General features: G+C 64.9%; 48 protein-coding genes and 2 pseudogenes. 25 read left to right on the top strand and 25 right to left on the bottom strand.

The window, feature by feature from the left end:
- Nucleotides 1-146: 146 nt before the first annotated feature.
- From WKW80_RS20250 to WKW80_RS20240, 3 genes are all read right to left on the bottom strand, one after another.
- Nucleotides 147-1,781, bottom strand: coding sequence for an AMP-binding protein (locus WKW80_RS20250; protein WP_340365373.1), 1,635 nt, complete (start codon nucleotides 1,779-1,781; stop codon nucleotides 147-149).
- 222 nt (nucleotides 1,782-2,003) lie between these two features.
- A complete protein-coding gene (locus WKW80_RS20245) occupies nucleotides 2,004-3,974 on the bottom strand; it encodes an alkyl/aryl-sulfatase (RefSeq protein WP_340365372.1) in 1,971 nt (656 codons plus the stop codon).
- 50 nt (nucleotides 3,975-4,024) lie between these two features.
- Nucleotides 4,025-5,638, bottom strand: coding sequence for a GMC family oxidoreductase (locus tag WKW80_RS20240; RefSeq protein ID WP_340365371.1), 1,614 nt, complete (start codon nucleotides 5,636-5,638; stop codon nucleotides 4,025-4,027).
- Between the two features lie 120 nt (nucleotides 5,639-5,758).
- Here WKW80_RS20240 and WKW80_RS20235 point away from each other — a divergent pair, with 120 nt between their 5' ends.
- Complete coding sequence (locus WKW80_RS20235; RefSeq protein ID WP_340365370.1) at nucleotides 5,759-6,661, top strand: LysR family transcriptional regulator; 903 nt, start codon at nucleotides 5,759-5,761, stop codon at nucleotides 6,659-6,661.
- A gap of 23 nt (nucleotides 6,662-6,684) precedes the next feature.
- On the opposite strand, the gene WKW80_RS20230 is transcribed toward WKW80_RS20235, so the two are convergent.
- The 6 genes from WKW80_RS20230 to WKW80_RS20205 all read right to left on the bottom strand — a co-directional run bounded on the left by WKW80_RS20230 (nucleotide 6,685) and on the right by WKW80_RS20205 (nucleotide 12,654).
- A complete protein-coding gene (locus WKW80_RS20230; protein WP_340365369.1) occupies nucleotides 6,685-7,620 on the bottom strand; it encodes a DUF2242 domain-containing protein in 936 nt (311 codons plus the stop codon).
- 74 nt (nucleotides 7,621-7,694) lie between these two features.
- Entirely contained in the window at nucleotides 7,695-8,309 is a 615-nt protein-coding gene (locus tag WKW80_RS20225) for a nucleoside/nucleotide kinase family protein (RefSeq protein WP_340365368.1), read from the bottom strand.
- 14 nt (nucleotides 8,310-8,323) lie between these two features.
- Nucleotides 8,324-9,280 carry a DUF979 domain-containing protein gene (locus WKW80_RS20220; protein WP_340365367.1) on the bottom strand — a complete coding sequence of 319 codons (957 nt, stop codon included), beginning with the start codon at nucleotides 9,278-9,280 and terminating at the stop codon, nucleotides 8,324-8,326.
- Nucleotides 9,277-10,017 (bottom strand): DUF969 domain-containing protein, encoded by a 741-nt coding sequence (locus WKW80_RS20215; protein ID WP_340365366.1) that lies wholly within the window; start codon nucleotides 10,015-10,017, stop codon nucleotides 9,277-9,279. Before WKW80_RS20215 ends, WKW80_RS20220 begins: the two co-directional genes overlap by 4 nt.
- 143 nt (nucleotides 10,018-10,160) lie before the next feature.
- The gene (locus WKW80_RS20210; protein WP_340365365.1) at nucleotides 10,161-11,435 is read right to left on the bottom strand and encodes a Glu/Leu/Phe/Val family dehydrogenase; all 1,275 of its coding nucleotides are present in this window, start codon (nucleotides 11,433-11,435) and stop codon (nucleotides 10,161-10,163) included.
- A gap of 529 nt (nucleotides 11,436-11,964) precedes the next feature.
- Nucleotides 11,965-12,654, bottom strand: coding sequence for a YggS family pyridoxal phosphate-dependent enzyme (locus WKW80_RS20205; protein ID WP_340365364.1), 690 nt, complete (start codon nucleotides 12,652-12,654; stop codon nucleotides 11,965-11,967).
- A gap of 68 nt (nucleotides 12,655-12,722) precedes the next feature.
- Here WKW80_RS20205 and WKW80_RS20200 point away from each other — a divergent pair, with 68 nt between their 5' ends.
- The 3 genes from WKW80_RS20200 to WKW80_RS20190 all read left to right on the top strand — a co-directional run bounded on the left by WKW80_RS20200 (nucleotide 12,723) and on the right by WKW80_RS20190 (nucleotide 16,001).
- Nucleotides 12,723-13,766, top strand: a complete 1,044-nt coding sequence (locus WKW80_RS20200; protein ID WP_340365363.1) for a type IV pilus twitching motility protein PilT — start codon at nucleotides 12,723-12,725, stop codon at nucleotides 13,764-13,766.
- A gap of 27 nt (nucleotides 13,767-13,793) precedes the next feature.
- Nucleotides 13,794-14,927: a PilT/PilU family type 4a pilus ATPase gene (locus WKW80_RS20195; RefSeq protein ID WP_340365362.1), complete on the top strand. Its 1,134-nt coding sequence runs from the start codon at nucleotides 13,794-13,796 to the stop codon at nucleotides 14,925-14,927.
- Between the two features lie 147 nt (nucleotides 14,928-15,074).
- A complete protein-coding gene (locus WKW80_RS20190) occupies nucleotides 15,075-16,001 on the top strand; it encodes an NAD(P)-dependent oxidoreductase (protein ID WP_340365361.1) in 927 nt (308 codons plus the stop codon).
- 11 nt (nucleotides 16,002-16,012) lie between these two features.
- Here the strand turns inward: WKW80_RS20190 and WKW80_RS20185 are convergent, their stop codons facing one another.
- The 3 genes from WKW80_RS20185 to WKW80_RS20175 form a co-directional block, all read right to left on the bottom strand.
- Nucleotides 16,013-16,804, bottom strand: a complete 792-nt coding sequence (locus WKW80_RS20185; RefSeq protein ID WP_340365360.1) for a BON domain-containing protein — start codon at nucleotides 16,802-16,804, stop codon at nucleotides 16,013-16,015.
- Between the two features lie 85 nt (nucleotides 16,805-16,889).
- On the bottom strand, nucleotides 16,890-17,528 hold the full coding sequence (locus WKW80_RS20180) for an SIS domain-containing protein (RefSeq protein ID WP_340365466.1): 639 nt from the start codon (nucleotides 17,526-17,528) through the stop codon (nucleotides 16,890-16,892).
- A 65-nt stretch (nucleotides 17,529-17,593) separates the two neighbouring features.
- Nucleotides 17,594-18,001 carry a YraN family protein gene (locus WKW80_RS20175; RefSeq protein WP_340365359.1) on the bottom strand — a complete coding sequence of 136 codons (408 nt, stop codon included), beginning with the start codon at nucleotides 17,999-18,001 and terminating at the stop codon, nucleotides 17,594-17,596.
- Between the two features lie 2 nt (nucleotides 18,002-18,003).
- On the opposite strand from WKW80_RS20175, the gene rsmI reads away from it, so the two are divergent.
- A complete protein-coding gene (gene rsmI, locus WKW80_RS20170) occupies nucleotides 18,004-18,933 on the top strand; it encodes a 16S rRNA (cytidine(1402)-2'-O)-methyltransferase (protein WP_340365358.1) in 930 nt (309 codons plus the stop codon).
- A gap of 282 nt (nucleotides 18,934-19,215) precedes the next feature.
- Here the strand turns inward: rsmI and WKW80_RS20165 are convergent, their stop codons facing one another.
- Nucleotides 19,216-19,947 carry a glutathione S-transferase gene (locus WKW80_RS20165; RefSeq protein WP_340365357.1) on the bottom strand — a complete coding sequence of 244 codons (732 nt, stop codon included), beginning with the start codon at nucleotides 19,945-19,947 and terminating at the stop codon, nucleotides 19,216-19,218.
- Nucleotides 19,948-20,111: 164 nt separating this feature from the next.
- Between WKW80_RS20165 and WKW80_RS20160 the strand changes: the two genes are divergently transcribed.
- The 3 genes from WKW80_RS20160 (at nucleotide 20,112) to WKW80_RS20150 (ending at nucleotide 21,420) form a co-directional block, all read left to right on the top strand.
- Nucleotides 20,112-20,867, top strand: a complete 756-nt coding sequence (locus WKW80_RS20160) for an SDR family NAD(P)-dependent oxidoreductase (RefSeq protein WP_340365356.1) — start codon at nucleotides 20,112-20,114, stop codon at nucleotides 20,865-20,867.
- 107 nt (nucleotides 20,868-20,974) lie between these two features.
- Complete coding sequence (locus WKW80_RS20155) at nucleotides 20,975-21,166, top strand: hypothetical protein (protein ID WP_340365355.1); 192 nt, start codon at nucleotides 20,975-20,977, stop codon at nucleotides 21,164-21,166.
- Between the two features lie 47 nt (nucleotides 21,167-21,213).
- On the top strand, nucleotides 21,214-21,420 hold the full coding sequence (locus WKW80_RS20150) for a hypothetical protein (RefSeq protein ID WP_340365354.1): 207 nt from the start codon (nucleotides 21,214-21,216) through the stop codon (nucleotides 21,418-21,420).
- A gap of 158 nt (nucleotides 21,421-21,578) precedes the next feature.
- Here WKW80_RS20150 and WKW80_RS20145 read toward each other — a convergent pair whose 3' ends face one another.
- From WKW80_RS20145 to WKW80_RS20100, 10 genes are all read right to left on the bottom strand, one after another.
- Nucleotides 21,579-21,770, bottom strand: coding sequence for a hypothetical protein (locus WKW80_RS20145; protein WP_340365353.1), 192 nt, complete (start codon nucleotides 21,768-21,770; stop codon nucleotides 21,579-21,581).
- 94 nt (nucleotides 21,771-21,864) lie between these two features.
- On the bottom strand, nucleotides 21,865-23,043 hold the full coding sequence (locus tag WKW80_RS20140; protein ID WP_340365352.1) for a hypothetical protein: 1,179 nt from the start codon (nucleotides 23,041-23,043) through the stop codon (nucleotides 21,865-21,867).
- On the bottom strand, nucleotides 23,007-23,705 hold the full coding sequence (locus WKW80_RS20135; protein ID WP_340365351.1) for a nucleotidyltransferase family protein: 699 nt from the start codon (nucleotides 23,703-23,705) through the stop codon (nucleotides 23,007-23,009). Before WKW80_RS20135 ends, WKW80_RS20140 begins: the two co-directional genes overlap by 37 nt.
- Before the next feature lie 178 nt (nucleotides 23,706-23,883).
- Nucleotides 23,884-25,059, bottom strand: coding sequence for a vWA domain-containing protein (locus tag WKW80_RS20130; RefSeq protein ID WP_340365350.1), 1,176 nt, complete (start codon nucleotides 25,057-25,059; stop codon nucleotides 23,884-23,886).
- Entirely contained in the window at nucleotides 25,053-25,961 is a 909-nt protein-coding gene (locus WKW80_RS20125) for an AAA family ATPase (protein ID WP_340365349.1), read from the bottom strand. The genes WKW80_RS20130 and WKW80_RS20125 overlap by 7 nt, the downstream gene beginning before the upstream one ends.
- Nucleotides 25,958-26,653: an SRPBCC family protein gene (locus WKW80_RS20120; RefSeq protein ID WP_340365348.1), complete on the bottom strand. Its 696-nt coding sequence runs from the start codon at nucleotides 26,651-26,653 to the stop codon at nucleotides 25,958-25,960. The genes WKW80_RS20125 and WKW80_RS20120 overlap by 4 nt, the downstream gene beginning before the upstream one ends.
- Complete coding sequence (locus WKW80_RS20115; RefSeq protein WP_340365347.1) at nucleotides 26,650-29,067, bottom strand: aerobic carbon-monoxide dehydrogenase large subunit; 2,418 nt, start codon at nucleotides 29,065-29,067, stop codon at nucleotides 26,650-26,652. Before WKW80_RS20115 ends, WKW80_RS20120 begins: the two co-directional genes overlap by 4 nt.
- Before the next feature lie 47 nt (nucleotides 29,068-29,114).
- Nucleotides 29,115-29,681, bottom strand: coding sequence for a (2Fe-2S)-binding protein (locus WKW80_RS20110; protein WP_340365346.1), 567 nt, complete (start codon nucleotides 29,679-29,681; stop codon nucleotides 29,115-29,117).
- A 48-nt stretch (nucleotides 29,682-29,729) separates the two neighbouring features.
- The gene (locus WKW80_RS20105) at nucleotides 29,730-30,599 is read right to left on the bottom strand and encodes an FAD binding domain-containing protein (RefSeq protein ID WP_340365345.1); all 870 of its coding nucleotides are present in this window, start codon (nucleotides 30,597-30,599) and stop codon (nucleotides 29,730-29,732) included.
- Between the two features lie 154 nt (nucleotides 30,600-30,753).
- Nucleotides 30,754-31,512: a PAS domain-containing transcriptional regulator gene (locus WKW80_RS20100; protein WP_340365344.1), complete on the bottom strand. Its 759-nt coding sequence runs from the start codon at nucleotides 31,510-31,512 to the stop codon at nucleotides 30,754-30,756.
- Between the two features lie 240 nt (nucleotides 31,513-31,752).
- On the opposite strand from WKW80_RS20100, the gene recC reads away from it, so the two are divergent.
- The 8 genes from recC to WKW80_RS20060 all read left to right on the top strand — a co-directional run bounded on the left by recC (nucleotide 31,753) and on the right by WKW80_RS20060 (nucleotide 46,818).
- A complete protein-coding gene (recC, locus tag WKW80_RS20095) occupies nucleotides 31,753-35,328 on the top strand; it encodes an exodeoxyribonuclease V subunit gamma (RefSeq protein WP_340365343.1) in 3,576 nt (1,191 codons plus the stop codon).
- Nucleotides 35,325-39,116 carry an exodeoxyribonuclease V subunit beta gene (recB, locus tag WKW80_RS20090; RefSeq protein ID WP_340365342.1) on the top strand — a complete coding sequence of 1,264 codons (3,792 nt, stop codon included), beginning with the start codon at nucleotides 35,325-35,327 and terminating at the stop codon, nucleotides 39,114-39,116. The genes recC and recB overlap by 4 nt, the downstream gene beginning before the upstream one ends.
- Complete coding sequence (gene recD / locus WKW80_RS20085) at nucleotides 39,113-41,269, top strand: exodeoxyribonuclease V subunit alpha (protein WP_340365341.1); 2,157 nt, start codon at nucleotides 39,113-39,115, stop codon at nucleotides 41,267-41,269. Before recB ends, recD begins: the two co-directional genes overlap by 4 nt.
- A gap of 406 nt (nucleotides 41,270-41,675) precedes the next feature.
- A complete protein-coding gene (locus tag WKW80_RS20080; protein ID WP_340365340.1) occupies nucleotides 41,676-42,836 on the top strand; it encodes an acyl-CoA dehydrogenase family protein in 1,161 nt (386 codons plus the stop codon).
- Nucleotides 42,837-42,850: 14 nt separating this feature from the next.
- Entirely contained in the window at nucleotides 42,851-43,912 is a 1,062-nt protein-coding gene (locus WKW80_RS20075; RefSeq protein WP_340365339.1) for a hypothetical protein, read from the top strand.
- 9 nt (nucleotides 43,913-43,921) lie between these two features.
- On the top strand, nucleotides 43,922-45,067 hold the full coding sequence (locus tag WKW80_RS20070) for a CaiB/BaiF CoA transferase family protein (RefSeq protein WP_340365338.1): 1,146 nt from the start codon (nucleotides 43,922-43,924) through the stop codon (nucleotides 45,065-45,067).
- 26 nt (nucleotides 45,068-45,093) lie between these two features.
- The gene (locus tag WKW80_RS20065; protein WP_340365337.1) at nucleotides 45,094-46,059 is read left to right on the top strand and encodes a Bug family tripartite tricarboxylate transporter substrate binding protein; all 966 of its coding nucleotides are present in this window, start codon (nucleotides 45,094-45,096) and stop codon (nucleotides 46,057-46,059) included.
- Nucleotides 46,060-46,218: 159 nt separating this feature from the next.
- Nucleotides 46,219-46,818, top strand: a complete 600-nt coding sequence (locus WKW80_RS20060; protein WP_340365465.1) for a TetR-type transcription factor C-terminal domain-containing protein — start codon at nucleotides 46,219-46,221, stop codon at nucleotides 46,816-46,818.
- A 394-nt stretch (nucleotides 46,819-47,212) separates the two neighbouring features.
- Here the strand turns inward: WKW80_RS20060 and WKW80_RS20055 are convergent.
- Together WKW80_RS20055 and WKW80_RS20050 are read right to left on the bottom strand one after the other, a co-directional pair.
- Nucleotides 47,213-47,674 (bottom strand): annotated as a pseudogene (locus tag WKW80_RS20055) (helix-turn-helix domain-containing protein); the annotation flags it as partial.
- A pseudogene (locus WKW80_RS20050) lies at nucleotides 47,668-48,677 on the bottom strand (IS110 family transposase). The pseudogenes WKW80_RS20055 and WKW80_RS20050, both read right to left, overlap by 7 nt.
- A gap of 379 nt (nucleotides 48,678-49,056) precedes the next feature.
- On the opposite strand from WKW80_RS20050, the gene WKW80_RS20045 reads away from it, so the two are divergent.
- From WKW80_RS20045 to WKW80_RS20005, 9 genes are all read left to right on the top strand, one after another.
- The gene (locus WKW80_RS20045) at nucleotides 49,057-49,986 is read left to right on the top strand and encodes a hypothetical protein (protein WP_340365336.1); all 930 of its coding nucleotides are present in this window, start codon (nucleotides 49,057-49,059) and stop codon (nucleotides 49,984-49,986) included.
- On the top strand, nucleotides 49,983-51,122 hold the full coding sequence (gene dbpB, locus WKW80_RS20040; RefSeq protein ID WP_340365335.1) for a DGQHR domain-containing protein DpdB: 1,140 nt from the start codon (nucleotides 49,983-49,985) through the stop codon (nucleotides 51,120-51,122). Before WKW80_RS20045 ends, dbpB (WKW80_RS20040) begins: the two co-directional genes overlap by 4 nt.
- Nucleotides 51,119-52,417, top strand: a complete 1,299-nt coding sequence (gene dpdA, locus WKW80_RS20035) for a tRNA-guanine transglycosylase DpdA (RefSeq protein WP_340365334.1) — start codon at nucleotides 51,119-51,121, stop codon at nucleotides 52,415-52,417. The genes dbpB (WKW80_RS20040) and dpdA overlap by 4 nt, the downstream gene beginning before the upstream one ends.
- A complete protein-coding gene (gene dbpB / locus WKW80_RS20030; protein ID WP_340365333.1) occupies nucleotides 52,414-53,490 on the top strand; it encodes a DGQHR domain-containing protein DpdB in 1,077 nt (358 codons plus the stop codon). The genes dpdA and dbpB (WKW80_RS20030) overlap by 4 nt, the downstream gene beginning before the upstream one ends.
- 4 nt (nucleotides 53,491-53,494) lie before the next feature.
- Nucleotides 53,495-54,193: a 7-cyano-7-deazaguanine synthase QueC gene (gene queC / locus WKW80_RS20025; protein ID WP_340365332.1), complete on the top strand. Its 699-nt coding sequence runs from the start codon at nucleotides 53,495-53,497 to the stop codon at nucleotides 54,191-54,193.
- Nucleotides 54,190-54,825: a 7-carboxy-7-deazaguanine synthase gene (gene queE, locus WKW80_RS20020; RefSeq protein ID WP_340365331.1), complete on the top strand. Its 636-nt coding sequence runs from the start codon at nucleotides 54,190-54,192 to the stop codon at nucleotides 54,823-54,825. Before queC ends, queE begins: the two co-directional genes overlap by 4 nt.
- Entirely contained in the window at nucleotides 54,822-55,265 is a 444-nt protein-coding gene (locus WKW80_RS20015; RefSeq protein ID WP_340365330.1) for a 6-carboxytetrahydropterin synthase, read from the top strand. Before queE ends, WKW80_RS20015 begins: the two co-directional genes overlap by 4 nt.
- A 259-nt stretch (nucleotides 55,266-55,524) precedes the next feature.
- A complete protein-coding gene (locus tag WKW80_RS20010; RefSeq protein ID WP_340365329.1) occupies nucleotides 55,525-56,586 on the top strand; it encodes a hypothetical protein in 1,062 nt (353 codons plus the stop codon).
- Nucleotides 56,587-56,624: 38 nt separating this feature from the next.
- The gene (locus WKW80_RS20005) at nucleotides 56,625-57,410 is read left to right on the top strand and encodes an HAD family hydrolase (RefSeq protein WP_340365328.1); all 786 of its coding nucleotides are present in this window, start codon (nucleotides 56,625-56,627) and stop codon (nucleotides 57,408-57,410) included.
- Nucleotides 57,411-57,671: the final 261 nt, after the last annotated feature.

The raw sequence follows: 57,671 nt of genomic DNA, 5'->3' as shown, positions 1-57,671 counted from the left end.
CGCCCTGCTGGATGCAATGCGCCGGTGGAATGGATCGCCCCACGAGACCAGACATGATGGCTTGCTTCCGAGGCCCGGCCATCACGTCCAGAACGTCTCGGCGATTCAACCACCCGGGCGCATGCGTCAGGTCGTCGCGCTCGTTGTCACGCAACGCCGCGTAGTTCGCGCCGCAGGATCTTGCCCACGGTGGATTTCGGCAGCGCGTCGATGATTCTCACGACCTTCGGGACCTTGTAGCCAGTCAGCGAGGCGCGGCAATGGTCAATGACTTGCTTCTCCGTCAGCGCTGCGCCCGGCGCCTCGACCACAAACAACTGGATGGCTTCGCCAGTTTTCTCGTCGGGCACGCCGATGCATGCGCACTCGGCCACGCCGGGACATGCGGTGGCCACGGCTTCGATTTCGTTCGGGTACACGTTGAACCCGGACACGATGATCATGTCCTTGATGCGGTCGACGATCTTCAGGTAGCCGCGCGCGTCGAACACCCCCACGTCGCCGGTGCGGAAGTAACCATCCGCCGTGAACGTTGCCGCATTGGCTTCGGGCTTCTCCCAGTAGCCGCTCATGACCTGCGGGCCGGCTGCGCAGATTTCACCCGCCTGCCCCAGCGGCACTTCAATACCGGCGTCGTCGAGCAACTTGATGTCTGTCGATGGCAGCGGCAGGCCGGTCGTGCCGGAGAACTCCTTGATGAACGGCGGGTTGATCGACAGGATGGGGCTGGTCTCCGACAAGCCATAGCCCTCGAGGATCAGGCGTCCGGTGACTTCCTGCCAGCGCTTCGAAGTGGCTTCGATTACCGCGGCCCCGCCGCCCACCGACAGGCGCAAGGACGAGAAGTCGACATCCTTCAGCTTCGGATGCGCGGCCAGGCCGGCATACAGCGTGTTGACGCCGGCGAACACGGTCAGCCTGGAGTCCTTGAAAGTCTGGATCAGGCCGTCGATGTCGCGCGGATTCGCCACCAGCCAGTTCTCCGCACCCAGCGAGAAGTAGCTGACCAGGTTCACCATCAGCGCGAAGATGTGATACAGCGGCAACGCCGTGACGATTACATCCTCGCCAGGACGCAGCGCCTCCTTCATGAAGGCCTTGAACTGCTCCGTGTTGGCCACGAGATTGCGGTGCGAAAGGCACGCGCCCTTCGACAGGCCGGTCGTGCCGCCGGTGTATTGCAGGAACAGCAGGTCGTCGCCGGTGATCGTCGGCGCGGTGTAGTCGGTCGGCATGCCGTCGGACAGGATGTCGCCCATCGAGCGGGTGTGGGTCAACCGCGCATCGATCGCCGGGGCGGGCAGCGTCTTCGGCAATCCGTCGCCAGGACCCGCGGTGATGATCGTCGTGACGCCGGTGTCCTTGACCACTTCTGCGAGCGTCGGCGTGGAACCGTTGAAGACCACGATGGTCTTCACGCATGCATCGTTGAGTTGATGGCCCAACTCGCGTGGCGTGTAGAGCGGGTTCACGTTGACCTGCACGGCACCCAGGCGGGCAATGCCGAAGAAGGCAATCGGAAACGCCGCCAGATTGGGCATCATGACAGCGATGCGGTCGCCTTTCTTCACTCCGATCTCACGCTGCAGGTAGCTCGCGAAGCGCGCGGACAGCCGGTCGATGTCGGCAAAACTCAAGCGCTGCCCGAAGGAACAGAACGCGGTCTTGCCGGCGTAGGTGGCCATGGCCTGCTCGAGCAGGTCGACGATGGAGGTGTACGCGTTGGGATCGATGTGCGAGGGAACGTCGCCGTACGCGGCGAGCCAGGGTCGTTGATTCATTCATGTCTCCGGATATTCGTGAAAGGAAGATCGACATCCCGTCGGCAGCCCCCTCTGCGGGGCCCGACGGGTCGGTCGAGAAAGGTTCTCTCCGAGACCGCACTCGGGGTCAACGGAGCCGCCTTGACAAGGGGCGCTCTTGAGAGCTTGTCAGCTGGTCAGCTGGTCAGCTGGTCAGCTGGTCAGTTCGTCAGGGCGTCAGCTCGTCAGCTCGTCAGCTCGTCAGGGCGTGACGATGTTGAAGAACGGGTCGAAGGTCTCGACGTTCGCGAACACGCTCGCAAACACCTGCGGATCGCCCTCGACCGCCACCATCTCGGCCTTGACCAGGTCCGGCAGCTTCTTGCCTTGCAGCAGCATGGCCAGGAACGCCGGGCGTGTCAGCGTGAGCTTGACGTCCGGGTTCTTCAGGATGCGGCCCTTGGTGTTGTTGAGGACCGAGTTCGACAGCTCCAGTGCCCACGTTTCCTTCAGGTCGGTGAATTCCACCTGGACGTTGGCTTTCATGCCGTCGGTCTTCTCGTGGTTCAGCCGCAGCGCGATGAAGTCGAACAGCAGTTCGTTGTCCATGCCGCGAACCACGTCCGGACCCTGGGTCGAAACCGGCGGCTTGATCACGCCCTGGCGCAGTTCGCGCGCACCGACGAGGTACGCATCGCGCCAGGTGCCGGCTTCGGCCTGGTAGCCCAATTGTTCGAAGGCGTCGGCCTCGAGCGACTTTGCAGCCGCGTTTTCGGGGTTGGCGAACACGATGCGGTTCGTCACTTCCACGGTCCAGCGGTAGTCACCGTCGTCGAACGCCTTGCGAGCGACTTCCAGCGCCTTTTTCTCGCCGCCCATCGCCGCGATGTAGCGCTTGGACAGGTCGGTCGGCGGCAGCCTGTTCAGGGTGGCCGGATTGCCGTCGTAGTAGCCGAGGTAGTAGTTGTAGACGCCGCGCAGGTTGTGGCTCAGCGAACCATAGTAGCCGTGCGTGCTCGAATCCGCGGCGAGGCCCTTGGGGAAGAACTTGGCGTCGCCGATCTCTTCCATCGTCAAACCCTTGTTGGCGAGGTTCAGCGCCTGGTCATGGATGAAGCGATAGGCGTCGCGCTGGTTGACCATGAACTTTCGGATGTTGTCCTTGCCGAAGGTCGGCCAGTGGTGGCTGGCGAAGACGACCTCCGCGTCCGGATAGAGGTCGATGGTCGCGTTGATGTACTTGCTCCACGACAACGCATCGCGCACCTTTGCACCACGGATGGTGTAGATGTTGTGCATGGTCTTGGTGAGCACTTCCGACGTGCACAACGCCTTCTTGTCCGGGAAATAAAACATCATTTCCGAGGGCGCCTCGGAGTTCTGCGCCATCTGGAACACGATGCGCACGCCGTCGACAGTCATTTCCTGCCCGGACCTGGTGACGAGGTCGGTCGGCGGGATCAGGCCGGCGGTGCCGAAGCTGACGGCCTTGCCCAGGCCGCCACCGACTTGCTGGCGGTCGTTGGTCGGAAGGCCGACGCCGAACTGGTAGGTGGCGCGGCGCGACATGGCGTTGCCCGCCAGCACGTTCTCGGCGATGGCGTTGTCCATGAAGCCTTCCGGGCCGATGATCTTGACCTTGCCGGCCTTCACGTCGGCCTCGTCGACCACGCCGCGCACGCCACCGAAGTGGTCGATGTGGCTGTGCGTGTAGATCACGGCCACGACAGGCTTGCTGCTGCCGAGCTTCTGCATCGCGAACGCAAGCGTCGCCTTGGCCATCTCGGCGGTGAAGATCGGGTCGATCACGATCCAGCCGGTCTTGCCTTCGACCAGCGTCATGTTGGCCAGGTCGAGGCCGCGGATCTGGTAGATGCCGTCGGTCACCTTGAACAGGCCGCTGGCGTTGTTGAGCTTTTCCTGGCGCCAGAGGCTGGGGTTCACCGTGGCCGGCGCATTGCCCTTCATGAAGGAGGTGAAGCGGTTTGCATCCCAGACGACCTTGCCGTTGGCGTCCTTGACGACGGGGTCGGGCATGGTCGCGATCAGGCCGCGCGCGGCTTCCTCGTTGTCGGTCTTGTCGTCCATCGTCATGCTTTGCGCGACGGCCTGGTTGGCCCGGATCGTGGCCTGCGTCGCGGGCTTCGGCGCGAGGTCCTGTTGCGCAAAGGCATGCGGGATGAATGCCGATGCGATGAGCGCGGCGACGAGGGTTTGCTTGGCGTCTTTCATGGTGTGTTTGTCTCTTTGTGCGAAGGCTGGGAGTGAATGGAAGAAGTCGCTCACGCGCCGGCGCCGGCGCGGATCATTTCGGCTGCCTTTTCGGCAATCATCACGGTGGGTGCGTTGGTGTTGCCGCCGCAGATCGTCGGCATGATGGAGGCGTCGACCACGCGCAGGCCGTCGATGCCGCGCACACGCACTTGCGAATCGACGACCGCCCTGCGGTCGCTGTCGGGGCCCATCTTGCAGGTGCCGACCGGGTGGTATTGCGTGTCGGCGCGATCGCGGATGTCTTGCGCGATCGCGGCCTTGTCGTTGCGGTCGACCTTGTAGAGCATCTTGCCGCGGTACGGGTCGAAGGGGCTGGCCTGCAGGATGTCCATCTGGATCTGGACGCCCTTCACGAGCAGGTCGAGGTCGCGCCGGTCGTCCAGGAACCTGGGGTCGATCAACGGCGCGGCGCGCGGGTCGCGGCTGGCAAGCTTCACATGACCGCGGCTGTGCGGGCGCAGCACTTCCATGTGGCACGAATAGCCGTGGCCCAGGTGAAGCTTGCGGCTGTGATCGTCGACCACCGCGACCACGAACACCATCTGCAGGTCGGGCACCTTGACGTCCGGCGACGAGCGCACGAAGGCCCCCGATTCCGCGAAGTTGGTGGTGACGAGGCCGGTGCGCTTCTTCTTCCATTCGGGGATGGCAGCGGCCATCCGGATGCCGCCGCGCGCCGAGATGCCGAAGGTCTCGTTGGCACTGCTCGTGCGCCAGGTCTGCACGTGATCGATGTGGTCCTGCAGGTTCTCGCCGACGCCGGGCAGGTCGTGCACGACAGGGATGCCCAGGCGCTGCAGATCCGCGCCCGGTCCGACGCCCGACAGCATCAGCAATTGCGGCGACCCGAAAGCACCCGAAGAGAGAATCACCTCGCGGCGCGCGCGCACCTGCTTCTCGACGCCGTCCACCGTGTAGGCGACACCCACCGCGCGCCTGCCTTCGAACAGGATGCGCGAAGTCAGCGCGTGGGTGCGAACCGAGAGGTTCGGCCGCGAAAGGTTCGGCGTGATGTACCCCTTGGCCGCGCTGTGGCGCTCGCCGTTCTTCTGGGTCACCTGGTACATGAACGAACCGAATTGTTCGGCGCCGTTGTAGTCGGGGTTGTGGGGCACGCCCTTCATGGCGGCCGCGTCAAGGAAGGCCTTGTTGATCGAGCTCGGGCGGCGCAACTCGGCCACGTTGAACGGGCCGTCCGTGCCATGGAAAGGATCGCCGCGATGCGTCTCGTTGTTTTCGGCGCGCTTGAAGAAGGGAAGGACCTCGTCATACGACCAGCCCGGATTGCCGAGCGATGCCCAGTGGTCGTAGTCCCAGCGATGGCCACGTACGTACAGCATGGCGTTGGTCGAGCTCGAGCCGCCCAGCACCTTGCCGCGCGGCTGGTAGCCGCGACGGCCATTCAGGCCCGGCTGCGGAACGGTCTTGAACGCCCAGTTGTTGTACGGAATCGGCAGCATCGTCACCACCCCCGCAGGCGCGTGGATGAACACGCTCTTGTCAGGTCCGCCGGCTTCCAGCAGGCAGACCGATGTGCTCGCGTCCTCACTCAGGCGCGAAGCGACGACGCAGCCGCCGGAACCTCCGCCGATGACCACGTAGTCGAATTCTTCCGTATTCATGTTGTCTCCTGATCGTTGTTTCAGGACCCGATTCTTCTCGCAGGTCGGGATTGAGTCCAATGCATAATGATGGCAATCCCAATGCATTGAACTCATTTACCACATCGAAAGGAATTCGAAATGGACCTCCGACGCTGGACGCACATCGTGGCGGTCGCCGACCGAAAAAGCTTCGTTCGCGCCGCCGAGCAGGTCCACCTGACACAACCCGCGTTGACGCGCAGCATCCAGGCGGCGGAAGCTGAATTGGGCTTGCTACTGTTCGACCGCAATACGAACGAAGTGGTGACCACACCGGCCGGAGAATTCGTCGTCGCGCGGGCCCGGCAGCTGGTGTTCAACAGCCGATGCCTCGAACGCGATATCGCGCTCTACCGAAGTCTCGAACTGGGCGACACGGCCTTCGGGGTAGGGCCCTTCCCCGCGTCGACTTTCATGGCGCCGTTGCTGGCGGACGTGCGCCGGGAGTTTCCAGGCATCAACCTGCGCGTCGAAGCCAGCAATTGGCAACTGTTGCTGAACCGCCTGCGCGAGGAAGACATCGAGTTCTTCGTCGCCGACACCACGGAACTTCCCGGCGACCCGACGCTGCACATACGCCCCTTGCACAATGAGCCAGGGGGCCTTTACGTGCGTACGGGCCATCCATTGACTGAACGCAGGTCGGTCAGGTTGCGCCAGGCGTGGAAGCACGGTGTGCTGTCGATACGCCTTCCTTCAGGTGTGCGTGCAATGCTTGCCCGTCTGCTGGATCTCGAGTCCGCAGCCGCCCTTTCGCTGGCCCTGGAATGCGACGACGTTCACCTCCTGATGGGCGTGGCTCTCGCAAGCGATTCCGTGCTGGCTGCGCCAAGTGCGGCCGTGGCAACGGAGGTGGCGGCGGGGCGCCTGCAACGGCTCGACGTGCAGGGCCTTCCAACGCTCGGTGCCCAGATGGGCGTCGTCACGCTGAGTGGACGCACGCCTTCGCCGATGGCCGAATTGTTGATCAGCCGAATGCCGGCCGCTGACTCGAAGGCGTAACTCGCGGTCTCTTCGCCGGGCGTTCAACCTCGAGTCGACGAAGCTTGAACCGGGAGATTCACCTCGGATGCAGGGCTCGATACGGCGCCCGGTGCAGATGTGGGGGCAGGTGCAGATGTGGGGGCAGGTGCAGATGTGGGGGCAGGTGCAGATGTGGGGGCAGGTGCAGATGCGGGAGCAGGTGCAGATGCGGGGACAGGTGCGGCCACCGGCGCAGGCGCCGGGTTTGGCGCGGCAGACGGTGCGGCTGTCGGCACCGTCGCCGGCGTCGAAGCGGACGCGGGTGGCACCGCCAGCGCCGCTGCAGCCGGGGCCGCGGCAGCGGCCGATGGCGCAGGCGCAGGCGCAGACGCCGGATCGTCCGTCATTGCCTCGGCATCCACCGCCAGATACTGGTCCAGCAGCACAAAGAATCGGTCATAGAAACGGCCGTCCGTCACCGTCTCGCTGGCCACCTTGACCAATGCGTCGTCGCTCGCGGAAAACGGCACCGACAGCGACCCGAGCACGCCGACGCCGACACTCGCCGAGTTGTTGGTCTTCTTCAGGCTGTAGCGGTCTTGCAGCGCGCTGACGAAGGCGATGGTGCTTTCGCGCTTCGGCTTGCCCCTGGCCGCCTGCGCCTCCTTGGCGCAGACCACGCGGAACTCGACTTCCACGTGTACTTCGTTGGCCGGCTGGAAGCTCTTGCGCCCGGTCACCAGGTCGGCATTGGCGGCGGTGATCAGGTAGCCCTGGCTCAGGAGCGCGCGCCGCGCCGCTTCGCAGGTCTGCGCCGCGGTGGCGGGAAAGGTGCGCGTGTGCGTGGTGGTGGAGTCGAACTCCTCGGTGTCGTAGGCGATTCGCCGGGCCGACAACGTGGTGCATCCGGCCAGCGTCAGCGCCGAGAGCGCGGCGACCACCGCCCACCAGCGCGGGCGCGAAACAGTTTCAACGAAAGGGGAACACTTGGACGTCATGGGAATGGGATGCTACCCGGCACATCGCCGGCCCGGCTTCGAGCACGCGAGCCGCGCCGGCGTTCCCTGCTTTTTCAACCGCCCAGGCGAACGATGTGATTGGCACGCGCGCGCCGGCTCTCGATCAGCCGCGCATTCGGCTCGTCCGTGGCGGCCACCCACTCGCGCGCGGCCTCGGGGCTGCGGCCGAATTGCTCGTGCCGGCGCACCAGCCGCTCGCGCCGCAAGGCCTCGTCCACCTCGACGTACCAGACCTGGTCGAACAACGGCGCAACCGCATGCCAGTACAGCAGGTAGTTGCCTTCGCTGATGATCAACTGCGTCTGCGGCAACACGGCGATGGCGCCGGCAATGGGCTCCTCGATCTCGCGCCGGAATTCGGGCGCATAAACGATCTCGTCTTCTTCCTGCGAACGCAGCCGCTTCAGCAGCGCGCCGTAGCCGGCCTGATCGAAGGTGTCCGGCGCGCCTTTGCGGTCGGCACGGCCGAGCCGCTGCAACTCCGAGTTGGCCAGGTGAAAGCCGTCCATCGGCACCACCTGCGCACGCATGCCGAACGCAGCTTGCAAGGCGGCCGCATAGGTCGACTTGCCGGAGCCCGGCGTACCGACCAGGCCGAGCAGCCTGCGCCGGCCGGAAGCCAGCATCGATTCAATGCGCGCCTGCGCTTCGGGGGAGATCTGGATCACGGAAGTCGCCTTCGCTATCGGAACATCAGGAAGTAAAGCAGGAAGATGTTGACCAGCAGCAGTGTCGCCGCGGTCGGTATCTGCACCTTGATCACCGCATTCTTGTCCGGCAACTCCAGCAATGCGGCCGGCACGATGTTGAAGTTGGCCGCCATCGGCGTCATCAGCGTGCCGCAATAGCCCGAGAACATGCCGATGGCCGCCATCACGGCCGGGTCGCCATGGTGGATTCCCACCAGCACCGGCACGCCGACGCCACCCGTCATCACCGGAAACGCCGCGAAGCCGTTGCCCATGATGATGGTGAACAGCGCCATGCCCACGACATAGACCACGACCGCGACAAGGCGCAGGTCCATGTTGATGTAGGCCGTCGTGACATACGCCACCGCCTTGCCCACGCCCGCATCCGAGAACACCAGGCCCAGCATGCCGAGCATCTGCGGCAGCACCACCGCCCAGCCGAGCGCATCGGTGAGCCGCCGCGATTCGCGCATCGCCTGCGCGGGCGTGTCGCGCGTCAGCCAGCAGGCCAGCGCGAGCGCCACGATGCAGCCGACGCCCAAGCTCACCAGCGTGGTGTTCCTCGGGTCGAGCAGCAGTGCGTCGCCGATCTTCACGTTCTTCATCACCACCGTGCCGATGACGGTGACTACCGGGATCGCCAGCGCGGGAATGAACAGCCTGTGGCCGAGCCGCGCCGCCTGGTCCCTGGCCTCTTTCTCGGGCAGCGCATGGTGCTTGCCGTGGCCGACCCCGCCGAAGCCGGCGATCAACGCCATCACCACCACGCCCACGCCCATCCACACCGGCGGGATGTGGTCGCCCACCAGGAACACCACGGCATAGAGTGCCCAGAAAAGGGCACTGGTGAGGCGCTTGGGATGCGCGCTGTCGGCCAGCGTCATGCCCGCCGTCAGCAGCAGGATCGCACCGACCAGATAGTAGAGATAGTCGATCGAGAGGATCATGATTCGGCCCTCGCAGCCTCGTCGCGCGCGGCCTCTTCGGCAGCGGCGCCGTCGGCCAGTTCCTTGTGCAAGGTCTTGTCGAGCCGGCGCAGGCGCCACGCGTGGATCACGAACGCCGCGATCGCCGTCGGTATGCCCCACAGCGCGATGTGCAGCGGCTCGACGTCGATGCCGGCCTCGTGCAGGAAGGTCGACATCAGCACGATCGCGCCGAAGGCCACGAAGATGTCTTCGCCGAAGAACAGGCCGACGTTGTCGGTGGCCGCGGCGTAGGCGCGCAGCCGGTAGCGGATGCGGTCGGGCAAGCTGCCGTAGCGCGCCTCGGCCGCGCCCTCGGCCATCGGCGCGATCAAGGGCCGCACCATCTGCGGGTGCCCGCCGAGGCTGGTCAAGCCCACTGCCGCCGTGAGTTCGCGCGCGGCCAGGTAGACGATCAGCAGGCGCCCGGTGGTGGCCGACTTGATGCGGCTGATCCAGTTCTGCGCATGCTGTCGCAAGCCGTGTCGCTCGAGCAGGCCGATCACCGCGAGCGGCAGCAGGATGATGAGCGGCAGGTTGCGCGTCTTGACGAAGCCGGTGCCGATTTCAGCCAGCACCTTCTCGACGGGAAAGCCCGCCGCAAACGCCGTGACGATGGCGGTGATGGCCACCACCAGCATCGGATTGAATCGCAGCATGAAGCCCGCGATGATGACGGCCACGCCGATGAGCGGCCAGAGACTGACGCTGGTTTGCACGGGGTTTCCTTTGTTGGAGTGGTTGTGGACAACCACATCCTCTTCCTGCAGGCGCGCCCGGGCAAGGGCCGACGCGCAGCGGCAACAAGGGAACCCGGCGACAAGCGGCGTTGCGGTGCCGCTTGCGTCAAGGCGTCACGACATCACGGATAGAGACCGCGCTCCTGGCGAGCCATCAGGATGCGTTCGCAAGCCACCGCATAGGTGGCCGTGCGCAGCGTGATCTTGTGCTTGTCGGCCGTGTCCCAGATGTGGTTGAGCGCATTCATCATGATGCGGTCGAGGCGCACGTTGATCTCGTCCTCGTCCCAGAAGAAGGACGAGAAGTCCTGTACCCATTCGAAGTAACTCACCGTCACGCCGCCGGCGTTGCAGATCACGTCGGGCACCACCAGCACGCCGCGCTCGGCGAGGATGTCGTCGGCCTCGGGCACCGTCGGGCCGTTGGCGCCTTCGAGCACCAGCTTGGCGCTGGTCTTCTTCGCGCGCTCCGCCGTGATCTGGCCTTCGAGCGCCGCGGGGATGAGGATGTCGCAGGCCACGTCCCAGAAGGCTTCGTTGGGCACCACGTCGCCGCCCTTGAAGCTCACCGCGCCCGCGACGGTGCGCGAGATCGGGATCAGCTTGGACAGGTCGAGGCCGTTTTCATTGACGACCGTGCCGGTGTGGTCCTGCACCGCGACGATCTTGGCGCCCGCTTCGGCGAACAGTTCCGCCGCCACCGAACCCACGTTGCCGAAGCCCTGCACCGCGATGCGTGCGCCACGCAGGTCGAGGCCCAGGCGGCGCGCTGCTTCGCGGCCGGTGACGAAAACACCGCGGCCGGTCGCTTTCACGCGGCCGAGCGAACCGCCCAAGTGCAACGGCTTGCCCGTGACCACGCCGGTGGCCGTGCCGCCGACGTTCATCGAATAGGTGTCCATCATCCAGGCCATGATCTGCGCGTTGGTGTTGACGTCAGGCGCGGGGATGTCGGTATGCGGGCCGATGATGATGCCGATCTCGCTGGTGTAGCGGCGCGTGACCTTTTCCAGTTCCTTCGACGACAACTGCTTCGGATCGACGCGAATGCCGCCCTTGGCGCCGCCATAGGGCAGGTTCACCGCGGCGGTCTTGACCGTCATCCAGGCCGACAGGGCCATCACTTCTTCCAGCGTGACGTCGGGGTGGAAGCGCACGCCGCCCTTGCCCGGACCGCGCGACAGGTTGTGCTGCACGCGATAGCCCTCGAAGTGCGCGACGGTGCCGTCGTCCATCTCGATCGGCACGTCGACGATCAGAGCGCGCTTGGGTCGCTTCAGCGTTTCAGCCCAGCGCGACAGTTCGCCAAGATATGGAACCACACGATCGACCTGCTGGAGGTAGGTACCCCAGGGGCTGTTGGGTGTGGGATTGACGAAGGAGAGTTTCTCGCTCATTGACTGAAGCCTTTGTTTGCCTTGGGTGGATAGATGGGCCGCACGATAGCCCTGCCGCGCCTGCAGCGCCACCTCTTATGTCCGATGCGTTGGCTGTTATGCGCTAGCGGCAAGCAGCGCGGCATTGCCACCCGCAGCCGTCGTGACCGTCTGCTCCGCGCAGAAGCCATACAAGTAGTTCGGCCCGCCCGCCTTGGGCCCCGTGCCGCTCGGGCCCTCGCCGCCGAAGCATGGCCGACATGCCCGCCTACCGCGACTTTGCCGGCACGGTCTTCTGCCAACTGCCAGGCGTTCGCGAGACGCGCACCTATGACCATGCCCTCGAAAAACGTATCCCTTGCTGAGTGTTTCAATGCAAGCAAGGAGAACGGTAATGACGAAGGCGACGAGAGCGCGCTACACGCTGGAGTTCAAGAAGGAGACAGCGCTTCGGGTTGATTGCGGCGCGCCGCGGCGGCGATGAAGGACGACCTTGGGAGATTCATGAAGGCGGTGATCCCGGTGAGGTGACGGGCACGGCCTTCAGCCGCTACGACCGCCCCCCGAAAATCGCCGTCCCGATCCGCACCATCGTGCTCCCGGCCGCTATCGCGGCTTCCAGGTCGGCCGACATGCCCAGCGACAGCACGTCCAACGCAATGCCCTCGCCCCGAACCTGCTCGTAGACAGCCGCTGCCCGCATGAAAAGCGCGCGCTGCGCTTCGAAATCCGGCGCGGGCTCCGGAATCGCCATCAGGCCCCTCAGCTTGAGCCGTGGCAACTTCGCAACGGCGCGCGCCAGCGCTGGCGCCTCCCCAGCCGGCACTCCGGACTTGTTGGCTCCGCCATCCACGTTCACTTGCAGGCATACCTGCAGGGGCGCCAACCCGTCCGGCCGCTGCTCGCTCAGCCGCTCCGCGATCTTCAGGCGGTCGATGCTGTGCACCCAGTCGAAGTGCTCGGCCACCGGTCGGGTCTTGTTGCTCTGCAACGGGCCGATACAGTGCCATTCGATTTCGCCGCGCAGATCGGCGAGCATGTGTATCTTGGCCAAGCCCTCCTGCACGTAGTTCTCTCCAAACGCCCGTTGGCCGGCGGCGTAGGCTTCGCGCAACGCCTCCGGGGGAAACGTTTTGGAGACTGCAAGCAGGCGCACGCTTGCAGCTTCCCGCCCGGCAGCTGTGCAGGCTGTCACGATCCGCGCCTGAACTTGCTGGAGGTTGTTCACAATCATCGTCATAATCGTCAAAAGCGTATCAAAACGTCACCGGCTTTTTGTCGGCGCGTCACTGCTGATTGAGGAGCCTCGTGGACATTACCCAACTGCTGGCGTTCAGCGTCAAGAACAAGGCGTCGGACTTGCACCTCTCCTCGGGCCTGCCCCCGATGATCCGGGTGCACGGCGACGTACGGCGCATCAACGTCGACGCGCTCGACCACAAGCAGGTGCATGCGATGGTGTACGACATCATGAGCGACACCCACCGCAAGCACTACGAAGAATTCCTGGAAGTCGACTTCTCGTTCGAGATCGAAGGCCTGGCGCGCTTCCGGGTGAACGCCTTCAACCAGTCGCGCGGCGCGGCTGCGGTGTTCCGGACCATTCCCTCGAAGATCCTGTCGCTGGAGCAGCTCAACGCGCCGAAGATTTTCGCTGACCTGGCATTGCGCCCCCGCGGCCTGGTGCTGGTGACCGGCCCGACGGGCTCGGGCAAGTCGACCACGCTGGCCGCCATGGTCAACTACCTGAACGAGACCGAGTACGGCCACATCCTCACGGTGGAAGACCCGATCGAATTCGTGCACGAGTCGAAGAAGTGCCTGATCAACCAGCGCGAAGTCGGCCCGATGACGCTGAGCTTTGCCGCTGCCTTGCGCTCTGCCTTGCGCGAAGACCCGGACGCGATCCTGGTGGGCGAAATGCGCGACCTGGAAACCATCCGACTGGCCATGACCGCGGCTGAAACCGGCCACCTGGTGTTCGGCACGCTGCACACCTCGTCGGCCGCGAAAACCATCGACCGGATCATCGACGTCTTCCCCGGCGAAGAAAAGGACATGATCCGCGCGATGCTGTCGGAGTCTCTCCAGGCGGTGATTTCGCAGACGCTGTGCAAGACCAAGGACGGCCAGGGCCGGGTGGCGGCGCACGAGATCATGCTGGGCACGCCGGCCATCCGCAACCTGATCCGCGAGGGCAAGGTGGCGCAGATGTATTCGTCGATCCAGACCGGACAGGGCCAGGGCATGCAGACGCTGGACCAGAACCTCACCGACCTCGTTCGCCGCAGTGTCATTTCGGCCACCGAGGCACGCGGCAAGGCCAAGATTCCCGAGAATTTCCCAGGCTGACCCCCAGCATTCACGGAGCCCGACATCATGGAACGCGATCAAGCCAGTCAGTTCATCAACGACCTCCTCAAGCTCATGGTGAGCCGCAACGGTAGCGACTTGTTCATCACCGCGGACTTCCCGCCGGCGATCAAGGTCGACGGGAAGGTGATCAAGGTCTCGGGCCAGGCGCTGGGCCCGCAGCACACGCTGGCCCTCGTCCGCTCGATCATGAACGACCGCCAGACGGCCGAGTTCGAGCGCACCAAGGAGTGCAACTTCGCGATCTCGCCGTCGATCGGCCGCTTCCGCGTGAATGCGTTCGTGCAACAGGGCAAGGTCGGCATGGTGATGCGGACCATTCCGCAGAAGCTGCCGACCATCGACGGCCTCGGCATGCCGCAGGTAATGAAGGACGTGGCGATGGCCAAGCGCGGCCTGGTGATCCTGGTCGGCGCCACCGGCTCCGGCAAGTCGACCACGCTGGCCGCGATGGTCGACTGGCGCAACGAGAATTCGCAAGGCCACATCGTCACGGTGGAGGACCCGATCGAGTTCGTGCACCCGCACAAGAACTGCGTCGTGACGCAACGCGAAGTGGGCATCGACACCGACAGTTGGGAAGCCGCGCTGAAGAACACGCTGCGCCAGGCGCCGGACGTGATCCTGATGGGCGAAATCCGCGACCGAGAGACGATGGACAACGCCATCGCCTTCGCAGAGACCGGCCACCTCTGCATGGCCACGCTGCATGCCAACAGCGCCAACCAGGCGCTGGACCGCATCATCAACTTCTTCCCCGAAGAGCGCCGCACGCAGTTGCTGATGGACTTGTCGCTGAACCTCAAGTCGCTGATCTCGCAGCGCCTGATCCCGACGGAAGACGGGCGTGGCCGCGTGGCGGCGGTGGAGATCCTGCTGAACACGCCGCTGATCTCCGACATGATCTTCAAGGGCGAAGTCGGCGAGATCAAGGAGATCATGAAGAAGAGCCGCAACCTCGGCATGCAGACCTTCGACCAGGCGCTGTACGACCTCTTCGAATACAACGCGATTTCGCTCGAAGACGCGCTGCGCAATGCCGACTCGCAGAACGACTTGCGCCTGCAGATCAAGCTCAACAGCCAGCGGGCGCGCACCACCGACCTCTCGGCGGGCACCGAGCATTTCGCGATCGTGTAGCTCGCCCCCAGGCTCCGCGCACTGCGTGCGCTCCTCCCTCCCCCTGCCGGGGGCAACACCAGCGGCCTGGCAAAGCCAGTTCCGCGGTGTTTCTGGAATGGGGCGGCAACGGCGCCTGAGGTTGCCCCGCGTTGATAAGCTTGGGTGATGACTGTTCAAATCAATTCCAAGAGCTACGACGCCACGCCCGCACGCAAGGTTGCCTTCCTCGGCCTGGGTGTGATGGGCTATCCGATGGCCGGGCATCTGGCGCTTGCGGGGCACAGCGTCACCGTCTACAACCGCACCGCCACCAAGGCAGCCGAGTGGGTTGCGCAACTCACCGAAGCGAAAGCGCCCGCGGCCCTGGATCGTGGCGCCACGCCGCGCGAAGCGGTTGCCGGCGCGGACATCGTGTTCTGCTGCGTCGGCAACGACGACGACCTGCGCTCGGTCGCGCTCGGTGACAACGGCGCCTTTACCGGCATGCGCAAGGGCGCGGTGTTTGTCGACCACACGACCGCCTCTGCCGACGTGGCGCGCGAGCTTTCAAAGGCCGCATTGGCCCAAGGCCTCCAGTTCATCGACGCGCCGGTGTCGGGTGGGCAGGCCGGCGCGCAGAACGGCGTGCTGACCGTGATGTGCGGCGGTGACGCGTCGGCCTTCGAACAGGTCAAGCCGGTCGTTGCCGCCTTTGCGCGCGCAGTCACCCTGCTGGGCGAAAGCGGCGCGGGCCAACTGGCCAAGATGGTCAATCAGATCTGCATCGCCGGGCTGGTCCAAGGCTTGAGCGAAGGCATTGCTTTCGGGCAGCGCGCCGGCCTCGACATGGAAGCCGTGCTCGCCGTCATCGGCAAGGGCGCGGCACAGAGTTGGCAGATGGACAACCGCGGCAAGACCATGATCGACGGCAAGTTCGACTACGGCTTCGCGGTCGACTGGATGCGCAAGGATCTGGGCCTGGTGCTCGACGAAGCCCGGCGCAACGGCGCAAAGCTGCCGGTGACGGCGCTGGTCGACCAGTTCTACGGCGACGTGCAGCAAGCCGGTGGCCGACGCTGGGACACGTCGAGCCTGATCACGCGGCTGAAGTAATTCCGCCGGGGTCAGCGAACCGGCGATGTCACCACGCCGTTGTTGGCCGGCGGCGAGACGTTCGTCTGCGGCAGCGGTGCCATCGGCGGCAGCGGCACGCGGGATGACGATGAAGACGACGATGACGCCGGCGTCGCATCCTGCACGGGTGCCGGCGTGTTCGGCGCGGCAATCCCGCCGGAACGCTGGCCGGCGGCCAGTTCGGCGTCGGTGACGATCTCGATCACGCGCACCACCTTCGACACGCCCGAAACGCCGCGCGCGATGTCGCTGGCGCGGTCGGCTTCGCGCCGCGTGGAGATGCCCATGATGTAGACCACGCTGCGCTCGGTCACGATCTTGAATGAGTTGGCAAAGATGTCCTTCGAGTCAAGCATCGAGGCCTTGACCTTGCCGGTGAGGTAGGTGTCGTTCGAGCGATCCTGCAGCGAGCTGCCCGGACCGACCGTCACCTCGTTGACCACCGAGCGCACGTTGTCGAGACGCTGGATCTCGATGCCCACGCGCTGCCTGTCCGCCTCGCTGCCAACCGTGCCGACCAGAAGCACCTGGCGGTTGTAGCTGATCACCGTGACGTTCATGTTGTCGTTGGCGATCTCGTGGATGCGGGCGCCGGCGCGCAATTCGATGGACTGGTCGTCGACTTGCGCACCCGAGCTGCGGCGGTCCGTCGCGACCATGCCCGCGCCGGCGACTGCCGCGCCTCCGACCACCAACGGCACACAGCCTGGAAGACTGGCACCCAGTGCGGCGACAGCAGTGAATGCAAGGAGCAGGCGTTGTGTGGATGTCGGCGTGTTCATTGGAGGGTATGTTCCTGTGCGTTTTCTTGTGCAGGCAGCGGGCTCGCGGTCAGTTTAGCCCACCGTTTTTTCACGCTCGCTCCACTCAGACCGGGAGCTGCGATGTGTCGTTTTCCTGCTCGCCGAGCAGTTGGGCGTCAACACCATCGCAGAGGCAGTGCAGCGTCAGAAGGTGGACTTCGTGGATGCGCGCCGCCCGCTCATGGGGTACGCACACTTGAACATCGGTTTCCCGCAACGCGCGTCCGACAACGCCGCCATTGCTTGTGCGCCCCCCGCCTGGCGCAAGGCCGAGCAAGGCAACGACGGTCATGTCGCGCGCATGCGCCGCCTCGACCGCGGCGAGGATCGCTGCGGATTGCCCGCTCGCGCTGAGCACGAGCAGCACGTCGCCGGCCTGGCCCAATGCGCGCACCTGGCGCGCAAAGCGATCGGCGTCGGCGGCTGCAGGTGTGTCGGCGAGCGGGTCGGCACTGTCTCCTGCGAGCGCGATGGCGCCGAGTTCGGGCCGGTCGCGTTCGAAACGGCCAACGAATTGGGCCGCGAATTGTGCCGCGAGCAAGCCGGACACGCCGGCCCCGCACGCGAGGATCTTGCCGCCGCTGGTGACGCAGGCCAGCAGTGCCTGCATTGCTTGCGAAATAGGCTTGCTGAGGACAGTGCCCGCCTGGTATTTGAGATCAGCGCTATCGATGAAGTGCTGCTGGATGCGTTGCTCGAGCATGGTGCGGATGATAACGATGGGTAGACGGATAGAAATTGGAGAGGCCCGCAAGTTCCGCGGGCCGCTCAGCCTGCATCGAACGCTCCCCGCAGCCATTCGATGCGGCCGGCCTCGACCAGCACCACGTCGAACCGGCACGGCGGCAGCGTGCGCAGATTCATCAGGTAGTGCCGCGCGGCGACGATGACGCGGTGCTGCTTGAGGCCCGTGATGCTGCCGCCCGCGCCGCCGTGCGAGCCGCTCGCGCGCCGCCGCACTTCGACGAACACCAGCGTGTCGTCGCGCGGGTCGCGCATGATCAGGTCGATCTCGCCGCCGCCGCGGCCCGGGGTTCGATAATTGCGCGCGACGAACGCGAGGCCCGCCTCGAGCAAATGCGCAAGCGCCGCGTCTTCACCCGCATCGCCGCGCTGCTTGGTCGTCACGCCGGCGCGCGCGGCACCTGTTCCTGATCGCTTGTTCTGGAGAAACACCTTTGAGCTCCCTGATCCCCGCCTCGTTCGGCGCCGCACTGCAGGCGGCGCGCGACGCCGCGGGTGCGCAGCATTATCCGCACGGCACGCTGTATGTCGCCGCGACGCCGATCGGCAACCTGGCCGACATCACCTTGCGTGCCCTCCATGTGCTGGAGATTGCCGACGCCATCGCCTGCGAGGACACGCGCCACACCCAGGGCCTGCTGCGTGCCTACGGCATCGACCGCCCGGCCGCTCGATTGCTGGCCGTGCATCAGCACAACGAGGCCGAGGCGGCACAGGGCGTGATTACCCGACTCGCGCAGGGTGAGCGCATCGCCTACGTCAGCGATGCCGGCACGCCCGGCGTGAGCGACCCGGGCGCGCGTCTCGCAGCAGCCGTGCGCGAGGCCGGCCATCGCGTGCTGCCCCTGCCGGGCGCCAGCAGCGTGACCACGCTGCTGAGCGCGGCCGGCCTGGTCGGTGCGGAAGACGACGGCAGCGCATTCGTCTTTGCCGGCTTCCTGCCGAGCAAGGCCGGCGAGCGTGACGCCGCCGTGCAGCGCCTGGCAACGGAGCCGCGCGCCGTGCTGCTGCTCGAAGCGCCCCATCGCATCGAGGCAATGGCCCGCGCGTTGGCCGTGCTGGGACCGAGACGGGTCACGCTGGGCCGGGAACTCACCAAGCAGTTCGAAGAGATCGCCACCGTCGCAGCCCACGACCTGGCCGGCTGGCTTGCAGCCGGCGCGCAGCGCACCCGAGGGGAGTTCGCGCTGGTGCTGCATCCCGCGCCGAAAGCAACCGACAGCACAGGCGACGGCGAGCGCGTGCTGAAGCTGTTGCTGGCCGAGTTGCCGGTGAAGACGGCAGTGAAGCTCGCGGCGGAGATCAGCGGCGCGCCGCGCAATGCGCTCTATGAGACTGCGCTGAAACTGCGCGCGGGGGAGTGACTCACCCCCGAAGCGCCGCAGGCGCCTCCCCCTCCAGGGGGCGATACCAGCGGCCCGGCAAAGCCGGTTCCGCGGTATCCCTGGCATTTGACCCGCCGGCTTCACGCGTCGCGGGTTCCGGTAGTCTCAATTCCGTTCTCCGCCACGCTGTTGAGTGACTCGCACGCATGAACCCAGGACGAGCACTGCGAAGTCTGTTCGTGGGCACCCGCGGAACCGGCTTTGCCGGGCCGCTGGGTGCGCCCCCTGGAGGGGGAGACGCCGCAGGCGCTTCGGGGGTGGTCAATCACCATCCAGTTCGGGATACCGCCGAAAAATCCCGTCCTCGTTGAACGCGATGCGGCGCGGGCTTTTCAGGTACTCGTGCACGCGCTGCCGGCGTGCGACGTTCGCATGCAGCTTGGCCACCGCAGGCGTCGCCGCCAACGCGCGCGCCGTGGCCTTGGGGAAGGCGTAGCGCAAGCCGTCCACCAACTGGAACAACGACAGGTCGGCATAGCTCAACGCATGGCCGACCAGATGCGTATCGCCGGCGGGATTGCGTCGCAGCACCTGCTCGAACCAGCCGAGGAACTTGGGAATGCGCTCATCGCGAAACGACTGGGCCACGCGCGCCGCCTCGGGCTTCTGGTCTTCGTAATAGAGGCCGGTACCGACAGGGTGATGGGTGTCGTGCACCTCGGCCACCGCGTCAGCAACGGTGAGCTGCAGCTGGTGGGTCCAGATGCGCTCTTCTTCCGTGTCGCCGACCAGGTGCAGGCGCGGGCCGAGATAAAGCAGGATGGCCGCCGTCTGGCCGACCACGATGGAGCCGTGGACGAGAAACGGCGGCGCGAATGGCGGCCAGGGGTTATGGGGGTCTTTGAGCCGACGCACCAACTCGGCTTCGCCGCCGCCGCGGCCGGGCGGCTCGCGCGCGACGTCTACATAGTCGACGCCGGCCGCCTCCAGCGCCAGCCGGACGAATTCGCCACGACCCTGGATGGTGGGCCAGTAGTGCAATTGGTAAGTCATCAGGGAGCCTCGCCATTTTTTTGACGTCCGTCTGCAAGCAAGCCCAGATTAGGCGAAGGCTGGGCCCGACGGCAAGCCAAGGACTTTGATCGACGCTCGAACAAATTCGATTTCGCCGCTACAGTCTGCTTCCCCGCTGTCTATTAATTGCCGAAAGAGTTGCGATGACCCATGCCATCTACCCCTCGCTGAAGGGCCGCACTGTCTTCATCTCCGGGGGTGCCTCGGGCATTGGCGCGGACTTGGTCACCGCGTTTGCGGCGCAGGGTTCGAACGTCGGATTCGTCGACATCGACGACGCGTCGGGCGAGGCGCTGGCGCAGAAGCTGGGGGCCGCCTCGGTCCTCTACCAGCACTGCGACATCACCGACATCGAGGCCTTGCGCGCGGCCATCGCCGCGGTGCGCACGCGCTTCGGACCGATCGGCGTGCTGCTCAACAACGCAGCCAACGACACGCGCCACAAGGTGGCCGACGTGACGCCCGAGTTCTTCGACCGCACGGTGGCCGTGAACCTCAAGCACCAGTATTTCGCGGCCCAGGCCGTGGCACCCGACATGGCGCAGATGGGCGGTGGCAGCATCGTCAACCTGGGCTCGGTGAGCTGGATGAACAAGAATGCCGACCTGTCGGTCTATGCGACCTGCAAGTCGGCCGCCCAAGGGCTGAGCCGGACGCTGGCGCGCGACCTGGGCAAGCAGAACATTCGTGTCAACACGATCGTGCCGGGCTGGGTGATGACCGAACGCCAGCTCAAGCTGTGGGTCAAGCCGGAATCCGCGGCCGAAATCGACGCCGCACAGTGCCTGCCGGGCCGCGTGATGGGCACCGACATTGCCGCCATGGCGCTGTTCCTGGCCGCGGACGATTCGCGCATGTGCAGCGCCCAGAACTTCATCGTCGACGCTGGCTGGAGTTGAGCTGCGACCCGGAAAAAGTAACCCTCAAGACACTATTGTGACTTTTTGTGAACTTTGGTGTGCTTAACTGCTAGCGTTTGAGACTGAATGTAAGCACAATCGCTTACATGTCACAAAACACACATAGTTCTCACGAATGGTGGAAAGACAAGTCCGATCCGACGGAGCTGGCTGCTTTCCGGGCTTCTTACCGGGAAAACGAGCGCGAACGCCGAAGGGCCGGTTGGCGCCGCAACGCGATGTTGCTTGTTCTTGGCGTTGCCATGCCGGTGTTGTTCCGCTTGCTGGTCACCCTGTGAGCTTTGAGAACCCATCCTTCGAAACTTCGGTTGAGCCCGCGGACGACGTGCTGCGCCTGACGGTCGACCAACTCCGTCAGATCGCCCGCGCCATTCGCGCACAGCCTCCGACCGACGCGAGAACCGCACAGGCCGTTGCCAGTGCGCTCGAATCCGTCGCGCTCCGGCGCGCAACGCGCGAACGCCTGCGCAAGGAACTCAGCACTTTCCCCTCATTTCGCCGGGCGGCGAAATGGGCGACTTCTACCTTCTGATATTGGGAAACCCGTGACTCGCGCCTAGAGGGCGTTGCGCCGGGCGACCGGCGACCGGCGACGAGTGCCGATGAGTCGAGTTCAGATTCCGATACGGAGTGCAGTAAGGGGACTGGCCCGGCGAGTCCGCGGCGAGGCGGTGCCGCCGGTGGCGGAAGTTACAGATGCTTCGCCAGATACACCATCGCAAGGATGAAGGCGAACATCAGAACCACGATCGTTACGAGATAACGCCAGACGAAATCCGCCTTGCGCGAATGACGTTTCACGCCTGTGAATGCGGCGGGGCGGCTGGGGCGTTCGGGCTTGTCGACCCACCATCCAAAGTTCGTTTCATGATCAGAAGGCATGAAACAAATAATACCAAATGTGTACAAAAATTACAGCAACGAATGATTTGGCATTACTGAATATTTTTGCGATCGAATCAGGCGCCAGTCAGCCTCATGCAGTCGGGAGATGCTCACGGATGGCCGTGACATACCCCCAGGCGAGTGCCGCGGCAAGTCCCAATGCGGCCTGCATGACCGCCAGCCCCGCGGGGCCCCATCGCTCGACCACCACGCCAACGGCCATCGTCAGCGCCGCATAGCCAATGGCCGGAAGCAGCGGCGACGTGCCTTGGCGGCTGCGTCTGTCGGGCGACCAGAGCTGGCCCGTCCAAGCCAGCGACCATGCGGCACCATGGGCCAAGGCCACGCCGAACAGGTTGTAGGGTGTGCTCGCCCAGATGGCCGCAATGGCGCCCGATGCCAGCAGAAGCGTGCACACCACCGCCAGAATGCGCGCCGGCCACTGGGCAACCGATCGCCGCAGCAACAGTGCCGGCACGAACATGGCGACGAAATGCAGCGCCACCATCCCTTGTGGCGCAACGGCCTCGGCACGGCACCATGCAACCATCATCGGCAGCGCCGCCATCATGGGCAGCATGGCGAGTCCGGCCAGCAATACCGGCCATTGCTGCGCGTCGTGCCATGCGCCTGCCGGCCAGGCTGGCAGCGAGCAATCGAACAACCCGGCACGGCAGCGGCTTGCGGCATTGCCGGGACGGTCGCTGATCTGCAGCAGTGCCAGCGCGAGGGCCGCGACCAGCACCAGCACGCCGAGTCGAAGCGACAGCGCCCGAGCGTCCGCCGGATCGGCGATCGCGATGGTGGCGCACACTGCGCCCAGGCTCGCGGCACCGATGGGCGGCGCAGGCCGTGCGCGCTGGGCCAGGCGAGCGCTGCGCACCACGCCGGAGGCAAGCGCCGTGAGCCCGGCCCACCCGGCCAGCGCCACAAGCAACGCGGGCAAGCCACCGCCGTGCGTCGACCATGCCAGCGTCGCGGCAGTGATCGCCGCGCAAAGACCCACGGCGATGCGCCGCGCCCGGGCGCGAAGGCTGTCGCGCGTGGCAATCGTGGCTGCGATGCCGAGCGACAGCAGCCATGCGGCGACGAGCGCGTAGACGCCATCCAGCCTCGGCGTCAATGACAGCGCCACGCCCCCCAGGCCGACCCATCCCGCCAGCAGCAATGCCCACGCCGTCGCTCGCGCGATGGTCAATCGCGCGACGGAAGGGCTGTGGGGCAGATCGTCGTTCATGTCGCCGCGGCGAGTGCTGCCGATGCGGGCCATGTCAGCACGTGGCCGGTGGATGCTGCGAAGCGCTCGAGGTCTTCGGGCGTGTCGATGTCGATGCGATAGCGCCGGTTGTCGGTGTCGAACCAGCGCACGCGTTCGGGATGCGACTGCCGCCAGCGCCGGCATGCAAGGTTGGCGTCGCCGGCCAGCCACTCCTCGCGCAGCGCCGCATCGAAGATCACCGGATTGCCTGGCGCGGTGCTGCCGTCTTCCTGGCGCACGCGCGGCACCACCATCGCCGCGTCGCCGCGCTTCTTGAAGGCGCCGATGAGGTCGATGACGTCCTGCGCATCGATCAACGGCTGGTCCGCCAGCGCGACCATCACCGCATCGAGCTTCGGCGACAGCGCCTGCAGTCCGATGCGCACCGACGAAGGCTGGCCGTCGTCGGGATTCGGATTGCGCACGAGTGTGATCGGGAAGCTGCGCACCGCCACCTCGACGGCATCGGCATGATGGCCGAGCACCACGGCGACCTCGTCCACACCGGCGCCCGACAGCGCGATCAGCTGCCGCAGGACCAGCGGCACGCCGCCAAGCTCGAGCAGCGCCTTCGGCCGACCGCCCATGCGCGAGCCCGCGCCGGCCGCGAGCAGCACCGCGCCGACCGTCATGCGGCTGTAGAGGCCGCTGTTGCCCTTGAGGATGCAGCCCATGTCAGGCTCCTTCTTCGAAGTTCATCTCGGTTTTCCACCTCGCTATTGCGTGACCCGCGGCGCATGTAACCGGTGTCGTCAGATGCCAGGGATACCGCGGAACCGGCTTTGCCGCGCCGCTGGTATCGCCCCCTCGAGGGGACTCGAGGGGGAAGTGCCGCAGGCGCTTCGGGGTGTTTCATCTCAGCGCCTCGATGAGGCGGGGCATCACGGCGCCGATGCTGGCGAGGTCAGCGCCGGGCGCCAGCAGGTCGAGGTGCGGCATCGCGGCCTGCATGCCCTGGCAAATCGGCGCGTAGCCCGGCCGATTGCACAGCGGGTTGAGCCAGACGATGCGGCGCGCACGGCGCCGCAGTTGCACGAGCGCATCGGACAACTGCGACGGCTCACCGGTATCGTAGCCATCGCTCATGACGATGACGGCGGTGCGGGAATGCACGATGCGCGGCGCATGCTCGCGGTTGAACTGCGCCAGGCTCTCGCCGATGCGCGTGCCGCCGGCCCAACCCTGCGCGATGAGGTGCAGCTGCTCCTGCGCGCGCCACGGATCGGGGTCGTGCAGGGCGCGCGTCACCGCCGTCACGCGCGTGTGGAAGATGAAGCTGTGCACGTCCGCCAGCTCGGCACCGAGCGCCCGCGCCAAGCGCAGGTAGAAGAAGCTGTAGGCCGCCATCGAGCGGCTCACGTCGATGAGCAGCACCAGGCGCGGACGCACGCGCCGGTGGTCTTTCCAGGCGAGGTGGAAGGGCGTGCCGCCGCTGGCCACGCTGCGGCGGATCGTCGCCGGCAGGTCGAGCCGACGGCCGTGGTTCGCGCGGGCTTCGCGGCGCAGCCGCAGGTGCTTGAGGCGGCGCGCGAAGCTGCGCATCAGCGCTTCGATGTCCAGCGTGTGCTCGCGTGCCGTGAGATCGCGGAAGTCGGTGGAGCGCAGGACTTCCTCGCGGCTGGCGGCGTCGCGGCGATGCGGGTCTTCATCCTCGTCGTCTTCGTCCGAGGCATCGCGGTCGCGCGCGCTGCTGTCGGGGCGGTCGCCGCTCAGGCCCTCGGCATCCGCGGCACGGCGCTCGGGCCGCTGCCAGCGGTTCGCGGGCAGGAACCACGCATCGAAGAGTTCGTCGAAGCGCCGCCATTCGTCGCGGCGGCCGCACAGCAGCGCCTGCAGGCTCCAGCGCAGGATGTGCGGGTCGAGCACGCCGACGCGCTGCGCGGTCTGCAGCACTGCGACCGCATCGGCACCGCCGACCGCAAAGCCGTTGGCGCGCAGGAAGCCGAGAAAGCCGGCAAGGTGCGTGGCCGCCCGGTCGTCGACCGAGACGTCTCCGGAGGAATTGGCGGAGGGGTCCAGCGTCAGCATGCAGCCGCCAGTCGCGCGACCGCCGCGCGCGGAAAGGCGGCGCGGTCGTCGCGGGTCTTGATCAAAGCACTCAGCGTTTCCATGATGCGCTCGGTGCCGTCGATGTCGATCACCGAAATGCCCAGGCGCAGCAGCGCAGCCGTCCAGTCCAGCGTCTCGGCGATGCCCGGCTTCTTCTGCAGGTCCATGCGCCGCACCGCCTGCACGAAGGACACGATCTGCTGCGCCAGTTGGGCTGCCGCATCGGGCGCCTTCTTGCGCACGATCGCCAGCTCCTTCTCGTGGTCCGGATAGTCGATGAACTGGTAGAGGCAGCGGCGCCGCAGCGCATCCGACAACTCGCGCGTGCCGTTCGAGGTGATCACCACCATCGGACGGCTGGTCGCGTGCACCGTGCCGAGCTCGGGGATGGAGAGCTGGAAGTCCGACAGCAGTTCGAGCAGGTAGGCCTCGAAGGCCTCATCGGCGCGATCGACCTCGTCGATCAGCAGCACCGGCGGCGCGTCGCAGGTGATCGCCTCCAGCAGCGGGCGCTTGAGCAGGTAGCGCTCCGAGAAGATGTCCTGCTCCTTCTGCGCCAGGTCCTTCGAGCTCGCGCGCTCGTCCTGTTCGAGCAGCTTGATCGCGAGCAGCTGGCGCTGGTAGTTCCACTCGTACATCGCCGCGTGCGCGTCGAGTCCTTCGTAGCACTGCAGCCGGATCAACCGCGTGCCGCGCACCTGGGCGAGCACCTTGGCGATCTCGGTCTTGCCGACGCCGGCATCGCCCTCGAGCAGCAGCGGACGGCCGAGGTCCTGCATCAGCAGCAGCGCGGCCACCAGGCCCGGTTCCGCGATGTAGCCCGCGTCGCCGAGCTGCTGCTGCAAGGCGGCGAGTTCGAGCGAGCGTGCGGCGAGCGTCATGCGCGTCTGGCGCCGAACAGCGAGCGCAGCCAATCCTTGAAGATGGCCCAGGCGAGCGCGAAGGCGTTGAGTTGCGGGGCTTCGGCGGGTGGCGGCGCGACAGCGGGCGGCGCGGCCGGTGCCGACGCGGACGACGCCGCAGCGGACGAGGCCAGAGCGGACGACGCAGCCGCAGCCGCAGCCGCCTCACCCACCGGCGCATCCGGCACAGGCGTCGCGGCTGCACCCAAGGCCTGCACCGCCTGCACCTTCGCCGCGAAGTTGCCCGCGAACTGCTTCAGCACCTGGTCCGCCACCGAGTCCATCATGCGTCCGCCGAACGCCGCCGCCTTGCCGCTCATCGACACCTCGCTGGTGCCCACGAGATTGCATGCCGTCGCATCGACGGCCTCGACGCGCGCCGTCAAGTCCATTGCCGCGCCGGAACCGCCGGTGGTGTCCGTCCCCTTGCCCACGAGGCGCAGCGTCCGGCCCGCGGCATCCATCGACACGATCTCCACCTCGCCGCGGAACGACATGCTCGCCGGCCCGAACTTCACGCCCACGGTGCCCTTGAAGTGCGTCGCGTCGATGCGCTCGGTGATCCTCGCGCCGGGCATGCAGCCCGCCACCGCATCGATGTCCTGCAGCACGGCCCACGCCGCGTCCGCGGACCCGGGCATCGCGAAGGTTTTTTCGAGCGTGACCTTCATGTGCGCTTGTCGATGCCCAGCGCATGGCATTGCTGCCATACGCGCCAGGCGGTGTGCGGCATGTCCATGTGCGTCACGCCGAGGTGCGCGAACGCATCGATCACCGCGTTGCTGAAGCACGGGATGCCGCCCACGTGCGGCGATTCGGCCACGCCCTTGGCGCCGATCGGATGGTGCGGGCACGGCGTCACGGTGTGGTCGGTTTCCCAGTGCGGCGTTTCCATCGAGGTCGGCAGGAAGTAGTCCATCAGGCTGTTGCCGAGGTGGTTGCCGTTCTCGTCGAAGGGAATCTGCTGCCCCATCGCCACCGCGAAGGCTTCGGTCAGTCCGCCGTGGATCTGCCCTTCGATGACCATCGGGTTGATGCGCGTGCCGCAGTCGTCGAGCGCGTAGAAGCGGCGCACCGTGACCACGCCGGTGAACCTGTCGACGTCGACCACGCAGAGGTAGGTGCCGAACGGGTAGGTCATGTTCGGCGGGTCGTAGTAGGCGACCGCGTTCAGGCCCTGCTCCATGCCCGGCGGCAGGTTGCCGGTGTGCGAGACCATGCAGATCTCCTTCATGGTCCTGGACGCGCCCGGGTTGCCCTTGACCTTGAACCGGTCGATCTCCCATTCGAGGTCGCCCTCGGCCACTTCGAGCAGATGCGCCGCGATCTTCCTGGCCTTGTCCTTGATCTTGCGCGCGGCCTGCGCCGTGGCCGCGCCCGACACCGGCGTCGAGCGCGAGCCCCAGGTGCCCGCGCCGTAGGGCGCCTTGTCGGTGTCGCCCTCTTCCACCACGATGTCGCTGGCCGGCAGGCCCAGCTCGGTGGCGATGATCTGCGCGTAGGTCGTCGCATGGCCCTGGCCCTGCGTCATCGTGCCGAGCCGCGCGATCACGCCGCCGGTGGGATGCACGCGGATCTCGCAGCTGTCGAACAGGCCGATGCCGAGGATGTCGCAGACCTTGGTCGGCCCGGCGCCGACGATCTCGGTGAAGGTCGCGATGCCGATGCCCATCAGCGACTCCGCGTTCGGGTCGGCGCGGCGTGCCGCCTGCTCGCGGCGGAGTCCTTCATAGTCGACGGCCTTCAGCACCTTGTCGAGCGCAGGCTCGTAGTTGCCGCTGTCCAGCGTCCAGCCCAGCGAGGTGGTGTACGGGAACTGCTCGGCCTTCACGAAGTTGCGCCGCCGGACCTCGGCCTTGTCGAGGCCGAGCTTGAGTGCCAGCACATCCATCATGCGTTCGATGAGGTACACCGCCTCGGTCACGCGCAGCGAGCAGCGGTAGGCCACGCCGCCCGGCGCCTTGTTGGTGTAGACCGCATCGACGCGGCAGTACGCATTGGGGATCGCATACGAGCCGGTGCAGATCGAGAACAGCCCCGCCGGCAGCTTGGTCGCCGACACATGCGAGTTGAATGCGCCGTGGTCCGCCAGGGCGGTGAAGCGCAGGCCCTTGATGCGCCCTTGGCTGTCGGCCGCGAGTTCGCCGACGCCGTGGTAGTCGCGCGCAAAACCGGTGGTCGAGATGTTGTCGATGCGCGATTCGATCCACTTGATCGGCACGCCGCTGACGATCGACGCGACGATCGCGACCACGTAGCCCGGATACACCGGCACCTTGTTGCCGAAGCCGCCGCCGATGTCGCCGCCCACCACGCGGATCTTGCTTTCCGCAACGCCCGAGAGCATCGCGAGCACGGTGCGCACGAGGTGCGGCGCCTGCGTCGTCATGTAGACGGTGAGGTAGCCCGTGGCCTTGTTGAACGACGCGACGCAGCCGCAGGTTTCCAGCGGGCACGGGTGCACGCGCGGGTTCAGGATCTCCTCTCGCACCGTGACTTCGGCGTTGGCAAAGGCCGCGTCGGCCGCTGCCTTGTCGCCAGCTTCCCAGGTGAAGATGTGGTTGGGATGCGTGCGCGGGCCGTGGCCGACTTCGGTCTTGTCGGCGATGTCCTCGCGGATGACGGGTGCGTCGGGCGCCATCGACTTCTTCGGGTCGACGATGGCCGGCAGCTCCTCGTAGTCGACCTCGACCAGCGCGGCGCCGTCGGCCGCGGCATAGCGGTCGGCGGCCAGCACCATCGCCACTTCCTGCATTTGGAAGCAGACCTTCTTGTCGGCCAGCACCGCCTGCACGTCGCCGCCGAGCGTGGGCATCCAGTGCAGGTTCACCGGCTTGAGGTCATCGGCCGTCAGCACCGCGACGACGCCCGGCGAAGCCAGCGCCTTCGATTTGTCGATGCCCTTGATGCGCGCATGCGCGTAGGGGCTGCGCACGATCGCGCCGAACAGCATGCCGGGCAGCTTGATGTCGTCGACGTAGGTGCCCTGGCCGCGGATGAACCGTGCGTCTTCCTTGCGCAGCAGGGACGTGCCCATGCCTTGAAGCTTGAGCTCGCGCTCCTGGAGTTCGGACATGTCGCCCATGGGGATTCTCCGGTTGTCGAGTGAGGGGGGAAGCTGGGGAACGGGCGTCAGGCCGTGACGGGCTGCGCGGCGGCGGTCTCTGCTGCGGCTTCTGCTGCGCCTTCTGCTGCGGCAGGCTGCGCCGGGGTGGCCTGCCTCGCCGCCGCGAGCTTCTTCGCGGCGGACTGCACCGCCTTGACGATGTTCTGGTAGCCCGTACAGCGGCACAGGTTGCCCGCGAGGCCATAGCGGATTTCCTGCTCGCTCGGGTCCGGGTTCTCCTGCAGCAGGCGGTAGGCGCGCGTGATCATCCCGGGCGTGCAGTAGCCGCATTGCAGGCCGTGCTCCTCGTGGAAGGCCTGCTGCAGTGCATGCAGCACACCGCCCTGTTCGAGCCCCTCGATGGTCACCATGTCGGCACCATCGCACTGCACGGTGAGCACGGTGCACGCCTTGACCGACATGCCGTCCAGGTCGACCGTGCAGGCCCCGCAGTGCGAGGTCTCGCAGCCGATGTGCGGACCGGTGTGCGCGAGCCGCTCGCGCAGCGTGTGGATGAGCAGCTCGCGCGACTCGACCGTCACGTCGACGGGCTTGCCGTTGAGCTTGAAAGACACGGTGTGCGTGTTCGCCATCTCTGACTCCTGCATCGTGGTGATCTGTTTTTCTTCGGGGTGGCGGCGCTACGCCCCGGCGGTGCGTGCGTGCGCGGCCAGCAGGGCGCGCCGCGTCATCTCGCCGCACATCGCCACCTTGTATTCCGCGTCGCCGCGCTGGTCGGGGGTCGGGTCGCAGATGCTCATCGCCAGGCGCGCGGCTTCGTCGAGGCTGGCGTTGTCGATCGCCTTGCCGACCAGCGAGGCCTCGGCTTCGCGCGCCTTCAACGCGGTGGCGCCGGCATTGGTCAGCGCAATGCTGACCTTCGCGACCTTGGCGCCGTCCATCTGCAGCAGCACCGCGGTCGCGGCCGTGGCGAAGTCACCGATCTTGCGCTTGAGCTTCTGGTACGACCAGCCCGTGCCTGCGGGCGGGATCGGGATGCGGATCTCCGACATCACCTCGTCGGGCTCCAGCAGCGTCGCGTACATGCCGAGGAAGTACCCGTCGGCCTTGACCACGCGCTCGCCCTTCGGCCCCACCAGCACGAACGACGCGTCGAGCGCCAGCATCAGCGCCGGATGGTCGTTGCCCGGGTCGCCGTGCGAGATGTCGCCGCCGATCGTGCCCTTGTAGCGCACCTGCGGATCGGCGATCCAGCCCGCGCCCTCGACCAGCAGCGGCACCTTCTCCGCCAACAGCGAGGACTTGAGCAGATCGGCCTCGGTGGTCATCGCACCGATGCGGATCTCGTTGCCCGCCTGCGAGATGCCGCGCAGGCCCGCGATCCGGCCAAGGTCGATCAGGTGGCTCGGCGTGGCGAAGCGCAGCTTCATCATCGGCAGCAGGCTGTGGCCGCCGGCGAGCAGCTTGGCATCGGGGCCCAGCTCGCCGAGCAGGGCGACGGCGTCCGCGACCGAACGCGGCGCGTGGTATTCGAATCCGGCAGGAATCATGGTCACTGTCTCCAAATGCAACGACTCGGACCTTATCGACTGTGCAGTGCAGCAATCGCATGCCATGCACGAACCGCGCGCCACCCCGCACGAACGGCGGCGTTCGGTGCACGACGAGCGCAGGATGGCCGCAGCCGCCCGGCGCCTCTCGTCGTCAGCGCTCGGCCACCGTCTCCGCGATACCCAGCCGGTCGAGCAGGCGCGGCACGCTGGTGCGCGCCACCGGCAGCCCGTGGTCGTCGCCGCCGCTCAACTTGAGCATGACCTTTCCGTCGTCGCGCACGATCTGCTCGGCGAAGTCGAGGTTGGCCACGTAGCTGCGGTGGATGCGCAGGAAGGAGCCACTGTCGAGCCGGCTCTCGAGGTCGCCGATGTTGAGGTTGCAGAAGCTGGAGCCCTGCGCCGTGTGCACCCAGGTGTAGTGGCCTTCCGAACGGATGAAGCGCACCGTGGACGCATCCACCAGCACGATGCGGTTGCCCGACACCGTGGGTATCTTGAGCAACTGGCGCTTTTGCCCGGGGCGCTGCCCCGCCGTGTCCTCGCGGATCACCGCGTCGGTGATGTCGTAGAAAACCAGCGTGTAGCCGAAGGTGTCGCCGCGCATGTCCGACATCTTGCTCACCTTGATCAGCAGCACCCGCTCGGGGATGTTGATGATCATCGTCATCGGCGGCGGATTGCTGACCGGGCATTCGGCCTGGTCGAGCAGGAACTTGACCTTGGACTGCGAGCGCTCCGGATGGAAGGACAGCACCATCTTCTCGAAGGGCTGCTTGTCTTCCACCGGCAGTGCGCGGCGCGCGAAGCTGTTCATTGCCACGACCTTGAGATCGCGGTCGAGCTGGACCAGCCCGACGTCGCTGCGCTCCAGCAGGTAGAGCGGGCTGCTGGTTCCCACGCGTGCATCCACGGTCGAATCTCCAGTAAGTCGAAAGTACCATTTAATCGCTCGGACCACCGGGGCGCATCGGGTAAAGCCCAAGGGCGTGTTCGGCAAAGGGTCGCAATCGAACGGAAGCGTCGACCGCCAGGACGCATTCTTTTTCGGCCTGCCTCATCCGTCGGCCTGCCCTCGGCGAAACTCCATCGACAGCCGTGTGCGCGTGCGCCGGCCACCGCACCGATGCACCTGCCTTGCCCGACGAACGCAATGACCGATTCCGCCCTTTCCCCTGGCTTCATGGCCGTGCACAGCAACCACCCCGAAGCCCTGCGCGACCTGATGCTGGCCTGGATGGCGCGCCATCCATTGGCGCCGCTGGAAGACGAGTGGGTGCTGGTGCAGAGCAACGGCGTGGCGCAATGGCTCAAGCTCTCGCTGGCGCGCGACGCGGACCACGGCGGCGTGGGCGTTGCCGCCGCGATCCAGACCGCTCTGCCTGCCAGCTTCATCTGGCAGGCCTACCGGGCCGTGCTCGGCGCGCAGGCCGTGCCGGCGGCATCGCCGTTCGACAAGTCCCTGCTGGTCTGGCGCCTCATGCGCCTGTTGCCTGCCCTGCTGGCGGAGGAAGTGTTCGCGCCTCTCGCCCGCTTCCTGCTCGACGACGCCGACCTGCGCAAGCGCCATCAGTTGGCCGAGCGCCTGGCCGACCTGTTCGACCAGTACCAGGTCTACCGGGCCGACTGGCTCGCCGATTGGGCTGCCGGCAAGGACGAGATCGTCGTCCTCCGAGGTGGCCCGCAACCCGTGCCGCCCGAATTGCGCTGGCAGCCGCGTCTATGGCGCGCGCTGCTCGATGACGTCGGCCCGGAAGGCGCGGCAAGCAGCCGCGCCGCCGTGCACGAGCGCTTCATGGCCAAGGCCTCCGGTTGGCAAGGCGGCCGGCCGGCCGGATTGCCGCGCCGCCTGGTGGTGTTCGGCATCTCGTCATTGCCGCAGCAGTCGCTGGAAGTGCTCGCCATGCTCGCGCGCTGGGTGCAGGTGCTGATGTGCGTGCACAACCCCTGCGAGCATGACTGGTCCCACATCGTGGCCGACAAGGATCTGCTGCGGGCCGGGCGTTGGCGCCAGCGGCGTCGCGCCGGCAGCGAGGGCGCCATCCCCGAGGAAGCGATGCACCTGCATGCGCAACCGCTGCTGGCCGCGTGGGGCAAGCAGGGCCGCGACTTCATTCGCCTGCTGGATGTCCATGATGAACAGGAAGCCTATGCGCAGCGCTTCGCCGCCATCGGCCAGCGCATCGCATGCTTCGACGCCAATCCGTGCGATACGCTGCTGCGCCAGCTGCAGGACGACATCCGCGACCTGCGCCCGCTGCCCGAGACGCGCGAAAAATGGCCCGCCGTCGACGCACGCGCCGACAAGTCGATCGCCTTCCACGTCACGCACGGCCCGCAGCGCGAGGTCGAGGTGCTGCACGACCAACTGCTCGCCGCCTTCGCGGCCGACGACACGCTGCGCCCGCGCGACGTGATCGTGATGGTGCCCGACGTGGCCGCCTATGCGCCGCACATCCAGGCCGTGTTCGGCCTGCTGGCGCCCGACGATGCGCGCCACATTCCCTACACGCTGGCCGACCAGGGCCAGCGCCACCACGACCCGCTGCTCGGCGCGCTCGAAAGGCTGCTGGCGCTGCCGCAGTCACGCGTGGCCGTGAGCGACGTGCTCGACTGGCTGGAGGTGCCGGCGCTGCGGGCCCGCTTCGGCATCGACGAAAGCCAGGTGCCGCTGCTGCACCGCTGGATCTCGGCGGCCAACATCCGCTGGGGCCTGCACGCGGCGCAGCGGCAGACGCTGGACTTGCCCGGGGCACTGGCGCAGAACAGCTGGGACTTCGGCCTGCAGCGCATGCTGCTGGGCTACGCGGTCGGCGCGAGCGATGCATGGGCCGGCGTGGAGCCGCTCGATGAAATCGGCGGCCTCGACGCCGCGCTGCTCGGCCCGCTGGTGCAACTGCTGTCGACGCTCGAATCGCACTGGCGCACGCTGGCCACGCCGGCCACGCCCGCGGCCTGGGGCGAGCGGTTGCGCGCACTGCTTGCGGACTTCTTCGAGACCCACGACGACGCCGACGGCTTCACGCTGCAAAGGATGGCGACTGCGCTGCAGGACTGGCTGGAGGCCTGCGCCACTGCAGGCCTGACCGAAGCGTTGCCCCTGTCGGTGGTGCGCGAACACTGGCTCGCGCAGATCGACCAGCCCACCCTGAGCCAGGCCTTCTTCGCCGGCGCCGTGACCTTCGCGACCCTGATGCCGATGCGCGCCATCCCGTTCCGCGTGGTGGCGCTGCTGGGCATGAACGACGGCGACTACCCGCGCAGCCGCGTGCCGATGGACTTCGACCTGATGGGCCACGACTACCGTCCCGGCGACCGCTCGCGCCGCGAGGACGACCGCTACCTGTTCCTGGAAGCGCTGCTCTCGGCCCGCCAGAAACTGCACATCAGTTGGGTCGGCCGCAGCATCCTCGACAACTCCGAGCGGCCGCCTTCGGTGCTGGTCGCCCAGTTGCGCGACCACCTGGCGGCCGGCTGGCGCCTGGCGGGCGACGAGACCTTGCCGCAAGACCGGGCCGGCCAGCGCCTGCTGCAGGCGCTGACGGTGGAGCACCGGCTGCAGCCATTTCATCCGGCCTACTTCACAGCCGGTGGGGACGAGCGGCTGTTCAGCTACGCGCATGGATGGCGGGCCGCCACGTTGTCGCAAGCGGCGGACGCATCCACCGGCGAAGCGCTGCCGCCGAGATCGTTCGAGGGTCCGTTGACCCTGCGTCTGCTCGCGGACTTCCTCAAGGAACCGGCAAAAAGCTTCTTCCGGTTGCGCCTCGGCGTCCACCTCGAGTCCGAGGATCGCGTCAGCGAAGACCAGGAGCCGTTCGAACTGAACGCACTGGAAAACTGGAAGCTGCAGGACGAATTGATCCAGGTCCAGCGAACGGCCCTGGCGGAAGGGTCGCCGCGCGAAGACGCCATGAACCACCAGCTCGAACGCATCGCCCGTCGCGGCGAGCTGTCGGCCGGCCCGTTCGGCGTGCTGCTGCAGCAGGCGCTTGCCGATCCCATGGAAAAGATGTTCGCCGAGTACGCCACGGCGCAAGCCGAGTGGCCGGTGGTACTGCCCGACGAGGCACTCGACTACTTGCCCCAAGGCATGGACGAGTCGCTGCGCCTGGTGGACTGGCTCGGCGAACTGCGCGCGAGTGCGAGCGGCGACAGATGCCGCCTGGTGCTGCACAGCGGCAGCATGGTCAAGGACAACCAATATCGCCGCGACAAGATGGTGGCCTTCTGGATTGCACATGTCGCCGGCCATCTGGCTGGAGAGCCGATCACCACCCGCATCATCAGCAAGGCCGGCAATGTGACGCTGTTGCCGCTGGGCATCGGCGCAGCACGCGAATACTGGCTGGAACTGCTGGAGGCCTGGCAGCAGGGCTTGCGGCAGCCCCTGCCACTGGCCTTGCGCACGGCCTTCGCCTGGCTCGACGGTGGCGGCAAGCAGGCCGAAACACCCGACCCCCGCGCCGAGAAAGACGCGCGCAAGTGCTATGGCGATCCCCCGACCGGCGCGGCCGGTGAAGCGCAATTCAGCGCCTACCTCCTGCGCGCCTTCCCCGACTTCGATGCGCTGTGGTCGCGCGGTGAATTCGCCCGATGGACCCTGGCGTTGCTGAAGCCGCTGAGCGACGCCGTGGGCAAGGCAGCACCCAAGGCCGCCAAGGCCGCGCCTGCCGCACCTGCCGCACCAGGCTCACCTGCCTCACCTGCCGCAAAGGAAAGCGCATGACGGTCGCGCCAACGCCCCCCTTGCTGGCGCCGCTGGCCTTCCCGCTGCGCGGCAGTCGATTGATCGAGGCCAGCGCCGGCACCGGCAAGACCTTCACCATTGCAGCGCTCTACCTGCGGCTCGTGCTCGGGCACGGTGGCCCGGCCGCATTCACGCGCCCGCTGACGCCGCCCGAGATCCTGGTCGTCACCTTCACCGAGGCCGCCACCAAGGAACTGCGCGACCGCATCCGTGCGCGCCTGGCCGAGGCCGCGGAAGCCTTCGCCGTCGACCCGGCCGCGGTGAAGCCGACGCCGCCCGGCAAGGACTTGCTGCATGACCTGCGCGCCGACTATCCCGAGTCCGAATGGCTCGCCTGCGCGCGCACCCTGCGCCTGGCCGCCGAGTGGATGGACGAGGCCGCCGTGTCCACCATCCATGGCTGGTGCAACCGCATGCTGCGCGAGCACGCCTTCGACAGCGGCAGCCTGTTCATCCAGACGCTCGAAGCCGACCAGGCCGAACTCCGCGCCGAAGTGCTGCGCGACTACTGGCGCACGTTCTTCACGCCGATGTCGCTGGAGGACGCGACGCAGGTGAGCGAATGGTGGGCCACACCCGCCGTCCTGTCGAAGTCGGTGAGGAACCTGCTGACGCTGACGGATTCGCTGGACGCCGGAACGCCGCCCGCCATCGCACTGCAGGCCGCGCGCGAGCAGACCGCGCTCGCGCTCGCCGCGATCAAGGCACCTTGGTCGAAGTGGGTCGACGAAGTGCAGGCGATCCTCGACAAGGCGGTCACGGACAAGCGGGTGGACGGCCGCAAGTTGCAGCCCCGTTACTACCAGACCTGGCTGGACGGATTGCGATCCTGGGCGGCGGGCGATGCCCTGCAACCTTTGCCAAGGGACAGTACAGCCTGGATCCGCCTGACACCCGACGGCATGGCGGAGGTCTTCAACAAGGGCACGCCCTCACCGCACCATCCGGCCTTCGACGACATGCTCACCCTGCGCGCCCGCCTCGCCGAGTTGCCCGACGCGCGCAACGACGTCCTGCGCCATGTCGCGCACTGGTCCGCCGCGCGCCTGGCCGCGGAGCAGGCGCGGCGTGCGCAGATGGGCTTCGACGAACTCCTCACGCGCCTCGACGCAGCGCTGCAAGGCCCGAACGGCCGGCGCCTGGCCGAACTCATCCGCAAGCAGTTCCCGGTTGCGCTCATCGACGAGTTCCAGGACACCGACCCGCTGCAATACCGCATCTTCGACGCCGTGTATGGCGTGGCCGCCAATGCACAGGACACCGCGCTGGTGCTCATCGGCGACCCGAAGCAGGCGATCTACGCCTTTCGCGGCGCGGACATCCATACCTACCTCGCAGCCCGCCGCGACGCGGCGGACCGCCATGCAACGCTGGGCACCAATTTCCGGTCGACGCAGGCCATGGTCGATGCGGTCAACCGCGTCTTCCAGCAAGCGGAGCAACGCGATGGCGGGCAAGGAGCCTTCCTTTTCCGGACCGGGACCGACGACCCGCTGCCGTTCCATGCCGTGAAGGCGCAGGGACGCAAGGAGCGGTGGACGGTCGGTGACGCGCCGGCCCACGCGCTGACCTGCTGGACCCTTCCGGGCGATGAACCCGTCGGCGCCGGCCAGGCCCAGTCGTCGATGTCCGCAGCCTGCGCCACCGAGATCGTGAATCTCCTCGCCGAAGCCCAGGCGGGCCGGGCCGGTTTCGTCGACGATGCCGGCAGGCTGCGCCCGGTCCAGCCCGGCGACATCGCGATCCTGGTCAACAAGGGCGACGAGGCGACTGCGGTGCGGCAGGCCTTGACCGCGCGCAACGTGCGCAGCGTCTATCTCTCCGACAAGGGCCTGGTGTTCCAGAGCGCGGTCGCCGAAGAGTTGCAACGCCTGCTCCTGGCCTGCGCCGAACCCGACGACGATCGTCCGCTGCGCGCCGCCCTGGCCTGCGCCGTGCTGGCCCTGAACTGGTCCGAACTCGATCGCCTCAATCACGACGAACTCGCCTGGGAAGCGCACGTCCTGCAGTTCCGCCGCTACCAGCAGACGTGGCAGCGCCAGGGCGTTCTGCCCATGCTGCGCCGCCTGCTGCAGGACTTCGGCGTACCGCAACGCCTGCTCGCCGCCGGCGACGAACGGACCCTGACCGACCTGCTGCATCTGGCGGAACTGCTGCAGCAGGCGAGCGTGCAGGTGGAAGGTGAGCATGGCCTGATCCGCTGGCTGGCCGAGCAGCGCGAAGAAAGCGAAACCGACAACGAGAACGACACGCGCAAGCTGCGCCTGGAAAGCGATGCCGACCTGGTCAAGGTGGTCACGGTGCACAAGTCCAAGGGCCTGGAGTACCCGCTGGTCTTCCTGCCCTTCGCGACGGCCTTCCGCCCCGCCAACGCCCGGGACTTGCCGCTGAAGTGGCATGACGACCAAGGCCGGCTGGTGGTCGCGCTGCAGGCCGATGACGAAGCGCTGGCCCGCGTGGACGGCGAACGCCTCGGCGAAGACCTGCGCAAGCTCTACGTCGCGCTGACGCGCGCCCGCTACGCCACCTGGGTCGGCATGGCGCCGCTGGCGGACGTGGAACGCAGTGCGGTCGGCTACCTGCTGGGCGGCGGCAAGCCCATGGCGCCTTCCGAACTGAACAAGGCGCTCGCGGACCTCGCGAAAGGCTGTGACGCCATCGCCGTTCGACCGGCGCCCGAGGCCGGTACCACGCGCTACGCCCCAGCCGACGCGGAGCTCCCGCCCGCTCCCGAACCGCCGCTTCCGGCGGGCCCACGCGAGCGCTGGTGGATCGCCAGCTATTCGGCCTTGCAGCGTGCGGACGATGCCACGACGGACGACGTCACCCTGCTCGGCGACGACGCCGAGCTGCCGCTGACCTTGCCCCTCAGTCCCGCCACGGCCATCGAGGACATCTACGCCGAAAGCCGCTCGTCCGACGACGCGCCAGCCGAAGCAGACGCTTCACGCGCTACCGCACTCGACAGCGGCAGCGGCAGCGGCAGCGGCAGCGGCAGCCTGCATTCCCTTCCCCGCGGGTCGGCCCCGGGGACCTTCCTGCATGGCTTGCTCGAATGGGTCGGCCGCAAGGGTTTCGCGCACGTGCACTCCGATGCGGAAGCCCAGGCCGACCTGGCGGACCTCATCGCGCGACGCTGCAATCTCAACGGCTGGAGCAACTGGACCGAGCCGCTGCGCACCTGGCTCCTCGCGTGGCTGGCCACGCCGCTGAATCTCGACGCGCTGGGGTCCACGCCCACGGCGCCGTCATCGCTCTGCCGCGTGCAGATCGAGATGGAGTTCTGGCTTGGCGCCCGCGAAGTCGATACCCGCGTGCTGGACGCGCTCGTCACCCGCCACACCCTTGGCCGCGCGTCGCGGCCCGCCCTGAGGCCGCAACAGGTCAACGGCATGCTCAAGGGCTTCATCGACCTGGTCTTCGAACACGAAGGCCGCTACTTCGTGGCCGACTACAAGTCCAACTGGCTCGGCCCGCGCGACGACGACTACACGCCCGAGGCATTGCGCAACGCCGTCCTCCATCACCGCTACGAACTGCAATACGTGCTCTACATCTTCGCGCTGCATCGCCTGCTGCGATCGCGGCTGCCCGGCTACGACTACGAGCGCCATGTCGGCGGTGCCGTCTACATCTTCCTGCGCGGCCATGCGGCGCAAGGACAGGGCCTGCATTGCGAGCGGCCGCCGAAAGCCTTGATCGAGGCCCTCGATGCGCTCTTCGGCGGCCTCGCGGTGCCGGAGTCACGTCACGGAGTCGCCGCATGAACACAACCGCCGTTTCTTCGCCGCGCGTCTTCCTGAGCCCTCTGCCCGCCCGCCACACGCCGCTGCTCGCGGAACTCGACAGGTGGGTGGCGCAAGGCTGGCTGCGCGCGCTGGACCGCAGCTTCGCCGCCTTCCTGTCCCAACAGGCGCCCGACGCCGACCCGCTGCTGATCCTCGGCGCCGCACTTGCCAGCCATCAACTCGGCCGCGGCCACGCCTGCCTCGACCTGCGCGCCGCGCTCGCCGATGCGGTGCAGGCCTTGTCGATGCCGCCCGAAGGCGTGGCGCGGGACACCCCCGAAGGCATGCCGACGCCCACGCCGCCTTCGACCCTGCTCGCAGGCGTCACGCTGGCGAAATGGAACAAGGCCCTCCGGCATCCCGCACTGGTCGCGGCCGGCCCCGGCGCAACGCCGCTGGTCCACGCCGGCGACCGCCTTTACCTGCGCCGCTACTGGCAGTACGAAATCTCGGTGAGCGAGGCCATCGCCCGCCGCGTCGCCATGCCCACGCCCTCTGCGGCGCCCGAGGCGCAAGCCGGCCTGGCGGCAGCGCTGGACGCCCTGTTCGAGCGCCGCGACGGGGCAGCAACGGACTGGCAGAAGATCGCCTGCGCCATCGCCGTGAAGCAGAGCTTCAGCATCATCACCGGCGGCCCCGGCACCGGCAAGACCACCACCGTCGTGCGCCTGCTCGCAGTGCTGCTTCACCTGGCGCTCTCGACCGACGACGGCACCGCCAGACGCCTGCGCATCCGCCTCGCAGCGCCCACCGGCAAGGCCGCTGCGCGGTTGAACGAATCCATCGCCGGCGCGGTCGCACGCCTGCCGCTGGACGGCCTGCCCGATGCCGAAGCCCTGCGCGCCTCCATCCCCACCGAAGTGACCACCGTGCATCGCTTGCTCGGCAGCCGCCCCGACACGCGGCACTTCCGCCACAACGCGCGCAACCCGCTCCCGCTCGACCTGCTGGTGCTGGACGAAGCCTCGATGCTCGACCTGGAGATGATGGCGTCGGTCTTCGCCGCACTGCCGCCGCACGCCCGCCTGATCCTGCTGGGCGACAAGGACCAACTCGCATCGGTGGAAGCCGGCGCGGTGCTGGGCGACCTCTGCGCACGCGCCGACGCCGGCCACTACAGCGTGGACACGGCGGCATGGCTGCAGGCCGTCACCGGCGAGTTCTTCGACCCTGAGCTCTGCGACGCCAAGGGCACGCCGCTCGACCAGGCCGTGGTCAAGCTGCGCGTGAGCCACCGTTTCAGCGCGCAAAGCGGCATCGGCCAACTGGCGGAAGCCGTCAATGCAGGCAACGATTTCGCGGTGCAACGCACCTTCGACAAGCCATACCCGGATGTGTCCCGGCAATGGCCCGTCGACGACGCCACCTTGCGCCGCCTCGTGGTCGACGGCGCGCCGGAAGGCTTTGCCGGACAGGGCCGGGGCCGCGTCGAACACGGCAACAGGCAAGTCGCGCCGCCGGTCGGCTACCGCCACTACCTGACGCTGATGCGCGAACGCCAGCCGAAGATCGATGCGCCGCAGCCCGACTTCGATGCCTGGGCGCAGGAAGTGCTGACGGCCTACGGCCAGTTCCAGTTGCTGTGCGCGCTGCGCAGTGGCCCGCAAGGCGTCGAAGGCCTGAACCTGCGCATCGCGGCGCTGCTGCGCGCCGAGGGCCTGCTCGAAGGCGAACACGGCGGCTGGTATCCGGGGCGCCCGGTGCTGGTCACGCGCAACGACTACGGCCTGGGCCTGATGAACGGCGACGTGGGCGTGACGCTGTCATTGCCGACGACGCTGCCCAGCGACCCACACCCGCGCTGGACCTTGCGCGTGGCCTTCGCGACCGGCGACGGCAAGGGCGGAATCCATTGGGTGCTGCCCAGCCGCCTTCGCTCGGTGGAAACGGTGTTCGCGATGACTGTGCACAAGTCGCAAGGCTCCGAGTTCACGCATACGGCATTGCTGTTGCCGGAGCGACCAAGCCCGATCGTGACGCGGGAGCTGGTCTACACCGGCATCACGCGGGCGCGCCATTGGTTCACGCTGGCGGCTGCGCCGGAAGTGCTGCGGACGGCGATTGCGAGAAGGGTTGACCGGGTGGGTGGACTGGCGGCCCGGCTCGGGGGCTTGCGGGCGGTTGAAACGTAGCCAGCGCTTGTGGGGACGGGGGGATCAGCGCGGGACATGGCTCGGCGCCAAGAAAGCGCCGGACGACCGCAGTGACCTCAGCGGACGGTTAGCGATGAACGGATGCCAGTCCTCCAGCCTCTTCTGCAGCAGAGCGATCGGCATCCGGTGAAACCCGTCCGTCAGCTGCAGTCGCTGGCCTGACCTCCTTTCAATTATCCGCTGCCAACTTCGGGGGCGAGGCCTCCGAAATGTCGGTACGCGCGGCCGTAGCTGGCAAAGCGCACGCCTTTCAAGCCGGTGAGGGGTAATAACCCTCCGACCTCGAGATTTCGCTTGCATTCAAGGGCGGCGCCTTCTTAAGATAACAACCTACTTGGTAGTATGTTATCCACAATCTGTCTCTATAACTTTCTGGGAGCCCGCCATGTCAGTGATTTGGATGCCACGTTTGGACGATGAAGCCGAAATTTGGAGGGGACGGGCCGCCGAACTCACCACGACGCGCTTTGCACCACTTGCCGACACCATCGACCGAGAGCAGCGCTACCCGGAGGAGCACCTTCCCCATCTGCTGAATAGCGGCATCTCCGGAATGTTTCTTCCCAAGGCCTTTGGGGGCGCTGGGGCGTCCCTCGTGTCGCTCAGCGCGGTGGTTGAAACCGTGGCATCGGGGTGCGCTTCGACGGCCGCCATCCTCGCGGCACTCTCCCTTGGAGCATTTCCGGTTCTGCTCGGCGGAAGCGAAGAACAAAAGGAAGTTCTGCTCGGCGGGCTCGCCTGCAAAGGGGAAGCCGTGAACTTCGCACTCAGTGAGCGTGGCGCCGGCTCTGACCCAGCGGCTGTAGAAACCGTGGCGGTGAAGGAAGGAGAAGGGTGGCGCATTCGTGGAGAGAAGTGCTGGCTCGGAAACGGCGGTCACTCGAAGCACTTCATCGTGTTTGCTCGGACTGCCGAAGTAGGAGTGCGGAACAACATCACTGCGTTCTGGGTGCCGAGAAACACCCAAGGTGCCGTCGTCGACTTTTACGAGGACAAGATGGGGATTCGAGGGACCACGACGACCAATCTGAAGCTCGACGTTTCGGTTCCCGCCTCCAGCGTCATCGGCCAGGAAGGTGAAGGGCTCAAGCTTGCACTGTCGACGCTGAACATCGGACGAATCGTCGTTGCAGCCCAGTCCGTGGGCATCGCCCTATGCGCCTACGCCGAGGCCGCAAAGTTCGCGGCGAATCGCGCGACCTTCGGCCGCGCAATCATCGACCACCAAGGGGTCGGCTTCATGCTTGCAGACTGCGCTACTCAGTTGTCTGCTGCCCGCATGATGCTTTACGAAGCCGCTGCGGCATTTGACCGGGGCGAAGACATCAGCACCTTGGGCGGCATGGCGAAGCTCTATGCCAGCGAGGCCGCCCACAAGGTATGCGATGACGCCGTCCAAGTGCTCGCGGGCCGCGGCTATGTCAAGCCCAACGCAGTCGAACGTTGTTACCGAGACCAGCGCATCACCGAAATCTACGAGGGTACCTCCGAGATTCAGCGCGTGGTCATCGCCAGGGCCATCAAGCGCAGTGCCGTCGCGGCCTAACAGGAAGACGAACGATGAGCAATCAAAATCACCTCGAGCAGCAGCAATTGCGAGCATGGAACGCCGTCGCGCACTGGTACCACTCGTACTTCACCGGGCTCGTTCTATACACGGTGTCAAGGCTGGGCCCAGCCAAGGCCGAAGAGTTCGTCTACGAAGTGTTTTGCCATCAACGCCGAGAGAAGTTTCTCCCCGGTCTTGAAAAGCTGGGCCTCGACCAGCTTCCGCATGCCGTCGCCGCCGCCCAATACCACTACCTGTCGAACCACATCGGCGGCGTGTCCGTCGAGTACATGTACGAGTCCGATAGGAAAGCGTGGATTCGCTACGCTGCTCCTCGTTGGATTTGGTCGGGCACGGCGCTGTGCGGTATTCCTCCGGAGGTCTCCCGTGCGATGCTCGCCGGTTGGCACGCCCAGAACGGCGTAATGCTGAAGAACCCACGGCTGGGTTTCGTCTGTACTAAGCAGACCGTAGATGGCCAGTCAGGCCTAGAGGGCTACTACTTCGAATACGACCGAGACTTGGCACCTCACGAGCGACTGAGGTTCGCTCGGCACGAGGACGCACCTGACTTCGACCGACAGGCTGCGCCGAGGCTTCCCACTGAAACCTGGCCGGCGGCACGTCTTGCCAAGGCTCATCGCAACTACGCCATGGAGTATGTGCGCTCCGCGTATCCGGTCGCCCTTCAGCTCTGGGGACCCGACGAAGCAGCCCATCATCTTCACATGGCCGCCCGACTCGTGGGCATGCAGTTCTTTCATGAGACAGCGACCGGACTTGGTGGAACCTACGAAAGCGACGCCAAAGGTTTCGCAAAATTTCTGTGTGACCTCGCGATTGCTCAGGGTGACCGCGCCGCACTGAAGCCCGTGCCGGATGGATACCTTGTCAGGCAGGAAGGCTGGGCCTTCGCCGAAGGGTTGCCGTCGTTCCACCCAGTCTTCGCCCGGGCATTCAACGGCCTGGTGGACGGTGCGATGCAGGCACACAACCGCAGGCTGAACGTCCGCTTCCAGCACCTCGAAGAAGGTGGGAGCCAAGTCCTCGAATGGCATGTTTCAGACCGCTAGGAGCATCGCATGACCTCTCCAACAAGCATGGGTGCTCTTCATGGGCTCAAGGTAGTCGATGCCTCCCGCGTACTGGCAGGACCGTTTGCCGCGCAAATTTTGGGCGACCACGGTGCGGATGTCCTCAAGGTCGAGGCCCCCGAGGGCGATGAATGCCGTGGGTTCGGCCCGCCATTCGTCAATGGCAGTTCCGCATACTTCAACGCGGTCAATCGAAATAAGCGCAGCCTCGTGCTGGACCTCGGCAAGCCCGAAGACCGGGAACGCTTGTTTGCAATGCTTCAGAGCGCTGACGTGCTCATCGAGAACTTCAAGCTCAGCACGCTCAAGTCGTGGAATATTCCGGATGCCGGTTGGTTCTCCCGCTTCTTCCCTCGGCTGGTGCACTGCAGGATTACGGGCTTCGGCGACTACGGCCCCTACGGTGGGCTGCCTGGATACGACGCAGCGGTGCAAGCAATGACGGGCCTTCTCTCCATCAACGGAGAGGCCGGAGGCGAGCCGGTGCGCATGGGGGTGCCGGTGGTGGACTTGACGACCGGCATGAACGCCGCGATGGCTGCACTGCTGGGCCTGCAGGCGAGGAGCCGTACCGGACGAGGGCAGATGGCGGACATCTCGCTGTACGACTCCGCTGTTTCGGTCGCCCATCCTTTCCTGACAAACTTCCTGCACTCAGGGAAGGTTCCCGCGCCCACCGGCAATCAGCACGCCAATATCGTCCCATACAACGTCTATCGCACGCGAACCAAGCCCTTGTTCGTGGCTGTCGCCAACGACCGGCTGTTCGCAAAGCTCTGCAAGCAACTTGACGTTTCTCACCTGCCACAGGACGAGCGTTTCTCCACGAATCGAGCACGCGTGGTCAATCGCGAGTCCCTTGAGGTCGAACTCGGCAAGGCGTTCCTGGGCGTGGATGGCGAGGAAATCGGGCCACTGCTCCTGGCGGATGGCGTGCCCGCGGCCCCCATTCTTGACATCCAGTCCGTCGCGGAATCCGAGCACGCGCGGGTACGTGAAATGGTTGTCCGGCGGGAGGACTATGTGGGTCCAGGCAATCCCATCAAGCTCAGCGACACACCTGCAACCATCCGCCGTCCGCCTCCCGAGCTCGGAAGCTTCTCCGCTTCCGCGAACGAATCCGTATTCCTCTGAACGAGACATCACGCTGGAGATATTCAATGAAGAACTCGACCCGCTCGATTGCGGCAACACTGCTCGGATTGGCCTTTCTCGCGAATAGCTCTGCCGAGGAACCATATCCTCGCGAGAAACCGCTCAAAATTGTGGCCGCCTTCTCGCCGGGCAGCGCAACAGACATCAGCGCCCGCATTGTTGGAGAGGTGCTCAAGAACGAACTAGGCGCTACGGTTGTTGTTGACAACAAGCCGGGCGCGCAGGGGCTGATCGGGACGGAGGCTGCAGTCCGCTCTCCGGCAGATGGCTACACCCTCACCATCACGAGCAGTTCGCTGAATTCCATCAATCCGGGGCTTTTCAAGAAGCTACCCTATGACGCCGTGACCAGCTTCACGCACATCTCGCGGCTGACCACCATGCCGATTCTCCTTCTGGTGAAGTCCGACGGCCCTCACGCGAACATTCGAGACTTCGTATCCACAGCGAAGGTAGGGAAGCTCAGCTATGCGTATGGCTCCCCCGGCGGACAGGTCAGCGCCGTCGCGTTCAACAGCGCCGCCAAGTTCGATGCGCTGGGTGTTCCTTACAAAAGTCAGCCTCAAGCACTAACCGATTTGGCAGCCGGATTGGTGGACTACGTGCTGGCCGACCTTTCGGTGGCGACGACGCTGATGAAAGGTGGACGCATCAAGGCGCTCGCCGTGAGTTCCCAGCACCGGCTGCCCGAGTGGCAAACCGTGCCGACATTTGCTGAATCAGGCTACAAGGACTACGACCTGGTTGTCTGGGTGGGCCTTGGCGGACCCGCCGGAATGCCCGCTGACGTCGCCAAAAAGGTGAACTCAGCTCTGAACAAGGCGCTCAATCAGCCGGGCATCAAGGAAAAGTTCCGGGGCCTGGGCATGGAATCGGCACCAAACTCGCTCGATGAGCAAGACGCCTTCGTTCGCGCTCAACTGGCAGCTTGGCAGAGGCGGATGACGGAGGCCAAAATCCAGCCGGAGTGACAGATGCGCACGGCCCAGGGGCCGAATCGCGCGCAGTGTCGGCGCGGGCAAACTGGCCGGTATCATGCGACAGGTACCCTCAACCGATTTCCCGTTCCTGCTTTGACTAACCTTGAGCTTGAGGCCTGGCTTGGCACCAACTATGAGTCGATGCCGGAAATGCAGCTGGCCATTCTTGACGCTGCCGCCAAGGTATTCACCACCTTCGGCTTTGCCGCCGCCTCGGTCGATGTGATAGCGAAGGAGGTTGGTGCCACGAAGGGCAGCGTTTACTACCATTACCGAAGCAAGGCCGACCTCTTTTTCGCCGTTCACAAACGTGCGATGACGATGAATCTGCAGGCACAGGTTCCGGTAGCCAGAGACGAGGCCATCAACGCCCACCAAAAGCTCCACGATATGGCCTACCAGCATGCAATGTTGATGATGGACCATCTCTATTACCAGCGCGTTACTGTGCAAGGGGTCGAACTTCATCAGTCAGCTAGCACGACCCCCGCCGAGCGGCTCGCTTTGGCGGAGGTCGTGGCCATGCGTGACGCCTACGAAGAGCTCTTCCGTGGGGTGCTTCACGCAGGAATTGCCGAGCGCATCTTTGAAGCACTCGATTGCGACCTTGCCATCAAAGGGATTCTGGGCGCCTTGAACTGGATAACTGTTTGGTATCGCCCCCGTGATACCGACACGAAGCTCTATAAGGAAAAGGTGGCTCGGCAGTTTGCGCGTCAAGCCATTTTCGGCGTCGCACCTGTCCAGTAGCGCTTCTCCATCAATCTGGAACTCCTTAGTTGACGGAGAACGTGCTCGGGAGTCGGACGGGAAGCGCACTGTTGAATTCCAGCGCCCTTCAATCCTTCAATCGACGTTGTCAGGCACCTGATTGCTCACAGTCGATGGGGCAGTCGCCTCGGTGCGGAGGACCTCGGGCGAGTTGGTCATGCAGCGACGATGAGGCATGTGTCGGCCGGTCAGACTGCGATCCGATGCGGCGACGCTGACGACCATTGGAGCGGCGTCTATTCTGGCCTCCTCATGCGGTCTGTCGCTGGCGATCACGGCAAGAAGACGGTCATTTCAATCGCCTCGGACGGAGCTTGTTTGGCGAAGGCACACTTCTGAAGAACGAGCGTTGGCGCTACGAAGTTGCTGCGCTCGGCTGCGTGCGTTCAAGCGCCTGGCACTGGCTCTTCTCGTCCACGCAGAGCACCAGCGCGTTCTGCGGCGGGCTCAGGTACAGGCCGACCACGTCGCGCAGCTTCGCGATGAAGAAAGGGTCGGTCGAGCGGTCGAAAGTTGAAGCCTTCGCTGCGATGAGGTTGCAGCCCGAAGAGTTGGAAGTAGCGCTGCACACTGGAAATGCCGGTCTCGGAGGCAACCGATCGCACGCTCCAGTGCGTCGACCCATCGGCGGGCTTGGTGTGCAGCGTCGTCTTGATCAACTGCGCGATACGCTCATCGTCGATCGTGTGCGTGGCTTGCCAGGGCGAACGTCGTCGTAGAGCCCGGCAATCCGCCGTTCGATGAAGCGCATGCGCCACTTGCCCACCGTCGCGTTGGTGAGCTTCAGTCGTTGGGCAATCGACTTGTTGAGCTCGCCATCGGCACTGCTCAGGATGTCTGCGGAGCAATAGCCCAGACAAATCCGGCCAACTCACGCCACCGCCACGCAGATCTTATTGGCCTGCACGCCTCGGCTCGACAGCTGCGGGAATCGCCCGCATAGGCGCACCTGGGCCTTCCATGCGTGAGTGCGGATGCCAGGTGGCAGCGCCTTGCTGCGGTCGCGCAACTCCCTTGCTGATGCGCGCCGGGAAGCGGTAGTCCCACGCCGCCTCGGTCAACAGGCGCCGCGCGTGCGCATTGCCGGTCTTGGTAATCGAGCCACGGCGCACGCTGTTGCCGCTGGAATGCTCCGAGGGCACGAGTCCGAGGTAGCCCCCCGCAGGGCCGCCACGACCAGCTCGAAGCGCCAGCCCTGGACGGGCCTGCCGTAGCGCCGTGGTCAGTCGCTGCACGCGTTCCTCGGCCGCTTGCACCGACAGTTGGTACTCCGTCAACGCGATCTTGGCTGCGGGGTGGCTAAAGCACTGAGCGGCGATCCAGCGTTGATGCATCTTGGTCCAGGACGTCTTGCCGGCATAGCGCCGGTCCTGGCGCAGCAGAAATGCCTTGAGTTGCTGGCGCACCTTCAGACGCATGTTGACCGCGTCTTCGCGCGCCCGCCAGAGATTGCGCATCGCCTCGTGGGCCTCGTCGGGCACCCAGATCGCTTTGAGTTCGCCCGCCCGTGACAACTCGGCCAACCGCGCGCAATCGCGCCGGTCGGTCTTGATGCGTTCGCCCGCGCGCCGCGGTATCAAGGACGGTGCGATGATCTCGCAGCGATAGCCGCGCCGGCTTAGCTCTCGATACAGCCCATAGCCGGTGGGCCCGGCTTCATAGACCACGCTCACGTGCCGCGCCGGGCCGTACTTGCGCAGCGTCTTGATCACCCCCTGCACGTCAGGCCCCAGGGTGCCGACGAAACGGCTGGGCTCTCGCCCAGCTTCACACACGGCAACCGAAATGCTGTCCTTGTGGGCATCCAAACCAACGAAGAAATTGATACTCTCGTCCATGGCTCGCCTCCATACGGTTTGCGGCTGGGAAACCCGCCGCATGTGGCTCGGCACACTCGCAGAGTGCGCAATCCACGATACCGGAGACGGGCCTTCCTTCGCCTATAGAGCAACCATCATGTCTAGCTGTGGCGCTTGCTCGACGGGCCGCCGTGAGATTCGGCGTTGCGCGCGCAGGCATTCTGACGGCCCAAAGCGTATCGGCGACGCAATTTGCCCACCGAAGTCGCGCATCCCTAGACACAATTGCAAACTTGCACCCCTCGCAGACGAACAATAACTGCATTTTTGCTCCAGTGTGATTTCAGAATTAACTGCAGACACCCCTATCCAGGATCTACAATAACTGCTGAATCTCAATACCTTCGACACACTACAAATGATCGAACAGTTCGGAATCATCACGAACTGCACTGCGCGCAAACGAGCACTCGAACCGGTGGCCCGTCTGCGACCCGCGCAATTGAAAGGTGACGCGGCCAAGGTGGCCGACCGTTGGTGGTCTGCCACCGCCAACACGCAAGCCACGACCACGGCGGGAGAGTTGTACTTGGGCCGCGCGATGGCAGAGAGCAAGGCTGTCGCCGCCCAACTTCGCGGCTCCCTGCACGTGATCTCTGCAGGCTTGGGCCTGGCCGCGAAGGACGATCCTGTCCCAAACTACGATATGACAGTTTCCAGCGGACCGGGCTCTCTCGCGCCTGTACTCGCCGCGGCCGGTTCCAACACGGCGGACTGGTGGCAAGAATTGAACGCACGCAAGGGCACGCCCTCGCCCGTGAGCCAACTGGTCAATCGCTCCAGTGCGACCCGTTTCCTGATCGCTCTGCCATCGGCCTACGTCGAAATGCTGGAATGCGATCTGGCCCAGATTGCGGACAAAGCGCTCTCTCGCCTGTGCATCTTCACGTCTACCAGCGGGGCCAAGTCGGTACCGCCTCGCCTGCAAGCTTGCGTCTTGCCCTACGACGAACGCCTGGAAGGCCAGCAAGGCTACGCCGGCACTCGCTCCGACTTCCCCCAGCGGGCCATGCGCCACTTCGTGGAAAAACTCCAAGGCCACTACTTGGACAGCGCGCCCGCCCAGGCCGCGGTACGCCAAGCACTGGACCTCCTACAAAAGCCCACTATCCCCCAGCGCGTCCGTAAGACGGACGCAGAGATCCTGGACCTCATCCGCGCCCAGTGGTGCCACCACGCCGGCAGTTCGTCGCGCCTGCACCGATATCTCCGAGACACCGCCCTGGTCGCCTGTGAACAGGCGCGCTTCGGAGGTCTCTGGCGCCAAGTCAAGGCCGAGATGTCATGAAAGCCAACAAGCTTCCCGCTAAAAAAGAGATCGTCATCCGCGCACTGCACACCACACAGGGGCAAGGGCTGGATGTCTACGCTTTCTTCATCAAAGGCGCTGACATCGTGCGCGTGGCAGACATCTCTCGCGTGGACCGAGATGAATCCGAGGTCTTGAAGGGCTTCCAGCGTCCCGAGATCCGCAGCCATGTGAGGGGCATCGTCGACTACCTAAACCAGGGCGACGTCCTCTTTCCGAACGCCATCATTCTGGCTATGTCGCCGCAGGTCCGCTTCACCGCGTCACGCGGTACACGCCCAACCGGCGACGAGGGCTTGGCACAGGCCGGTACGCTGACCATCCCCATCAACGAAGCCGGCCAACGTGTGGCCTGGATCGTCGATGGTCAACAAAGATCGCTGGCCCTAGCACAGGTCACGAACCGCAATGTCGCCGTTCCGGTGGTGGGCTTCGTCTCCGACAGCCTGGACTTGCAGCGACAGCAGTTCATCCTGGTCAACAAGGCGCGTCCTCTGCCCTCGCGCCTGATCAATGAACTGTTGCCCGAAACTAGCGGCATCCAACTGCCCAAGGATTTGAGCGCCCGCAAGGTCCCGTCGGAGATTTGCAACCTCCTCAACCGCGACCCCGAGTCGCCGTTCTTCAAGCTGATCAAGCGCCCCTCGGATCGGAGCGACGCCGCGGCCATCGTCACCGATACCGCCGTCATCACCATGATCCGCAACAGCATGAACAACCCGCTGGGCGCACTGGCGCCCTACAAGGCCAGCGCGCGCGAGGGTGCTGACGTGACCTCAATGTATCGTCTGCTCTTGAACTTCTGGACGGCGGTCAAGAACACGTTCCCGGAAGCCTGGGGCAGAGACCCTCGCCACAGCCGACTCATGCACTCGGCTGGCATCGAAGCTATGGGCGTCCTCATGGACCGCATCTACGCGCGCTTCTCCGATACTGATGGCACGTACGAGGCCATCAAGAAGGAGTTGGAGCGCGTCGCTCCGGCCTGCCGCTGGACCAAGGGCCATTGGGAAACCCTGGGCGTTGCTTGGAATGAAATCCAGAGCACCCCCCGCGATATCAAGAAATTGCAGGACGCACTGGTGCGCGCCTACACGACAAGTCCCCCGAAATGAAGTTTTTGTATTCCGACACGCAGGACTACGTCGATCCCGCGTACGACTTTATCAATGACCGCAACGCGCCAACGCGCGAGCGGTATTGGGGTGATGTCTATGCCCATGAAATGATGAAGCCGCCCCCCTATGACGGTCTCCTGGTCTCGATGAGCGCCGTGCGTCAGGCTGAGGGCGTTGCCTCCTCCAAGGTGCGCTACTCCACCAAAGAAGAGCAGCGCATGCTGCGCGACGGCGCACGCAAGTTCCTGCGCTATGACGGGCCGGAGTTCAAGGACTGCATGCTGATGGGCGACTGCGGCGCCTTCGCCTACGTAGAGCACGAAAAGCCTGCCTACTCCCCGGAGGAAGTGGTCGAGTTCTACATCGAAGCCGGATTCACCCACGGCGTCTCCCCCGACCACATCATCTTTGACTGCGACCTCAGTAACCCGCCGAAGTCCAAGATGCCCGAAGCAACGCAAAAGCGCTTCCGCATCACGCTAGACAACGCCAAGGCTTTCCTGAAACTCGTCAAGGAAGAAGGCCACCCCTTCGAACCTATGGGAGCTGTCCAAGGCTGGTCACCCGCCAGCATGGCCGAGGCGGCCGTCGAACTGGAGAAGATGGGCTACAAGTATCTGGCCATTGGAGGTCTGGTCCCGCTTCGCGTGGACGCCATTCACGTGGTTTTGCGCGCCCTGCGTGATGCCATCAAGCCGGAAACCAAGATCCACCTTTTGGGCTTCGCCAAGGCCGACCAGATCCAGGAGTTCACCGGCTACGGCATCACCAGTTTCGATTCCACCTCGCCGCTCATTCGCGCGTTCAAGGACAACAAGTCCAATTACTACATGGGCTCCCCCACGGGAACCGGCCTGGACTACTACACCGCCATCCGAATCCCGCAAGCCATCGAAAACTTCCGCCTGGTGCAAGGCATCAAGAGAGGCATCTTCAGTGCCGAAGATCTGCAGCGACGCGAGCAAAAAGCACTCAAGGCGCTACGCAGTTTCGACAGAGGCGAAGAAACCGCCGCCAAGACCCTCACCGCCGTGATGGACTACCACCGCTTCTTGGTAGAGGGCGAGTCCGAAGACACCGCCAAACATCAACGCGAACTCGCCAAGATGAGGGAGCTCGTCGGCCGGACCCTGCAGGACGCCCCATGGAAGCGTTGTGGTTGCGACGTCTGCCGCGACGCTGGCGTCGAAGTCATCATTTTCCGCTCGAGCAATCGCAACAAGCGCCGGGGCTTTCACAACCTCGGCGTCTATCACAAGCACCTCAAAGCCACCATGGAGAACGCCCAGTGAGCAAATTCAAGTTCACCGCCATCCGCGCTCGTCAAGCCGACGGCCATGACGTGTTTTCCTTCGCTGCCACGCCCAATGACGTCCTGGCCTTCTCCGAGATCGAACGCGTTGGTCGCCAAGATGATGGCCAACTCAAAGGTTTCCAGCGTCACCAGATCGCCTCTCACATTAAGGAGATCCGTGACTACTTCACCCGTGAAGACGCCCTGTTGCCCAATGCGGTCATCATTGCGTTTATCGATGGCATCAAGTCCAAAGACCGCGGCAACGGTGTCGTCGACATTGAAATCGATGCCACCAAGACCAAGCCTGGCTTTGTCGTTGACGGCCAGCAGCGACTGAGTGCCCTTTCCGGCCTCGAGAAGCCGGGTTTCCAAGTATTCGTCTCCGTCCTGGTCTGCAAGGACTACAACGAACTGCGTCAACAGTTCGTCCTGATCAACAACACCCGGCCACTTCCCAAGACCCTGATCTACGAACTGCTGCCGAACGTGGAGGGCCTACCCGAGAGGTTCACCGCGCGCAAGTTCTCAGCCCGAATCGTGGATCGCTTGAACTTCATGCGGGGTTCGGCCCTGTACGGCGAGATCCGGCAGCACACCAATCCCAGGGGCGTAATCAGCGACACCGCCGTGCAGAAGTTGATCATGAACTCGGTTTCGGACGGGGCCGTTCGAGACTTCATTCGCCTGGATGACTATGAAGACCGGGCCTTCGAACTCGTAAACGAGTACTTCGAAGCCATCCGCACGGTCTTCGGCCCTGAATGGACGGGCATGACGCCGCGCACCTCTCGCCTCAAGCATGGCGCGGGCATCGTCGCCATGGGCTTCGTTATGGAGTTGCTGTACTCCGCAGAAGGTGCAACCAGGCGCGACCAGTTCGCAGCGGCGCTGGAACTCATTAAGCCCTACACAGCCTGGACCAGTGGGCAGTGGAACTTCAGCAGTGAAGACATCTGCCCCTGGAACGGCGTTCAGAACACCCCGGCGGACATCGACGTCTTGTCCAACCATCTCGTGCGCTTGACCAAGCGTGCCCTCCGCAAGAACCGCCTCGTTGCGAACGGATAACGCCATGAACTCCAAAGCACTAGTCCTCTTCTCCGGTGGCCAGGATTCCACCACCTGTCTGGCCTGGGCGCTGGAGCGCTACGACCACGTTGAAACCATCGGTTATGACTACGGACAGCGCCACGTCGTCGAGTTGGAGTGTCGCAAGAAAGTCCTGGAGCGACTTCGGTCGCGCTTCCCGCATTGGGCCCCCAAACTCGGTGATGACCACATGCTGGACCTGTCCGTGCTCGGACAGATCAGCGACACAGCCCTGACGCAAGACAAGGCCATCGCTCTTAGTAAAAGTGGTCTACCCAACACCTTCGTACCCGGAAGAAACATTCTCTTCTTCACCTTTGCCGCGACCGTTGCCTACCGCCGCGGTCTCGAGGTATTGGTCGGTGGCATGTGCGAGACCGATTACTCTGGCTACCCCGACTGCCGCGACAACACCCTGAAGTCGCTGCAAGTGGCCATGAGCCTCGGCCTGGATTCGCCCATGGTTGTCGAGACTCCTCTCATGTGGTTGGACAAGGCTGCCACTTGGGAGATGGCGAGAGATCTCGGCGGGGAAGCACTGGTGGAACTGATTCAACAGGACACCCACACCTGCTACAAGGGCGATCGCTCCAAGCAGTACGACTGGGGCTACGGCTGCCGCGATTGCCCCGCCTGCGAACTGCGCAGCAAGGGCTTTGCTGCCTACAAGGCCGCCGCATGACCTACAGCGTCAAGGAGATCTTCTACACCCTGCAAGGTGAAGGCGCCAACGCCGGTCGCCCGGCCGTCTTTTGTCGCTTCGCCGGGTGCAACCTATGGAGCGGAAGAGAGGAAGATCGCGCGACCGCCGTTTGCACTTTCTGCGACACAGACTTCGTCGGCACTAACGGCACAGGCGGAGGCAAGTTCCGCTCGCCGGAGATCCTAGCTGCCGCTGTGGAGGCGCAATGGCCCTCCGCAAAGCGGGAGCGACGTTTCGTCGTACTCACCGGGGGCGAACCCCTCCTGCAAGTGGATGCCGAACTGATCTCGGCCTTGCACGGCAGAGGCTTCACGATCGCCATCGAAACCAATGGCACGCTTACTCCACCTGAAGGCATCGACTGGCTCTGCGTTAGCCCCAAGGCGGACGCCCCGCTCGCCGTAAGCGGCGGACAAGAACTCAAACTGGTGTATCCCCAGCCCGGGGTTGATCCCGGTCGATTCGCAAGCCTCAAGTTCGACAACTTGTACCTACAGCCCTTGGATGGCCCTGACCGTTTGGCAAACACCGCCGCGGCGGTCGCCTACTGCCAGCAGAACCCTCAGTGGAACTTGAGCGTTCAGACCCACAAGATGATTGGCATCCGATGATCTACGAACTGAGCCAGAAGTTCTTCTTCGAGGCTGCGCACACGCTCAATCGAACCACAGTTGACGCCGCCGGCAGCCGTCGCATTCACGGCCACACCTACCGCGCTGAAGTAATGCTGCTGGGCGAGCCTGATGCCAAGTCTGGCATGTTGCAAGACCTCGGCAGCGTACGCCGGCACATCGACGCAGTCAGAGAGTTGCTCGACCATCAGTTCTTGGACGATGTGACGGGTCTGGGCCCAGCAACATTAGAGAATCTTTGCAAGTTCATATTCGCAAACCTCGTCCCGCGCTGCCCCCACCTCGTTGCAGTATCCGTAGAGCGCCCGGCAAGTGGCGACAAGTGCGTTCTAAGAAGGTCGCGCGCGATTGCTCCGACGCAACCTGGCACGAACATCCCTCAAACCAGTCCTTCCGATCTAGCTGCCCAGTCAACATAAGCGTTCACAAAAAACAAGGAGGCCCGTGAAGGCCTCGTCGTCTACAAACCTAGCGCCCCCGCCGGTTTCGGCTGAAGATGGCCGGTGGACCGGGAATCTAGATCGACGCCGCTTAGGCGCTGTTACTCCAGACAAAGTTCCGGCAATCGTGCTCAGTCCCTGCTAGGGGCAAGTTGCTGCCCATGACTGAATTCTGATAGACCGAGTTCACAGGCAGAATGACACAACTCAAGCCGCCAACATTCGTTCAAGGAAGAACGTGAAAATTTTTGATTACTTCAAAGGAAGAAAGCAAATCATGAACACGGAGCACGCGGTGGTCGCCTCTGCGCTTGATCAGCGGATCGACAGTCTAGAACGGTTCTGGTTCTTGGCTGACGCGCCAATGTTTGTGGACGGTGAACAAATTGAACGTCTTTACGACGCTATATTTAGACCAGAAGTGGAACTTGCCAGCCGTTCGGACTCCGGAACTGGAGAGTTCGCTACAAAGGTGGTGAGTGCCGCAAAGGCAGCTGTCGAAGTTCAAGCCAAAGTGCCACCGGCGCTGGCACTTTTCGGCTTTGAGTTTGGTGGGAAAGGGAGCTTAGAAGGATCGAGTTCCGGCGAGGAGGGCACACGCCGCGCTAAGACCGACACGAACACGTATGTCACCGTCAAGTCAAGTGAGCGGCACCTCGAAAAACTGATTTCCCTGTACGCGAACAAGTATCAGGACAGGATCTTTTGGGTCAATTCAACGCTCGTTGGCGGCAGCAGTCTCAAAGAACCGAAAACAACAAGAACTTGGCAAGAGTTGGAGGAGGTGCTTGAAAAACCTGGTGCCCGCCCTCTCATCGTGATTGACTTTGAGGAAGGCACCAAACTAATGCCCATGTACGGCGAACTGAAAAGCGGCAAGAATTGTGAATTGATCAAGGACTACTTGGCCGAGCGCGCGAAGAAGAACGAAGCCGAGTACCCCATCCCGAAATATCCGGGGGGCGGCCTGTCCCCCGAAAAGGAAGCAACCGAGAGACGCGACTATTGGCAGAAAATCTTTGACCGCTTCGAGTCCCACGAAGTTCTCCGCGCGATTGAAGAAGCCTCTGGCACGGTCAGCGAGCGATTCGAGTGGATAGATTTTCGCGCATTAGTTGACATTTCAAAAAACAGTGAGATCACCCAACCGCCGCATTTGCACTTCGTTGCACGAGGAATGTACCCAGCAGGAACATTCGCGTATCAACTTGTCCGACGCGCCAAGCGCTACGGGGTTCGCGTTGTTGGCACTTTAAAAAAAGGGCAAGACATTAACGTTTTGGCGGTTTACGAACGCTAAGCTAGACTATTTTGCACGGTAGGCGATTTAATAAACTCTTGAATTACACGATGCAAAATGCAGTGATGCTAGTCGACGCAGATAATACGTTGTGGGATACTGACGGGGTATTTGCCAACGCGCAGCTAGCACTTTTAACAGAGATTGAGGCTCTTTCCGGCATTAAATGCCCTGAACAAGATCGACTCGCCTACGTGCGTCGGCACGATCAAGCTCTGGCAGCAGTACATCACCAGCACTTGAAATACCCAATTCAAATGCTGGGCTCATCTTTGCTTTCTGGACTCAATGGACAAACGGCTGAGGATGCCGCGACTGCCTTGGTGAATGGTCGCGCCACCCGAGTTTCTTTTAAGACAGCAATTGTCGATCGGGCAATATCTCATTACGCAGACGCGCTTGGAAAAATACCTGAGCTGCTGCCCTCCGTAATTGAGGGGTTGCAGGCTGCATGGAAAAGAAATATTTCCATTATTGTCTTGACTGAAGGGCGAATCGAGAAGCAACGGAGCACCATCGAAGCGCATCACTTGGGCGGTTATTTTTCTGGCGTTTGGGAAGTGAAGAAGGACCGGGAGCAGTTTGAACGTCTGTGTCGGCGTTTCGATGGTGCGTTGGTAGTTGTTATCGGAGATCAACCTGATCGGGACATCGTCCCAGCCAAGCAGGCCGGCTGCATGGCGGTTCTGGTGCCGAGTCGGTTTCGTCCGAGTTGGCGCACGGAGGCAGACGAACAGGCGGCGGACTTCGTCGCAGAGAACTTTTCAATCGCGATCAAGTGGAGCATCGACGCAACGGACGGCGACTACCCCACGCGACGTTGAGAGGCTCGCTCTTCCCTCGGGGACACTCCAGTCGCCGCGCAGGCGTAAGCGCGCGGCGATCCCGCTTGAACTGCGGAGTCGTGTGTATGACGATGGTGTCCGCCAAGGATCTAGGTGAACACCATGGAAGACGCCAAGTGAGTCCGCGCCGTAACCGGCCAGTGATCCCATCTTGAGGCCAGAGGCCAAGGCGCTGACCATGATGTCCATCTAAGTTTTGATGGACGTCTATGCATGTCAACAGGAAGCCGCGCCGTCGGC

Origin of the sequence: Variovorax humicola, from assembly GCF_037889915.1 — a bacterium.
GTDB classification, from domain to species: Bacteria; Pseudomonadota; Gammaproteobacteria; order Burkholderiales; family Burkholderiaceae_C; genus Variovorax; species Variovorax humicola.
This window is presented reverse-complemented; position numbering and strand designations above follow the sequence as displayed.

Bases quoted from the DNA above. Each gene is read 5' to 3' on its own strand.
- WKW80_RS20135 (WP_340365351.1), bottom strand. From the start codon at position 23,705: ATGGGCTGCATCCTCAAGGGCAACAGCGGCCTCTACAGCCGCATGACG.
- WKW80_RS20140 (WP_340365352.1), bottom strand. From the start codon at position 23,043: ATGGCCCGCATCGGCAGCACTCGCCGCGGCGACATGAACGACGATCTG.
- WKW80_RS20250 (WP_340365373.1), bottom strand. From the start codon at position 1,781: ATGAATCAACGACCCTGGCTCGCCGCGTACGGCGACGTTCCCTCGCAC.
- recD (WP_340365341.1), top strand. From the start codon at position 39,113: ATGAACACAACCGCCGTTTCTTCGCCGCGCGTCTTCCTGAGCCCTCTG.
- WKW80_RS20015 (WP_340365330.1), top strand. From the start codon at position 54,822: ATGATCTACGAACTGAGCCAGAAGTTCTTCTTCGAGGCTGCGCACACG.
- WKW80_RS20220 (WP_340365367.1), bottom strand. From the start codon at position 9,280: ATGATCCTCTCGATCGACTATCTCTACTATCTGGTCGGTGCGATCCTG.
- WKW80_RS20210 (WP_340365365.1), bottom strand. From the start codon at position 11,435: ATGAGCGAGAAACTCTCCTTCGTCAATCCCACACCCAACAGCCCCTGG.
- recB (WP_340365342.1), top strand. From the start codon at position 35,325: ATGACGGTCGCGCCAACGCCCCCCTTGCTGGCGCCGCTGGCCTTCCCG.
- WKW80_RS20180 (WP_340365466.1), bottom strand. From the start codon at position 17,528: ATGCTCGAGCAACGCATCCAGCAGCACTTCATCGATAGCGCTGATCTC.
- WKW80_RS20045 (WP_340365336.1), top strand. From the start codon at position 49,057: ATGATCGAACAGTTCGGAATCATCACGAACTGCACTGCGCGCAAACGA.
- WKW80_RS20075 (WP_340365339.1), top strand. From the start codon at position 42,851: ATGAGCAATCAAAATCACCTCGAGCAGCAGCAATTGCGAGCATGGAAC.
- WKW80_RS20155 (WP_340365355.1), top strand. From the start codon at position 20,975: ATGTCACAAAACACACATAGTTCTCACGAATGGTGGAAAGACAAGTCC.
- WKW80_RS20185 (WP_340365360.1), bottom strand. From the start codon at position 16,804: ATGAACACGCCGACATCCACACAACGCCTGCTCCTTGCATTCACTGCT.
- WKW80_RS20235 (WP_340365370.1), top strand. From the start codon at position 5,759: ATGGACCTCCGACGCTGGACGCACATCGTGGCGGTCGCCGACCGAAAA.
- WKW80_RS20105 (WP_340365345.1), bottom strand. From the start codon at position 30,599: ATGATTCCTGCCGGATTCGAATACCACGCGCCGCGTTCGGTCGCGGAC.
- WKW80_RS20240 (WP_340365371.1), bottom strand. From the start codon at position 5,638: ATGAATACGGAAGAATTCGACTACGTGGTCATCGGCGGAGGTTCCGGC.
- WKW80_RS20165 (WP_340365357.1), bottom strand. From the start codon at position 19,947: ATGACTTACCAATTGCACTACTGGCCCACCATCCAGGGTCGTGGCGAA.
- dbpB (WP_340365335.1), top strand. From the start codon at position 49,983: ATGAAAGCCAACAAGCTTCCCGCTAAAAAAGAGATCGTCATCCGCGCA.
- queC (WP_340365332.1), top strand. From the start codon at position 53,495: ATGAACTCCAAAGCACTAGTCCTCTTCTCCGGTGGCCAGGATTCCACC.
- WKW80_RS20190 (WP_340365361.1), top strand. From the start codon at position 15,075: ATGACTGTTCAAATCAATTCCAAGAGCTACGACGCCACGCCCGCACGC.
- WKW80_RS20070 (WP_340365338.1), top strand. From the start codon at position 43,922: ATGACCTCTCCAACAAGCATGGGTGCTCTTCATGGGCTCAAGGTAGTC.
- WKW80_RS20060 (WP_340365465.1), top strand. From the start codon at position 46,219: ATGCAGCTGGCCATTCTTGACGCTGCCGCCAAGGTATTCACCACCTTC.
- queE (WP_340365331.1), top strand. From the start codon at position 54,190: ATGACCTACAGCGTCAAGGAGATCTTCTACACCCTGCAAGGTGAAGGC.
- WKW80_RS20145 (WP_340365353.1), bottom strand. From the start codon at position 21,770: ATGCCTTCTGATCATGAAACGAACTTTGGATGGTGGGTCGACAAGCCC.
- recC (WP_340365343.1), top strand. From the start codon at position 31,753: ATGACCGATTCCGCCCTTTCCCCTGGCTTCATGGCCGTGCACAGCAAC.
- dpdA (WP_340365334.1), top strand. From the start codon at position 51,119: ATGAAGTTTTTGTATTCCGACACGCAGGACTACGTCGATCCCGCGTAC.
- WKW80_RS20130 (WP_340365350.1), bottom strand. From the start codon at position 25,059: ATGCTGACGCTGGACCCCTCCGCCAATTCCTCCGGAGACGTCTCGGTC.
- WKW80_RS20065 (WP_340365337.1), top strand. From the start codon at position 45,094: ATGAAGAACTCGACCCGCTCGATTGCGGCAACACTGCTCGGATTGGCC.
- WKW80_RS20080 (WP_340365340.1), top strand. From the start codon at position 41,676: ATGTCAGTGATTTGGATGCCACGTTTGGACGATGAAGCCGAAATTTGG.
- WKW80_RS20115 (WP_340365347.1), bottom strand. From the start codon at position 29,067: ATGGGCGACATGTCCGAACTCCAGGAGCGCGAGCTCAAGCTTCAAGGC.
- WKW80_RS20230 (WP_340365369.1), bottom strand. From the start codon at position 7,620: ATGACGTCCAAGTGTTCCCCTTTCGTTGAAACTGTTTCGCGCCCGCGC.
- WKW80_RS20125 (WP_340365349.1), bottom strand. From the start codon at position 25,961: ATGACGCTCGCCGCACGCTCGCTCGAACTCGCCGCCTTGCAGCAGCAG.
- WKW80_RS20245 (WP_340365372.1), bottom strand. From the start codon at position 3,974: ATGAAAGACGCCAAGCAAACCCTCGTCGCCGCGCTCATCGCATCGGCA.
- WKW80_RS20160 (WP_340365356.1), top strand. From the start codon at position 20,112: ATGACCCATGCCATCTACCCCTCGCTGAAGGGCCGCACTGTCTTCATC.
- WKW80_RS20120 (WP_340365348.1), bottom strand. From the start codon at position 26,653: ATGAAGGTCACGCTCGAAAAAACCTTCGCGATGCCCGGGTCCGCGGAC.
- WKW80_RS20195 (WP_340365362.1), top strand. From the start codon at position 13,794: ATGGAACGCGATCAAGCCAGTCAGTTCATCAACGACCTCCTCAAGCTC.
- WKW80_RS20205 (WP_340365364.1), bottom strand. From the start codon at position 12,654: ATGACGATGATTGTGAACAACCTCCAGCAAGTTCAGGCGCGGATCGTG.
- WKW80_RS20110 (WP_340365346.1), bottom strand. From the start codon at position 29,681: ATGGCGAACACGCACACCGTGTCTTTCAAGCTCAACGGCAAGCCCGTC.